At 59.0% G+C, this 42456-nt stretch carries 47 protein-coding genes, 1 tRNA gene and 1 pseudogene (1 of these 49 only partly in view); 28 read left to right on the plus strand and 21 right to left on the minus strand.

The window, feature by feature from the left end; all coding sequences use genetic code 11:
- The 3 genes in view from EIK79_RS13785 to EIK79_RS13795 are tightly spaced (at most 25 nt apart) and all read left to right on the plus strand, a layout consistent with a single transcriptional unit that may run on beyond the window.
- Positions 1–282, plus strand: the end of a protein-coding gene (locus tag EIK79_RS13785; RefSeq protein WP_124955690.1) for an FAD-dependent monooxygenase. The gene continues 1386 nt to the left of window position 1, outside the view; 282 of the gene's 1668 nt are visible here — the last part of the coding sequence; the start codon falls outside the window, past its left edge; the stop codon is at positions 280–282.
- 10 nt (positions 283–292) lie between these two features.
- Positions 293–685: a hypothetical protein gene (locus EIK79_RS13790; protein ID WP_124955691.1), complete on the plus strand. Its 393-nt coding sequence runs from the start codon at positions 293–295 to the stop codon at positions 683–685.
- Between the two features lie 25 nt (positions 686–710).
- Positions 711–1442 carry a GNAT family N-acetyltransferase gene (locus tag EIK79_RS13795; protein ID WP_124955692.1) on the plus strand — a complete coding sequence of 244 codons (732 nt, stop codon included), beginning with the start codon at positions 711–713 and terminating at the stop codon, positions 1440–1442.
- Here EIK79_RS13795 and EIK79_RS18185 read toward each other — a convergent pair.
- The 3 genes from EIK79_RS18185 to tmcA form a co-directional block, all read right to left on the minus strand.
- The gene (locus EIK79_RS18185) at positions 1439–1600 is read right to left on the minus strand and encodes a hypothetical protein (protein WP_185715645.1); all 162 of its coding nucleotides are present in this window, start codon (positions 1598–1600) and stop codon (positions 1439–1441) included. The two genes, EIK79_RS13795 and EIK79_RS18185, sit on opposite strands and share 4 nt — an antisense overlap.
- A gap of 281 nt (positions 1601–1881) precedes the next feature.
- The gene (locus EIK79_RS13800; protein ID WP_124955693.1) at positions 1882–2364 is read right to left on the minus strand and encodes a DUF456 domain-containing protein; all 483 of its coding nucleotides are present in this window, start codon (positions 2362–2364) and stop codon (positions 1882–1884) included.
- On the minus strand, positions 2357–4567 hold the full coding sequence (gene tmcA / locus EIK79_RS13805) for a tRNA(Met) cytidine acetyltransferase TmcA (protein ID WP_124955694.1): 2211 nt from the start codon (positions 4565–4567) through the stop codon (positions 2357–2359). Before tmcA ends, EIK79_RS13800 begins: the two co-directional genes overlap by 8 nt.
- Before the next feature lie 315 nt (positions 4568–4882).
- Between tmcA and rpl7ae the strand changes: the two genes are divergently transcribed.
- The 4 genes from rpl7ae to ndk are packed head-to-tail and all read left to right on the plus strand — an operon-like array spanning position 4883 to position 6258.
- Positions 4883–5245, plus strand: coding sequence for a 50S ribosomal protein L7Ae (gene rpl7ae / locus EIK79_RS13810; protein WP_124955695.1), 363 nt, complete (start codon positions 4883–4885; stop codon positions 5243–5245).
- Positions 5246–5467, plus strand: a complete 222-nt coding sequence (locus EIK79_RS13815; protein ID WP_124955696.1) for a 30S ribosomal protein S28e — start codon at positions 5246–5248, stop codon at positions 5465–5467.
- Between the two features lie 3 nt (positions 5468–5470).
- Positions 5471–5800 carry a 50S ribosomal protein L24e gene (locus EIK79_RS13820; protein ID WP_124955697.1) on the plus strand — a complete coding sequence of 110 codons (330 nt, stop codon included), beginning with the start codon at positions 5471–5473 and terminating at the stop codon, positions 5798–5800.
- Entirely contained in the window at positions 5797–6258 is a 462-nt protein-coding gene (gene ndk, locus EIK79_RS13825; protein WP_124955698.1) for a nucleoside-diphosphate kinase, read from the plus strand. Before EIK79_RS13820 ends, ndk begins: the two co-directional genes overlap by 4 nt.
- A gap of 218 nt (positions 6259–6476) precedes the next feature.
- On the opposite strand, the gene EIK79_RS13830 is transcribed toward ndk, so the two are convergent.
- From EIK79_RS13830 to EIK79_RS13845, 4 genes are read right to left on the minus strand one after another with little or no spacing between them, the layout of a single operon-like run.
- On the minus strand, positions 6477–8474 hold the full coding sequence (locus EIK79_RS13830; protein WP_124955699.1) for a SpoVR family protein: 1998 nt from the start codon (positions 8472–8474) through the stop codon (positions 6477–6479).
- Positions 8467–9777, minus strand: a complete 1311-nt coding sequence (locus EIK79_RS13835) for a YeaH/YhbH family protein (RefSeq protein ID WP_124955700.1) — start codon at positions 9775–9777, stop codon at positions 8467–8469. The genes EIK79_RS13830 and EIK79_RS13835 overlap by 8 nt, the downstream gene beginning before the upstream one ends.
- Positions 9768–12044, minus strand: a complete 2277-nt coding sequence (locus EIK79_RS13840) for a PrkA family serine protein kinase (protein ID WP_124955701.1) — start codon at positions 12042–12044, stop codon at positions 9768–9770. The genes EIK79_RS13835 and EIK79_RS13840 overlap by 10 nt, the downstream gene beginning before the upstream one ends.
- Entirely contained in the window at positions 12041–14113 is a 2073-nt protein-coding gene (locus tag EIK79_RS13845) for a PrkA family serine protein kinase (RefSeq protein ID WP_124955702.1), read from the minus strand. The genes EIK79_RS13840 and EIK79_RS13845 overlap by 4 nt, the downstream gene beginning before the upstream one ends.
- 423 nt (positions 14114–14536) lie before the next feature.
- On the opposite strand from EIK79_RS13845, the gene EIK79_RS13850 reads away from it, so the two are divergent.
- A complete protein-coding gene (locus EIK79_RS13850; protein ID WP_124955703.1) occupies positions 14537–14917 on the plus strand; it encodes a DUF5820 family protein in 381 nt (126 codons plus the stop codon).
- A 132-nt stretch (positions 14918–15049) separates the two neighbouring features.
- Positions 15050–15499, plus strand: a complete 450-nt coding sequence (locus EIK79_RS13855; protein WP_124955704.1) for a UPF0179 family protein — start codon at positions 15050–15052, stop codon at positions 15497–15499.
- A gap of 1 nt (position 15500) precedes the next feature.
- On the opposite strand, the gene EIK79_RS13860 is transcribed toward EIK79_RS13855, so the two are convergent.
- From EIK79_RS13860 to EIK79_RS13870, 3 genes are all read right to left on the minus strand, one after another.
- A complete protein-coding gene (locus tag EIK79_RS13860; protein ID WP_124955705.1) occupies positions 15501–16283 on the minus strand; it encodes a M14 family metallopeptidase in 783 nt (260 codons plus the stop codon).
- Positions 16284–16409: 126 nt separating this feature from the next.
- The gene (locus EIK79_RS13865; protein ID WP_124955706.1) at positions 16410–16892 is read right to left on the minus strand and encodes a DUF309 domain-containing protein; all 483 of its coding nucleotides are present in this window, start codon (positions 16890–16892) and stop codon (positions 16410–16412) included.
- 13 nt (positions 16893–16905) lie between these two features.
- Complete coding sequence (locus tag EIK79_RS13870) at positions 16906–17334, minus strand: CopG family ribbon-helix-helix protein (protein WP_124955707.1); 429 nt, start codon at positions 17332–17334, stop codon at positions 16906–16908.
- A 101-nt stretch (positions 17335–17435) separates the two neighbouring features.
- Here EIK79_RS13870 and EIK79_RS13875 point away from each other — a divergent pair.
- The 4 genes from EIK79_RS13875 to EIK79_RS13890 all read left to right on the plus strand — a co-directional run bounded on the left by EIK79_RS13875 (position 17436) and on the right by EIK79_RS13890 (position 20548).
- Positions 17436–17519, plus strand: a tRNA-Leu gene (locus tag EIK79_RS13875).
- Between the two features lie 110 nt (positions 17520–17629).
- Positions 17630–18463, plus strand: a complete 834-nt coding sequence (locus tag EIK79_RS13880; protein ID WP_124955708.1) for an MOSC domain-containing protein — start codon at positions 17630–17632, stop codon at positions 18461–18463.
- Between the two features lie 50 nt (positions 18464–18513).
- Entirely contained in the window at positions 18514–19305 is a 792-nt protein-coding gene (locus EIK79_RS13885; protein WP_124955709.1) for an inositol monophosphatase family protein, read from the plus strand.
- 70 nt (positions 19306–19375) lie between these two features.
- Positions 19376–20548 carry a DUF63 family protein gene (locus tag EIK79_RS13890; protein ID WP_124955710.1) on the plus strand — a complete coding sequence of 391 codons (1173 nt, stop codon included), beginning with the start codon at positions 19376–19378 and terminating at the stop codon, positions 20546–20548.
- A 1-nt stretch (position 20549) separates the two neighbouring features.
- Here the strand turns inward: EIK79_RS13890 and EIK79_RS13895 are convergent, their stop codons facing one another.
- The 3 genes from EIK79_RS13895 to EIK79_RS13905 form a co-directional block, all read right to left on the minus strand.
- Positions 20550–22250 (minus strand): YcaO-like family protein, encoded by a 1701-nt coding sequence (locus EIK79_RS13895; RefSeq protein WP_124955711.1) that lies wholly within the window; start codon positions 22248–22250, stop codon positions 20550–20552.
- A gap of 164 nt (positions 22251–22414) precedes the next feature.
- Entirely contained in the window at positions 22415–23227 is an 813-nt protein-coding gene (tbsP, locus tag EIK79_RS13900; protein WP_124955712.1) for a transcriptional regulator TbsP, read from the minus strand.
- Between the two features lie 88 nt (positions 23228–23315).
- Positions 23316–24956 (minus strand): CHAT domain-containing protein, encoded by a 1641-nt coding sequence (locus EIK79_RS13905; RefSeq protein ID WP_124955713.1) that lies wholly within the window; start codon positions 24954–24956, stop codon positions 23316–23318.
- 289 nt (positions 24957–25245) lie between these two features.
- On the opposite strand from EIK79_RS13905, the gene glyA reads away from it, so the two are divergent.
- The 3 genes from glyA (at position 25246) to EIK79_RS13920 (ending at position 27980) form a co-directional block, all read left to right on the plus strand.
- On the plus strand, positions 25246–26493 hold the full coding sequence (gene glyA, locus EIK79_RS13910; protein WP_124955714.1) for a serine hydroxymethyltransferase: 1248 nt from the start codon (positions 25246–25248) through the stop codon (positions 26491–26493).
- A gap of 96 nt (positions 26494–26589) precedes the next feature.
- Positions 26590–27483 carry a bifunctional methylenetetrahydrofolate dehydrogenase/methenyltetrahydrofolate cyclohydrolase gene (locus tag EIK79_RS13915; RefSeq protein WP_124955715.1) on the plus strand — a complete coding sequence of 298 codons (894 nt, stop codon included), beginning with the start codon at positions 26590–26592 and terminating at the stop codon, positions 27481–27483.
- Positions 27480–27980, plus strand: a complete 501-nt coding sequence (locus tag EIK79_RS13920) for an NUDIX hydrolase (RefSeq protein ID WP_233738170.1) — start codon at positions 27480–27482, stop codon at positions 27978–27980. Before EIK79_RS13915 ends, EIK79_RS13920 begins: the two co-directional genes overlap by 4 nt.
- A gap of 159 nt (positions 27981–28139) precedes the next feature.
- On the opposite strand, the gene EIK79_RS13925 is transcribed toward EIK79_RS13920, so the two are convergent.
- Both EIK79_RS13925 and EIK79_RS13930 read right to left on the minus strand, forming a co-directional pair.
- Complete coding sequence (locus EIK79_RS13925) at positions 28140–29219, minus strand: LeuA family protein (RefSeq protein ID WP_124955716.1); 1080 nt, start codon at positions 29217–29219, stop codon at positions 28140–28142.
- Between the two features lie 51 nt (positions 29220–29270).
- Positions 29271–29978, minus strand: coding sequence for a DUF7117 family protein (locus EIK79_RS13930; RefSeq protein ID WP_124955717.1), 708 nt, complete (start codon positions 29976–29978; stop codon positions 29271–29273).
- Between the two features lie 268 nt (positions 29979–30246).
- Between EIK79_RS13930 and EIK79_RS13935 the strand changes: the two genes are divergently transcribed.
- Entirely contained in the window at positions 30247–30606 is a 360-nt protein-coding gene (locus EIK79_RS13935; RefSeq protein ID WP_124955718.1) for a DUF7528 family protein, read from the plus strand.
- Between the two features lie 81 nt (positions 30607–30687).
- On the plus strand, positions 30688–30834 hold the full coding sequence (locus EIK79_RS18190) for a hypothetical protein (protein WP_185715646.1): 147 nt from the start codon (positions 30688–30690) through the stop codon (positions 30832–30834).
- Positions 30835–31090: 256 nt separating this feature from the next.
- Here EIK79_RS18190 and EIK79_RS13940 read toward each other — a convergent pair whose 3' ends face one another.
- Positions 31091–31315, minus strand: a complete 225-nt coding sequence (locus EIK79_RS13940; RefSeq protein ID WP_124955719.1) for a hypothetical protein — start codon at positions 31313–31315, stop codon at positions 31091–31093.
- A gap of 174 nt (positions 31316–31489) precedes the next feature.
- Between EIK79_RS13940 and EIK79_RS13945 the strand changes: the two genes are divergently transcribed.
- The gene (locus EIK79_RS13945) at positions 31490–32500 is read left to right on the plus strand and encodes a WD40/YVTN/BNR-like repeat-containing protein (RefSeq protein ID WP_124955720.1); all 1011 of its coding nucleotides are present in this window, start codon (positions 31490–31492) and stop codon (positions 32498–32500) included.
- 152 nt (positions 32501–32652) lie between these two features.
- Entirely contained in the window at positions 32653–33216 is a 564-nt protein-coding gene (locus tag EIK79_RS13950) for a hypothetical protein (protein ID WP_124955721.1), read from the plus strand.
- A 36-nt stretch (positions 33217–33252) separates the two neighbouring features.
- On the opposite strand, the gene EIK79_RS13955 is transcribed toward EIK79_RS13950, so the two are convergent.
- Positions 33253–33519, minus strand: coding sequence for an amphi-Trp domain-containing protein (locus EIK79_RS13955; protein WP_124955722.1), 267 nt, complete (start codon positions 33517–33519; stop codon positions 33253–33255).
- 209 nt (positions 33520–33728) lie between these two features.
- Between EIK79_RS13955 and EIK79_RS13960 the strand changes: the two genes are divergently transcribed.
- The 7 genes from EIK79_RS13960 (at position 33729) to glmU (ending at position 39754) form a co-directional block, all read left to right on the plus strand.
- Positions 33729–34016 (plus strand): PadR family transcriptional regulator, encoded by a 288-nt coding sequence (locus EIK79_RS13960; RefSeq protein WP_124955723.1) that lies wholly within the window; start codon positions 33729–33731, stop codon positions 34014–34016.
- Positions 34017–34350: 334 nt separating this feature from the next.
- Positions 34351–34743 carry a succinate dehydrogenase, cytochrome b556 subunit gene (sdhC, locus tag EIK79_RS13965; protein ID WP_124955724.1) on the plus strand — a complete coding sequence of 131 codons (393 nt, stop codon included), beginning with the start codon at positions 34351–34353 and terminating at the stop codon, positions 34741–34743.
- Position 34744: 1 nt separating this feature from the next.
- Positions 34745–35116 carry a succinate dehydrogenase hydrophobic membrane anchor subunit gene (locus EIK79_RS13970; protein ID WP_124955725.1) on the plus strand — a complete coding sequence of 124 codons (372 nt, stop codon included), beginning with the start codon at positions 34745–34747 and terminating at the stop codon, positions 35114–35116.
- A 3-nt stretch (positions 35117–35119) separates the two neighbouring features.
- The gene (locus EIK79_RS13975; RefSeq protein WP_124955726.1) at positions 35120–35995 is read left to right on the plus strand and encodes a succinate dehydrogenase/fumarate reductase iron-sulfur subunit; all 876 of its coding nucleotides are present in this window, start codon (positions 35120–35122) and stop codon (positions 35993–35995) included.
- A gap of 28 nt (positions 35996–36023) precedes the next feature.
- Entirely contained in the window at positions 36024–37865 is a 1842-nt protein-coding gene (locus tag EIK79_RS13980) for an FAD-binding protein (protein ID WP_124955727.1), read from the plus strand.
- Positions 37866–37935: 70 nt separating this feature from the next.
- On the plus strand, positions 37936–38541 hold the full coding sequence (locus tag EIK79_RS13985; RefSeq protein ID WP_124955728.1) for a hypothetical protein: 606 nt from the start codon (positions 37936–37938) through the stop codon (positions 38539–38541).
- 31 nt (positions 38542–38572) lie between these two features.
- A complete protein-coding gene (gene glmU, locus EIK79_RS13990; protein ID WP_124955729.1) occupies positions 38573–39754 on the plus strand; it encodes a bifunctional sugar-1-phosphate nucleotidylyltransferase/acetyltransferase in 1182 nt (393 codons plus the stop codon).
- An 11-nt stretch (positions 39755–39765) separates the two neighbouring features.
- Here the strand turns inward: glmU and EIK79_RS13995 are convergent, their stop codons facing one another.
- Both EIK79_RS13995 and EIK79_RS14000 read right to left on the minus strand, forming a co-directional pair.
- Positions 39766–40140, minus strand: coding sequence for a winged helix-turn-helix transcriptional regulator (locus EIK79_RS13995; RefSeq protein ID WP_124955730.1), 375 nt, complete (start codon positions 40138–40140; stop codon positions 39766–39768).
- Positions 40141–40223: 83 nt separating this feature from the next.
- Positions 40224–40544, minus strand: a complete 321-nt coding sequence (locus EIK79_RS14000) for a nuclear transport factor 2 family protein (RefSeq protein WP_124955731.1) — start codon at positions 40542–40544, stop codon at positions 40224–40226.
- Positions 40545–40619: 75 nt separating this feature from the next.
- Between EIK79_RS14000 and EIK79_RS14005 the strand changes: the two genes are divergently transcribed.
- On the plus strand, positions 40620–41147 hold the full coding sequence (locus EIK79_RS14005) for a DUF367 family protein (RefSeq protein WP_124955732.1): 528 nt from the start codon (positions 40620–40622) through the stop codon (positions 41145–41147).
- A 25-nt stretch (positions 41148–41172) separates the two neighbouring features.
- Here EIK79_RS14005 and EIK79_RS14010 read toward each other — a convergent pair whose 3' ends face one another.
- Both EIK79_RS14010 and EIK79_RS18195 read right to left on the minus strand, forming a co-directional pair.
- The gene (locus EIK79_RS14010; protein WP_124955733.1) at positions 41173–41322 is read right to left on the minus strand and encodes a 50S ribosomal protein L40e; all 150 of its coding nucleotides are present in this window, start codon (positions 41320–41322) and stop codon (positions 41173–41175) included.
- A gap of 119 nt (positions 41323–41441) precedes the next feature.
- Positions 41442–42456, minus strand: a pseudogene (locus tag EIK79_RS18195) (hypothetical protein); the annotation flags it as partial.

Below are 42456 nucleotides of genomic sequence, written 5' to 3' on the forward strand. Positions count from 1 at the left end.
GGTGAGTTGACGTACGACACGGATATCGGTAATCCGCACATCCGACTGCGCGATAGCTCGGTAGAAGCGAGCGGAACGGCCGTTTCTGCGTGTCCCGTCAGTGCGACAGATTTCGGTGGCGGCTGTTACCGGGAGGAGACGATCACGACTAACGGTGATACGAAACACGTCGTGAGTCTTGACACCCAGCCGTGTATCGAGTGTGGGACGTGTGCTGTCGTTGCCGACACCGATTGGGAACATCCGGGCGGTGGCAAGGGCGTCGAATTCACTCGCGGCTAATCCACAGAGCATGAACACCGAACGCCACGAGCGGATCGCTACGCTGACCGAACAGGCCCGTCAGGATCGAGCGGCGTTCGAACCACCGGCGGACCCGCCCGATGAGGAGCGCGCCGTCGGACTGCTCCGGAACGGCGTTGGACCTGCTGTTAGCGTGTATATCGAAGCACACGCCACCGACGAACCAGCACGGTTCGATCCCGGCGAACTGTCGCGGCTCGAACGCGCGATGAACGACTGGCTCACCCTGTACGCTCGGTGCTATGACGTGTCAATCGACGCTGAATTCACCGTTCGTGAAGCCGCTGAACTGCTGCTCGAAACGCACGATATCAAGGATACGGCACAGCTGTTGACTCAAGTACCACCGCGTGCTAGAAACAACACCGGTACAAATGGTTAAGTAGTGAGGTGTGATATTATTACACATGCAGTTCTCCGATGAGCTCGAATTCACCCACCGAGACCGGAAGGATGTGTACGAACATGTCGAGCGATACGGGACTGTCGAGTACGAAGCGGCACGAACAGCACTCAACATGGAACCGTCGGCATTCGGCCATCACGTAGCGATTCTAAAGCGCGATGGGATTATCAGAGAGGACGACAATCATCTTTCGATCGCGTTCGAGAGCGGGACCGAACAGCGGTTTTCGGAGGATGATGTCGAAATCGTGATCCGTCAAGCTCACGAGAGCGATCTCAGCGGACTCGTTGGGGCGATCCGGACGGCCATCGACGACGAGACGTACATCGTTGCCGAAAACATCGCGGACATCGTTGATCACGAGAACGTCTTGCTCCGGCACAATGATCTTCGATCCCGCGTGTTTTTCGTTGCGACGGTCAACGAGGACGTGGTTGGATGGGTACATCTCAACGCGCCCGAAATCGAAAAACTGAGCCACACAGCGGAACTCACTGTCGGCGTCCTCCCCGCGTATCGCGGGTACGGGATCGGGAGTCGTCTGCTCCAACGCGGACTGGAATGGGCCTCTGAACAGGGGTATGAAAAGGTGTACAACAGCGTTCCCTCTACTAACGAAGAGGCGATCGAATTCCTCGACAGCCATGGCTGGGAAACCGAAGCGGTTCGGGAAGATCATTACCTGATCAATGGTGAATACATCGATGAGGTAATGATGGCTGTCTCACTTTAGGGCCACTGCTCTTCGGTCCCATCGAGCGGCTCAGCCACAACACCGTCCTGCTGGGCTAACGCCCGCGCGTGGGCTGGACAGACGGCTCTGGTGTCTGCCCACGGTATGTAGAGCCTGACCGCTGTGCTGTTCTCACACTCCGAAACGTCACAGGACATACCCTCCGTAGCACACCGATCCTAACAGTCGTTCCGCCCGTACTACCAGTCGATCCGTGCCGTAGATCATCACACCTGATCAATATGAATTGTATTAATATATTAACCAATAATGTTTTATTTCACTACATTATTCATCAATACGGAGTCAATCATGCAAACGAAGCGTTCGATCGGAAACACGCGGCGTGAGTACCGATGTGGTGAGTGTACGTGTGGCCCGGACTGTGAGTGTGGCGGGGATTGCGGTGGCAACTGCACGTGTTGAGTCGCCCGTGTTCCTACAGGAACACTGCTACCACGAACAGCACGAACATGCTAGCGGTGAGTAGTAGCTGCATGGCGGCCGATCCAACGACGCCGGCTGTTGCGAACAGCGCGGCTTTCGCGCCGGCTTTGGCGTCTCGGTGACGGACGTATTCGGCAAGGAAGACGGTGCCAGCGATTCCCACCAACAGCCCGAGCGGACCGGTGAGAAACAGCAACACGACGCCAACGACGGCAGCGAGTCCGGTTGTCACGAGCGTCGCACCACCGGCGCGGGCGGTGATCGCGCCACCGAAGAGATCGGCCAGAATCGCACTGAGACCGAGGACGGTGAGGACGAACACCGCGACCAGACCGGGGTCAGAAAACCCCGTCGACCACCAGTACAGAACCACGCCCAGCAGCGAGAGGGGAGCGCCCGGCAGCATCGGAACGCCGCTCCCGACGACACCAACGAGCAACAACACCACCGCAACGAGTAACACGAGTTCACTCATCGTACCAGCTCCGCTCGTCTTGGGCCGCGCTCGTCCCGTACTGATCGACCAGTGGGCGGAGCGTGCGACCGAGCGCCCGCCGACAGCCACTCGATGAATGAAAGTCCAGCGCCGTTGCTACTGCCGACCACGGGCGGGCCTGTAACACTCGTGTGACAAGTAGTCGTTCTTGCCGGGACGAAAGTGAGTCACACGCCTGGTCGCTCAAAGCCGTAAGCGCAAGGCGTCGGAACGGCTCGGGATGCATGTCGAACTGACCGGGACCGTACGCCGCGCTGGCGACGAGTCGCCACTCCCGATCTGTGAGATCCGCCGTGATTGCGGTATCGGTCGCCCTAAGAGCTGCCCGCACGACATCGGGATCAACGCCCGAGAGGGTGTCCGTCAGCATCCCGCCGATCCGGGCACGAAACCAGTCGGCGTGGCGATCGTACAGCCCGGACGACCCTGAACGGAGCATCACCGCGCTGTGTTCGCCGCTGGTCTCGTTTCTGGTTGTTGAAAGGTGTACCATTCGATATCCATTACGGTTCCAAAACCGAATGAGTTCGGGCGTCGCTCCGTAAGCGACGCCGAACCAGTCGGCGTCGAATTCGGCGTGGATCGATTCCAACAGCCGCGTTCCGAGTCCACGCGAGCGCACTGCCGGGTGGGTCGCGATGCGCATGACTCTCTGTCCGATCGGTTTCGTCGCCTCAGGATCACGGAGTTGGCCCGTGAGCAAATCTGGTAGCATGTTCCCCTGTAGCCGTTCGCCACGGTAGGCCGCGCGTCGTGTTTCCGAGGCAAGACCGCCTTCGCGGGCGAGCAACGCGACCGCCACGACGTGCCCATCGTGTGTCAGAGTCCGCACGGAGAGGTTCGGCGCGTCGAGCACGCGAGCGAGGTCGTCGGGTTCGGTTCGGTAGTGAGCAAGCACAAGAAGGCCGAACAGCTCCCGAAGCTGGTGTTCGTCGTCAAGCAGGCCGGCTGGTGTCGGTCGCTCGTAATCGACGGTGTCGGGTCGTGCGTCGGTCACTAACTGGTCGACAACCGGCCGCGCATCGAGTAAGAGCGTATGGAACGCCCACCGCTCGATCGGATCCGTGGGCGCATACCGAATCGGGGTGTCCATCGTGCATTCGGTAACGTCGAGCGCGCTGTCTTCGAGCCGATCGCGGAACCGCACGGAGAACCCACGGCCAGCGCCTTCATACCCGTGGATGGTGGTGGTGAACACCACTGGCGTGGAGGTGAGAAACCGTTCCAGCAACCCCACTGGAAGCGCGGCGGCCTCGTCAACGACGACGGCGTCGGGATCGTTTGGAAGCGCCGTTGCACTGTCGGGCGGTTCGAAGTACACCCGCCCACCCGTTGTCGTGCGGAGATCGGTCTCTGTCGTCTCGCTGAGCACGTCGAGCTGTTCACATAACTCCCGAGCGCGAGCGAATACTGCCGTGGTGCCAGTCACGGCTGGCGCGGTCACGAGAACGCGTCGCCCTGTGGCCGCGAGCGAACCGGCTGCGAGACCTGCCGCGCTGGATTTCCCCCGGCCGCGATCGGTTTCAACGACGGTGGCACAGCCCGGCTCACGAAGCCGTTCGAGCGTCCGGAGCGTTCGGGCTTGGTCCGTGGTGAGACAGGCTTGGTAGGCAGCCGCCGGAAACGCATGATTCGGCGGTGGCTGGGGCTGAACCGCCGTGGTCGTCGGTGACGGATCGGTCGTCCCTTCGTGAACCACTGTCTGCGTCGTCAGATCCACGATGGCGATACCGTCGTGACGGCGGAGCAGCGAGACCAGGCGGCGACGGAATCGTCCTGTCACATCCGCCACATCGTCGGGCGGAACGGCGAGCGTCGCATCGAACTGGTCGCGGCGATCGACCCACGAATCGAGCGGTGGTGTTAACAACACGAACAATCCCCCCCCGTCGACCGCGCCAGCGACGCGACCGATGGTGTTGGGACGACACTCCTCGTGTGCGTCGATGACGATACAGTCGTGTGTCGTCCCGAGGAGCGTCGTTACTTGCGTTGGGGAATATCGATCGAGGCGTTCGGCAGACTGGTGTCCGACGAGCACCGCGTCGTCGAAATCGGCGGCGGAAACCACTGTTGTCGCGGCGTCGAGTGTACTCTCGTGGGAGCCGGTGAGCACAAGCAGCCGTCGCTCGTTCGCGCGTCGGGCCTCGGCCAGAAGCGTATCCACAAGTTCCCCGAGCATATCCGAACCAACGGCCCGACTCTCAAGCCTCCACCGGTCATCGGTGCTCCGTCGTGTGTCGATCCCACACGGTCGCGTGTGTTCGGAAGCGCTTTTATGGACGGCTATAGTAAGTCGGTGTACAACCCGTGTGGGGTTGATGATACTCCCAGCCAGGGACAACTCGCCGACTGCGTTGAGCACCGCTCGACACATAACCGGACGTAACCGGTTAACTGATCGGCAGTGGATCGTGAGAAAGACATATCGACTGGAGTGTTCTCACGGCCCACGAGGCGGGGGAGTGCGAGCCACCACATGGGAGGCAATACAACAATGTCAGTTTATGTAGATTTCGACGTTCCGGCTGATCTTGCTGAAGACGCCATCGAGGCGCTGCAGGTCGCCCGGGACACAGGCTCGGTGAAAAAAGGGACGAACGAAACGACGAAGGCGATCGAGCGCACCAGCGCGGAGTTGGTGTACATCGCTGAAGACGTTCAGCCCGAGGAGGTCGTCATGCACCTTCCGGAGCTGTGTGATGAAAAGGACATTCCCTACGTCTTCGTCGAAACGCAGGATGACATCGGCCATGCCGCCGGTCTCGAAGTCGGGAGCGCGGCTGCGGCGCTCGTCGACGCCGGCGAGGCCGAAGGCAGCGTCGATGACATCACGAATAAACTTGAGGACCTCAGGTAAATGAGCGCGGAAGATCAGGAGGGTGCGACGGCCGCGGAAGTCGTCGAAATCGTTGGCAAGACCGGTATGCACGGCGAAGCCATGCAGGTCAAATGTCGCATCCTCTCCGGCGGCAACCAAGGTCGAATCATCACACGGAACGTTCTCGGGCCGGTACGCGAGGGCGATGTCCTACAGCTCCGTGAAACCGCCCGGGAAGCAGACGCCATCGGAGGCCAGTAAACGATGCCAACGACGCGAACCTGCGATTTCAGCGGCGAAGAAATCGAACCCGGTACGGGCATCATGTACGTCCGCAACGACGGTACCGTGCTGCATTTCAAAGATTCGAAATGCGAGAAAAACTACTTCATGGGCCGCGAAGCCCGTGATCTCGAATGGACAGAAGCAGGCCGTCCCGACCGCGACACCGAGGACGACGACGTGATTGCTGATGTCGACCGGGACGAAGCGACTGACACAGGTGTCGAGGGCGAACCCGGTGCTGCCGACCAGCCCACCACGGAGACTGAAACGTCCGATTCCGACGAGGAGACGCAAGAGGAGGCGAAATGACCGAAGAACGCACGTTCGTGATGGCGAAGCCCGACGCGGTACAACGGGGATTGATCGGTGAGATCGTCACCCGTCTCGAAGACCGAGGGCTGAAGCTCGTCGGCGGGAAGTTCATGCAGATCGACGACGAACTCGCTCGTGAACACTACGCCGAACACGCCGACAAGCCGTTTTTCGACGGTCTAACCTCGTTCATCACGTCTGGACCCGTGTTTGCGATGGTGTGGGAAGGCGAGGACGCGATCCGGCAGGTCCGCCAGATGATGGGCGCGACCGATCCCGCTGAGGCCGCGCCTGGGACGATCCGTGGCGATTACGCGCTGGATCTCGGACGGAACGTCATCCACGGCTCGGATCACGAGGATCCAGGATCGAACGAGCGCGAGATCAACCTCTTTTTCGATCCGGACGAACTCATCGACTACGAGCGGATCGATGAGGGGTGGCTGTACGAGTGACATCCTCCTCGCCGTAAACGGCGGGAGTCTCTCCTTGAAAGAAGATAGAGACGGCTCCGGTCACAATTCTTACCAGCGATCGCTTCGTGTACGACGGAACGCCCAGAGAGGCGTGTCTGTTTTCCGAACGACGCTACGGGCTTTCTCTGTGCTCCGCGCCGTGGATGACGCACCCGGTGGGGCTGACTCCGTGAGACAGACCTCACTCACTCGGACCGTCACGCCAGCCAGTCGTCGGGTTTGGTGTCGTAATCCACATCGGTGGCAGCGAGGTGTTCGACTTCCTTCCACGGAATATCCGTAATCGAAAGGTTCTCACCGTCGTACCGGAGGAGCTTGCCGGTCTCTTCTGGGGTGGGTTCGCTGTCGCGCCGCCGAGCCACCTCGATGTCGTTTTCGGAGAGTTCCTTGACGATTGTTTTCAGGTTCACAGGATGCCCCCACAGTTTGAACACGCGCTTGAGGACCTGATGGGCCTGTTCGATATCGAGCATCACGCCGTTGTACTGGTGGGCGAGCAACAGCTCGTTTCGGTTGTTGTAGTTGCCGTCTTCGACGACGACGGTGGGCTTTCCGAAGTTCGAGAACTGGAGCATGAGCTTTTTCTTCACGTCCGCGACATCGGTGCTAGTCACCCGGTAATCCTCCGTGGTTTCCATGTACTCGTAGGTGAAGTAGCCGTGTTCCTCGACGAATTCCTGTGTAAGGAACTCATCGAGAAACGTCACGTCGTTGTGGCTCTCGCGGATCTCGTACATTCGGTTCCAACCGGCGCGGTAATCCACGTTCTCAAGCGCTTCCTCTATGGAAGTGTACCGCGCGTCGTCGAACATGTACCGAGCGATCCGTTCGACATCGTTCTGCGTGAGTTGGGACAAAAAGCCGCGATTTTGTGGCTTTGCGAGCGAGTAGTGGCGTTCTGCGATCCCGTCGTAGGTGAACACCTTCCACGGGAACCGATCAACATCGATCTCGCCCGCTTTGGCTCGTTCAAGTCCGGCGGCGTCGACGCGAGGATCCTCCGGATCGAGTTGATCGATCGTCTCGCTGGCCACTCGGTCCACGATCGGATCAGGATCGAGTGATTCCAGTACGTCATCGAGATCGACCGTGTCGTGGAAGTTCCGCCACGTTACCCCCTCAGTTCGGAGCACGTGCTCGACCACTTCACGACGGTTCGTCACGTTCTCGACGTACTCCCACAGCTCCTTGCCCAGTTTGTAGGGATTAAAGCCGGGCGATCCGAGCACTTTCGCTTGGTGATCGGCGTAATGAATGAACTCGCTTTCGGCCGCAAATCCCTCTTCACCCATCATGATCGACTCCCAGTAGGCAGCCCACCCCTCGTTGAGCACCTTGGTCATCTTCTGGGGGGCGAAGTAGTACGCTTCCCGGCGGAGCAACTCCATGATCTCGCGCTGCCAATCTTCGAATTCGACAGCCTTCTCCGCGCCTTCGTCGTACCCCATCCCGTGGGTGCGCAGAAACGAGATGAGATCGTTCTCTGGCTCGACGGGGAAGGAGGCAACACCCTCGGTTTCGCGCTGTTGGTCGAGCCACTCCTCGTCGAACACCTGACCGAGCACCTCCTCGCTCAACTCGAGTTCTTCTAATTTCTCATTGATGTCGGCTTCCGATGGCGTCTCGTCCAACCAATCATCGACCGTCGAGAACGGCTGGTGTTGATCAATACAGTCCTCCAGACAGAGCACGTTATCGATCCATTTTTCGACCGCCTCGCGGTCGATCTCCGGATCGTCCATGTAGGACTCGATGGTGTCGGCGTGGCTAGCGAGCATCCGGGCCGCGTTCGGTTCGTCAGCGAACAGTCCGTACCACTGGTTGTTGGCGAAGAAGTCGGAATGGGCTGCGACGTGGGTGATCACCGCCTTCTGATCGGCCATGGCGTTCGATTCCTGTAAGAAGGCGTGTGCCGGACTATCGTTGTTGACCAACTCGTAGGCCTTGCCTCCCAGAAACTGGCGCTGTTTGCGTTGCTGGTCGTACGTCATTCCCCATCGCCAGTGAGGATACCGTTTTTGAAACCCGTTGTACGCCACGAGCGCGTTCATCTCGTCGTAATCGACGACCCAGTAGTTCACTGGATACGGATCCAGACCGAGCTTCTTCGCAAGCGCGTGTGCTTCGCGCACGACTGGCTCCAGTTCCTCCGCAATGCGCTGTTTGTCCGCTCTGTCTGTCGATGGCTTACTCATTGCTCTCGGTGCTCAGGATGGTGTAAATGGCGTTCACGATGTCTCCCGGACTGGTCACGTACGCGACCGCTACAGATTCACTCTCACCGAAATGTCGATCGACTTCTTCGGCGTGGGTCGCGTTGATCGCGTTCCCACTCGGCTGTGTCTCGACGTAGGCGTGGAGGTTCGCGTCGATCTGTTCCATCATCGGGATGACGCGCTCGGACGTGTCGTTCGAGGAGTTCTCTGAATCGCCCGCCGCGAACACGTACCGGTTCCAATCGCTCCACGGATACTCTTCGAGGAGTTGGGCCGCCAACTCGTACGCGCTCGAAATGCGCGTCCCGCCACCGGATCGAATACCGAAGAACTCCTCGCGGGACACCTCCCACGCGTCGGCGTCGTGGGCGATGTAGACGAATTCAGCGTTGTCGTATTTCCCCGTCAGATACCAGTCCAGCGGTGTGAATGTCCGCTCAACCAGTTCCCGCTTTTTCTCGCGCATCGAGCCGGACACGTCACGGATGTTCACCACGACGACGTTGCGTTCCTTTTCCTCGATGGTTTCCGGATAGCGATACCGCTCGTCCTCACGCCGGAAGGGGATGTCTTCGATCCCTTCTTTTCGGATCCGGTCGGCGGTCGGGGTCCGGTCAATCACCGATTCCATCGCTTCGACACTCTCGTATTCGGACCGTTCTCCGTTCGTCAATCCCGCGTACGCGTCCTCGATCCACGCCCGCGAGACGGGAATGTTCTCCTCGCGTGCCCACCGAAACACCGATTCCGGGTCCATCTCATCGACTTTGAGCATCGCACGGACGTACTCTTCGTCGAAGTCCATTGCCAGCTTGCGTTTCAGACCGGATTTGAACAGCCGGTCGAAATCGAGCGTGCTCGCCGGACCCGTTCGGGTGATGTCCGTGTACTCCCCTTCTTTCTCTTCGACGACTCGCTTGCCTTTCGGTTCGAGATCTAACCCGAGTTCGTCGTCGAGTTCCTGAGCGAACTCTTCGGGATCCATCTCATAATACTCGTGTTCGCCACCTTCCTCGCCCGGTTCACCCTCTTCGTCGCCGTCGCCGGGTTGGGGTTGGCCGACGGGTTCACCCACGTCGGGAGCGCCGTCTTGGCCCTGACCAACGCCACCTTGGTCGCGCTGGTCGTACTCGAAAGCGGGCAGATCGACGATCTTGATCGGAATGTGGATCTCATCGGGGAGGCTCTGACCGAGATCACCGTACTGAATGAACTCCGCGAGGTCTTGGCGGCGATCCTCACCGACCTCTCGGTATCGTTCTATGTCGTCTCTCAGTCCCATTTGTAGCTCACCTGTCCCATGACGTGCCGGCTCGTCAGCTCGGCGGACGCCTCGCTGTATTCGAACATATCGATCATGTTCTGGATGGTTCTCTCCTTTACGTCCGCCGTCTCGGTTCCGGCCGGCGGGTCGTCCCACTGCCGGGGATCGAAGTCTTCGAACGTTCGCCGGACTTCATCCCAGTCGTGGCTGCCGAGCACCGTCCGAATCACCGGGATCTCCTTGGGATTCACGTCCTGCACGCGGAACTCCTCGTCGCGGTTGGCCCACGCATGCCGGTTCAACGCGGTGATGATCTTCTCAGTGCGGAACGATCTGACGGCTTCGGAGGGATCAGTTCCTGAGTAGTGCTTTTCGTCGAAGCGACTGAGGTGTTGGATCTCGAAGATCTTCATCTTGAGCGGATCCGGCTCTTCGTGTTCGCCACGGTCGTTCACGATCGGCTCGTTTTCAGCCCACGCGTACACGTGCTCGACGTACTCCTCAACGGTTTCTACGTCGACACGTTTGTCCCGCATGATAGCCCCAAGCACGTCCTCCTCTTGGGCGCTAAAGATCCCGTTTTTCACCTGCACCACCCGGTTTTCGAACTCCGTGCGTTCGGTGTCCGAAAACACCGGCGCGTCTATCAGTCCGTCCGCCATCGCATCGAGTGCGTCTCGAGGCATGAGCACGTCCTCGACGGAGAGATCCGGATGGTGTCGATCCTGGGTTTCATACAGGAGATCCGCGATGATATCCCGCGTGTACGTTACGGGAATGCCGTGCTCCCCATCGGTGGTGTCATCAGCGAAGTCGAATTCGTCTTTCTCCAATCTGTCGTCGCCGTCATGGATGTATCCCGCGTCGAACAACCTCGCTTTGTCCCCGAGATCGAGTCCGGGCGGCAGGTCGTTGGTGTCGAGTCGCGTGACAACCGCATACAGCGCAGCTGCCTCGATGGTGTGGGGGGCAAGCTCCCGGTCAGTCACCTGATGATCGCTGTCTCTAACCGTGAGTACCAACGGTTCGCGGATCATCTCTTCGAGCTGGTCGTAGGAATCGGCAACCCACACCTCCGTCTCGTTGGTCAGCTCCCGCCGGAGTAGCTCGGCTTCAAGCGAGAGGTTCGTCAGATATCTGAACTCGTGTTTGTCGAGCCGGCGTTTGAGTGCTTTCAGTGGATCTTGGCCCTGCCGATCGGCGTGCTGATTCAGTTTGGCCTCTAAATCCGGATTGGAGATGATGATGAGCTGTGTGTCGATGTCCATCCCGATGCCTTTGTCCAGTTTTACGTGCCGCTCGTCGGGCACGTTCAGCAGTTTTTGGAGCAGATCGGCGTGTTGGGCGGCGTCTTCGACGAGCGTCAACAGACCATTGCCCTGTGACAGCACGCCGTCGTAGCTAAACGCCTGTGGGTTCTTCCGTCCCCGAGAATCGAGCTTCTGTAACATGCCACGCATCCATGAACCGACCAGCCGCTCTTTGGGTGTCCCCTCGTCCTCGGAGTGGAGCACGCCAATCCCATCGCCTACGTCGACGACGAAGTTCTTCACCCGGAGATGTTCGGCGCTCGTTACCGCCGAAAACAGCTCTTCGTGGCCCTCTCGACGATACTGCTCTTCGAGGTAGTCGTACGCCTCACGACAGAACGGATCCAACCGACTGTCGACTTGCACCGGAATATGGTCCTCCAGACGCTCGTTCAACTGGTCGAGCAGTCGTTCACGAACCGCTGGGGGGAAAACCGACAGTGGGTGAGATTGCACCGGGCTCGCGTACCACTCCTCTTCGTCGCTGACCTGCCGATCACCGTAGGTCAGTCCACCGGATTCCCGTGCACCGGAGATGTTCCATTCAACGGTGTACCGCCGCCCTGCGTCGGTCTTGGAGTACTCTCGAAGCCCGTTGATGAGACAGCGCTTCAGCTCCGATTTTCCCGTCGCCGTCGGACCTTCGAGCCAGACGATCTTCTCCTCTTTGCCCCGCTTTGCGGCGATCGATCTGAGATCGTCAACGAACTCGTTGAGCACCTCCGTGTTGCCGAGGATGGCGTGTTCGCCGTCGTTGTGGGGATCGTCGAAAAACCGGTAGCGCTCCTTTTCTTCGCCTTCCTCGACTACGGTCCGCGTTCCGGCGGATTCGATCGCTTCGAGGAGATATTTGCTGGCGTGAGCAGCCAACTGTGGCCGTTCGAGGATGCGGTCGATGTACTGTTCGAGCGACATCGGCTCCTCGTAGGCCGCGGTCAGTTCTCGGTCCGCCTGGTGAATGAACTCCCGCGTCATTCTTCAAGTTCGGTCTTGGCCACCTCTGCGCCGGCGAATTCGAGCACCTCCTTTGCCCCTTCGTGGGAGTATCCCTGATCAACGAGCGCCTCGATCCACGCGTTGCGCTCGTCGTCATCGGTCTCACCGCTGGACACGAGCGCAGAGAAGTTGATGTTGTGTTTCTTGTCTTCCCACAGCTTTCGTTCGAGCGCCCGGCGCAACCGGTCGTTGTCCTGAGGATTGAAGCTCGTCCCTTCTCTGGCACGGCGTGAGACCCAGTTCGACACTTCCTGTCGGAAGTCGTTCTTTCTGTCCTCTGGGATGTTGAGCTTCTCCTCAACCGACCGGAGGAACGTCTCGTCTGGCTCAGATTCGCGGCCGGTGATCTCGTCCTCGATCGTGTCGTCGTCGATGTACGCCATGACGTGATCCATATACTTCTCGCCCTGCCGCCGGATCTCATCGACATCGTAGGCCAGCGCGTGGCGCACGTCCTCGATCGCCCGTTCTTTGTACTCCTCGCGTACCAGTTCGAGATACCGGTAATACTGCTCGAAATGCTCCTCTGCGATCGAGCCGTGGTTTTCGAGGTTGGCTTCGAGGTGGTTGAACGTCGTCAACGGCGAGAGGAATTCTCGACTGCGGTGCATGCTGTCCATGATCGCTTCTGCGATCTCATCGCTCACGAAGCGTGGCGAGACGCCTTCCATTCCCTCGCCTACTTCTGCTGTCTCTTCGGCTTCGTCGCGTAGCTTTTTCAGATCCACGTCGTCGATCTCGTCGCCCTCTCCGTTGTACGCTTTCGCCTTTTGGACGATGCCGATCTGTCCGCCATCGGGCTCAACGATCCGAGTGAGTACGCCGAACAACCCCGCCATTTCGAGGGTGTGGGGTTCAACGTGAATGTCAGGGAGATCGGCGTTGTTGAGCATCTTCTGGTACACTTTCGCCTCTTCCTCGTACTGGAGCACATAGGGGAAGTCGATCCGTTTGGTACGGTCGTTGAACGCCTCCATCTTCTCATCGCCCTTCTTCTCCTTGTACTCGGGCATGTTCGTTCGGCCGACGATCACCTGATCGATGTCGATACGCGGGTTGTTCTTCGGTTTGATCGTCTGCTCTTGGCTCGCGTGGAGGAAATCGTACAGGAATTCGCGTTGGAGTTTGAGCAACTCCTCGCCGCTGAAGATGCCTCGGTTGGCGTTACAGAACGCCCCCGAGTAATCGAACGCCCGCGGGTCGGACTCGCCGTAGACGGCGATTTTCGAATAGTTTACATCACCGGTAAGCTCCGTTTCGTCCTGGTTTTTCTTGTCTTTCGGTTCGAACGTCTCGATCGCCAGCCGCTTGTTCTCGTCGGCTACGACGCGGATGATCTCGATGTGGTTTTCGAGCACCTGTTTGAGATCGTCGTCGTACTGTTCGAGCAACTTGTCCATGTAGAACTCGCTGGCCGGATCGAGCGACTGTTCGTTGCGGATGGTGTAGGGCGCATCAAGCCGTTCGTTGAGCGTCTCGATGATCCCGTCACGCTGGGCCTGCGGTAACAACACGAGCGGATCCTGATTCATCGGTGAGCGGACCACGTCGTCCGCTGGATCCTGGTCGTGGATTACGTCGCAGAGGTTCGTCCACCGGAACGTGTACATCCGACCGTCGTCTCTGAGGGTGTAATCCTCAAAGTATCGACGCACTTGCCGATCGAAGTCGGATTTTCCCGATCCCACCGGACCAAGCAGAAGCTTGATCCGGTTTTCGGGTCCGAGACCACGAGCGCCCGATTTCACTTTGTTCACGAACTCGTGGATGGCCTCGTGGATGCTGCGTCCGTAGAAGGTGTTCTCACCGTCAAATAACGGGTCCTTGCTGGCGAGACGATACTCAACGACACCGGCGTCCTCGTCGTATTCGGTGCCGTAGTAATCGAACATGTCCGCGACGCGCTGGTGGGCGCTGCGGGCGATCGTCGGCTCCTCGTGGACTGTCTCCAGATACCACTCGAAGGAGTGGGTGTGTCGCAAGTCAGCGGGGATCGAATCTTGGTACGCCTTGCTGAGGTCTTCGAGGGTTGCCATATCACCTGTCATGGTATCACGGAGTCGGTCTGGTTCTCCCGACTGCGCTAGTCTCGGGAATGGACACCGCGCGAGTGTCCCCTCTTGCGGATCGGAATGCGACGACTAACGGCCGACCGGACGCCACTGGCCCGAATACGCCGTGTTCGGTCGGGCCAGCACGGAACACTGACCCAACACCACAGTGAGGGACCACACGAACGGATCAATCCCCGATACTATATATCACGTTAGTCCTTCACATACATAAGTCTTCCCACGATACCAGTATCAAACGTGTGGATTGGTAGATAAAACCGACGGCCGTCGTTGCTGGGTGGAACGGACACACGTCGATTCTACTCAGCATTTATATATCCCTGCTATCCGCATGGCAAACGGCGTTCAGTCGGCTTCGATCGTACTGCTCATTGTGGCGGTCCGCCAATAGGCGGTATGGAGATCGATCCGCCTGCTGGGTGGCGGCTCTGGAACGAAGCCGACGAGCGCATTATCCTTGCCTATCGGCCCGACGTGTTCGATGGGGGGGAGTTTCCCGCGCCGTGTTTGCCGACGGTGTACGTGATGCGCGGCCAGCGCGATCGTCGACCGGGAGGACAACGGACGGAGTTGAGCACGTGGTTCGTCACGTTGTTTCTGGAGCCGGAGGTTGAGTACGAGTCCGAACGATTCGAGAGCCGCGCGGCCGCTATCGATGGCGCAATGGCGCTCTGTGAACGCTTTGCAGACGGGGAGATCGATTACCGTGAACTGTATCAGGTGCCTCGCCCGGAATATTTCGAGGCGCTCGACGAGTTGACGGGGGCGGATTCCTGATCAACCATTTTTTTATGTGAAGGTGAGCGGAGTGAGTGACCGTCTCGCCGTGCGAGAGTGCGCTTCGCTCACCCGAACGGAAAAAAGGTGGTAGTGCGGGAAGCTTAACCCCCCAGGATCGTTATTTCCTCCATGACCTCCGTTACGCTCATCGGGACGCGACTCGCAGAGGAGGGAACCGAGTTCGTCTATCAGGGTGAGTCTCCCGATTGTGAGGGCTGTCCATACCGCGACCAGTGTCTTAACCTCACGGAGGGTGTTCGATACCAGGTCACGAACGTGCGGAAATCAGGGACGCTTGAGTGTGCTGTCCACGACACCGGTGTCACTGCTGTTGATGTCGAACCGACGTCTGTCCGTGCAGCGGTCCCCTCAACAGGCGCGTACGCCGGATCCACAGCCCGACTCGAAGGGCCGTGTCCCCACACCGACTGTCCGAGCCATCCCTACTGTGAACCCGTGGGAGCGGAGTTCGACACGTCGTACACCATCCGAGAGGTGATCGGTGACCCGCCACACGATTTCTGTATGCTCGATCGGGATCTCACGCTTGCGGAACTCGAACCCAACGAATCAGAGTGAACTACAAGGTGCCGCTCCGATCAGCCGCGTATCCGAGCTGTCGTTCATATCCTTGTGACGACATGAGGACTGGATAAAACGGCTCCTCAGCGCGTATTTCCGTCTCATCGCTGGTGGCATAGGGAGCACCAGCATCGACGCGTTCGAAGTTATCTACATGAACCGCGTACGACGATTCAGGATCTTTCGGGATCTGACGCTGTAACTGGTAGACGGGAACCGTACTTGTCTCGGTTTCGACCGGTCCGGAAAGCACGCCAGTCGCGCCGAGGAACTCCCGTATGAGTTCGATGGCGTTCTCTGTGGCCTGTTTTGAACCTTGCATTCCACACTCGACTTCCACGACATCGACGTAGCCGACGAGTGTGTTCTTGACGAATCCCCCCGTTTCGACGAGTACGTCGATCGATAAATGCGGACAGATCGTTTCTGCGAGCGGTCCGGTCTCATCGACGATAGCGAACGGGTGGCTGTACGATTGAGTCGAGTGTAACGACAGCGTCGTACAGCCGCGGATCTCTTTCAACAGTTCGTGAGCCAGTCGTGTCTCGTAGGCGTCAGCATCCGGATCGCCCGGAAAGACGCGGTTCAGATCGGTTTCTGTGTAACGCACATTGTGATCGAGTGCTCGCTCGTTTGCAATGATGAATTTTACTGGTCGGTCAATAGACAGATCAGCGTCGAGTAGCGTTTCGATCGCATGCGCGCCACACGGTTCATCACCATGTATCGATCCAACAACCGCGAAATTCGGTTCGCCTTCGCCCAACTGTTCAACGCGCATGTGTTGGAATACCACGGACCCCGTAATCAATTATGCGGTTTGTTGTCGTCATACGCATACCTTATCAATGTATCACTCTCTGGCACTTTTCGCCTCAAACTGTCAGGAGATTTGTCGTAGTTGTTTTTACGTTATCGATGACGCATATTCGAAATCGATCGGGCGCGCGTCGGGACGTGTTTCGTCCAGCGTGATCTGCCAGTCGTGTAACGCGTCGGGATCGTTGCGGGCGTTTGTGAGCGTCGTTCGCACGTCAAGCACGTCGACGCCGTAGTAGTCCCGAGGAACGCCGTGAAAGTATTGCAATGCAGTTTCAAAAAGACTCCGCATCCCCTCGTCGTTTTCGAAATCGAAATGCTTGTACGCACCTGCTGCGACCTGAACCATGCCGTGAGCGAAGGCGCTTTCGGTGGTCCCCCGACCGTAGTTATACCATTCTGCTTCGAAACAGTCGTGTGATTCGTGGAACGCACGGGCGTTGTACAGTCGGACGCCGTGAACTACTGCCTGCCGGAGCGTGCCGTGTTCCCAACAGTTTCGGTCAGGACACCAGCCGGTCGGGGTTCCGGCGTCGGGCGGTGGTGCGTCGGCCTGCGTGTGGTCGGTCATCGGTACAGTACCGTCACTCGGTCGTTAGTGCCTGTTCGAATCCATCCACTGGAATAACGGAGTAATCAATCGAGAGCGTGTCCTGTGTCGCACGAATCTTCCCTACAAACGTCGAAATCTCTTCGAGCGAGCCTTCGACGACGAACAACTCCATGCAGTACCGATCACCGACGTGGTTGTGGACGTTCGAGGAAACGAGAAGTTCGTGCTCGTGGCGGAGCTGCATCATCCGCTGTTCGACATCTGATGTTTCATAATTAAAGAGAACGGTCACGACGCCGAGGAGATCTCGGTCTTCGAGGCGCTTGTCCTCGAATTCGCTGAGCAGGTTTCGGGACGCTTCGCGGACGACCTCGCTTCGTCCTGTGTAGCCGTGTTCGTCCGCGAACGTATCAAGCCGTTCGAGGAGTGCATCCGGCATAGAGACGCTAACAACGGTCATGTGTTAACCTATAGCCGTTCGGATATTAGAAGTTAATATCTTCCGCTCGGGGGGGATCGGTTCGCAACGCTTTAACCCCCTGAGAAACGACGTGTATCCGTGCGAGGGTAGCCAAGTCAGGAAACGGCGGCGGACTCAAGATCCGCTCCTGTAGAGGTCCGCAGGTTCAAATCCTGCCCCTCGCACTCGCATTCACCTACCCATTGCGAGTGCGTGCAAGATCACCTACACGGGGTTCGATCTTGCCCTCGCTCCATTCACAACACTTCTGAGCGGTTGGTCCGTCCGTCAGTGTATGTCACCGGAGCTCGTAGCTGTTCGGAGATACCCCATCAAATCGTTAGACCCGGAATCCTGTGAGCGTGCCCGTCTCGTCGAAGGAGGCCGAATCGAGTTAGATCGTGAGTACGCCATCGTTGATCGACCAGCGACTGCGCCCCATCCCGATCACGATGTGAGTGGTTCCGGCGGCTACCTGAACGGAAAACGAACCGATGCCGTCCACCGGATCAGATCGTCGTTCGATCCCGATACGAACACGGTTACGCTCTGGACGACCGGCTCGAACAGACGAGAGCAGTTCGACATGGGCGACCGGACGGCACTGAACGCGTGGTTGAGTGAGTATTTCAGGCAGGCGGTGAGCGTTCGGCGCACGGACGCTGGTGGGTATCCGGACGATCGAGTGGCGTCTGGTCCGACGGTGATTAGCACCGCGACCCTCCGGACGGTCGCGTCATGGTTTCCAGACATCGATGTCGAGGAGATGCGACGCCGGTTCCGGGCCAACCTCGAAATCGGTGGCGTGCCGGCGTTTTGGGAGGATCGACTGTACGCCGACCACGGAGAGTATGTCGCCTTCCGGATCGGAGACGTTCGGTTTCAGGGTATCAATCCCTGTCAGCGGTGTGTCGTTCCGACTCGTGATCCCGATACGGGCGAGCGAACCCCGGAGTTCCGAACGACGTTCGTCGACCGTCGTCAGCAAACGCTGCCGGCGTGGGTCTCTCGTGATCGGTTCGATCACTACTACCGGCTTATGGTCAACACCCGTGTTCCGGACGATGAGCGGTACGGGCACATCGCCGTCGGTGATCCCATCGAGATCCTTAGAACGCGCGCGGCCTGATGGATTTCTGACCAACGAAGCTTTGTCCGATCAGGCCGACAGGAGTTCCCATGGTTGATGCCGAGCGACGGGTCACGGTTGCACGACGGGCAGCAAACGCGGGGGCGAACGTGGCGATGGAGTCGTTTCGCACTGATATCGCCGTTGAGACGAAAGCCCACGAGACGGATCCCGTCACCCGAGCCGACCGCGACACGCAAGACCGGGTCGCGTCAGTGCTTGAGGACGCGTATCCGGACGAGATGGTCGTGGGAGAGGAGACGGGCACGCGTGATACCGTTCCCGATCGCGGTGTGGCGTGGGTGGTCGATCCGATCGATGGGACGAGCAACTACATTCGGGGCGTGCGGACGTGGGCGACGAGTGTGGCGTGTGTCGTGGACGGCGAGTGTGTCGCCGCGGCGAACGTGTTTCCTGCGCTTGCTGACACCTACGTCGCCGGTCCGGACGGTCTCACCCGAAACGACACACCAGTCACGGTGAGTACGGAAACTGATCCGAACGCGGGGGTCGTCTCACCGACGTTGTGGGGGGGCGCTAGCCCACGTGAGGAGTTCATTGCGGCTGTCGAGAAAGCCGTCGAGACGTTCGGTGATCTCCGTCGGTCGGGCTGTACGCAGGGTGCGCTCTCACGGGTCGCCAGCGGCGGACTCGACGTGGCCATCTCGACTGTCGACCACCACCCCTGGGACACGATCGCAGGCGCGTTCATGGTTGAACGAGCTGGGGGAACGGTCACCGATATCGACGGCAACCAGTGGCGATACGACGCACCGGGGCTGGTCGCCACTAACGGTAAACTCCACGAGGCAGCGCTTGACGTTGTGCAGTCGGTCGAGTAGTCGAGCGTCGACTTTTCGACATAAGGATCGGAAGTGTAAACACGGACGGAACCGGAGCCTGCGGTAGCTTATGGATTCGATCGAACGGCTCGAATCGACGATGAACTCCGGACGGGCGTGGATCGTCACGGCCGTGGTTGCCACCGTCGTGGTGATTGGTGGCGCACTCGCTTTCCCACGACAGGTGTACGATCGGTTTATCTGGCAGTATTTCTGGGGTCCCGTTTATGCGGACGCGCACAACGCCCGGTGTGCGGTTCTGACTGAAAACGGCCCGAAAACACTCACTGATGGCTGTTTCCAAGCCGAAGCAACGGGCCAGATCGTCGCAAGACCCGGATATACGGTCGTTTCCGAGATCGGATACGCGATACTGCTCCTGTTCATGCTGGTCGGCGTGTACTTCCTCGTTCGCCGGCTCCGGCTCGGCCAAAATCGCCGGCTCTTTTTCGCGCTCGTCCCGTTCATGTTCCTCGGAGGGGCGCTGCGGGTCGTGGAGGACGCCACCGACGCCGTAGTCGTTCGGACCGACGCCGGGGCGGTCATCGGTTATCCCCTCAATACGCTCATCATCAGCCCCGTCATCTACGGCGTCGTCTTCCTTCTTACACTCGGAGCTATTCTGATCGGTCTCGGACTGGCTAAGCGGAACATCGTCCAGTTCGAACGGTATCCAACGGTCGTCGCGGCGATCGGGACGGCTGCCGTCGCTCTTACTGTCGGCTACATCGGCTATCTCGTCGCCACGATTGACACCTCGGGCACGAGGATCGGCTTCTATCCACAGCTTCCGGCGGTCGTGCTCGTCTTATCTGGACTCATTGCGTGGGGGCTGTACGCCGGACTCGATCGGTTCGCCCCGTGGATGAACGAGGGGACCGGGTTGATGGGGGTGGTCGTTCTCTTCGCACACGCCCTCGATGGGATCGCAAACGTGATTGCTGCCGACTGGATGGGCGCGCTCGGAATGGGATTTCTGAGCTATGCTCCCAAACACCCTGCGAACCGTATCATCATCGGCGTTACAGAGGCTATCGTTCCACAGTCAGTTCTTGAGGTGATCGGATCGGCGTGGCCGTTCCTCCTCGTGAAGCTCGTGGCTGCGGTGCTCGTCGTCTCCCTTTTCGACGATCGGATCTTCGAAGACAGCCCCCAGTACGCGATGTTGCTGTTAGTCGCCATCGTCGCCGTCGGTCTTGGACCGGGGACGCGGGACATGCTCCGGGCGACGTTCGGGATTTAGCTCACGGATACGGATGGTGTTCGCGCCGGAGTCGTGGCTCGAAGCCGAGTTCGGCCGGAACCGTCCGCGCCCGCTCGCCAAAGTACGGCTCACCGACGAACAGCGGTTGTGCCTGAGGAACGAGCACACGGACAGCTTCGAAACCGAGCGCATCCACGTCTGGAGTTGTCAGCCGAGCGGCGTAGGCGTTGAGTCCTGCGTCACTGAGCCGATCGAGGAGCGTATTGAGCGCGTCTTGTCCGGGAGAAACAGCTGCCGCGACGCTCGCCGCCGGAATCGTCTGTTCGGGAGCGGTGAACTCCTCAGTCGCAGGGGGACGTGACGCGAAATGCCCGATCCGTCCGCCAGCGTTCTGTGCGTCCGCCTTCCCCATCCGACGGAGTTCCGTCCAATTTTGGAGCGCTTCGGTACACGCCGACCGAGCGGCAGCGACTGGATCGAGATCGGCCGCTAGGCCCAGAGCGAACGCTGGCCACTCCTCGTCTCGGTGGACGGCCACGCCGACAACAGGAACGTCAATGTCTTGGGTTAACAGCGAGGCAGTTACCGACAGCCCCTCCGCTTTCGCTCGGGCCACGAGCGTCTCGTATTCCTCGTCGTCGATCGCCAGTTCGAGGGGTTCATACGTCGAGTACCACGCCAACAGCGCACCGTCCCGTTCGATGATCTCTGTCAGTCCAGCGATCAGTGCCGCTGCCCCTGAACTGCCGAGTCCGAGTCCCGTCGTAATGGTCGGTCCCGGTCCATCGAAGGGAAACAGCACGCGAGCACCAGGAAGCGACACCGTCTCACCGGTGTGTAGATCTTCGCCCGGCACCCACGCCGTCGGCGCAGCGTCGTCGGGATCGTCAGGACGAACGAACGCCGACGGTAAGATCGGTATTGAAAGATCACTCGCGCGTGCGGTTGGGAGGTCGTCGGTATCGTACACGCCAGCACAGTAGCGTTCGAGTCCCTCACCGAGTGCTTTCATAAACGCCTCGTCCCATCCCAGCGCGACGCCGGCAGCCTGCTGGCTCGCCTGAACGTCGCTGAACCCGGTGGTGTTAGCGAGTCGGGCGAGGTAGTACGGCACTGGGAACGACTCGACTTCACCCACCTCGTGGATCAATCCGATCCGGTCGTCGACCGCTCGCTCAGCCCGTTCGAGTGCCGCCTGTATCGATCGCTCCTCATACTCGCTTGAAAGCGTCCACTCCCGGCGTCCTGTACATGAACACCCCGGAACGGGGTGGATCCGGCGTTGTGCATGGGGTATCTCGACCACGCTCCCGAACAGCGACGACGACCCGGACACCGCCCTGACAGCTTCTCGTCCGGCCAGAGCACCACCAAAGCGGGCCGTCTCCGGATCAATATCGGACGTTTCAGTCTCCGAGTCGTCGAGTCCGGATCGAACGCGGGTTCGAAGACAGTCGAAACACGCGGTGGACGCCCCGTAACCTGATACGGCGACATCGACCGAATGATGGGCATAGCCTCCGATGCCACCGAGTTCGACAGCGATCCACGGTGTTCCGTCCGACCGCGCGGTCTCGTTTGCGGTTGAGAACACGTCCGATCCGACTGTGCCAACAACGACAGCGAGATCGTCATCAAGCGACTCGACGGTGGATCGAACGGATGTATCGTGATCGATGTCGGAAACCGCCGCTTCGATGGCGTCGACTGCAGGACCGGAACCGACAACAGTGACAGACATGCCTCACTGAACGAACTGATACGAAAAAGGAACACGGATTTGCTCGTGATCGTCTGGGTAGCCCGATAGCTACTGGCACTAGAATCGAGAATCCCCGGACCCTAGAAAGATCCGAATCGGTCCGAGGACGACGTTGTCGCGGGCTGATCCGGTGTCTCGGCCGTTTAGGATGCCATCAAGCTCTGGGCGACGTTGGCGAGGTCGTCAGAGTTGGTGCTCTGGAGTCGGTCGTCACCGAGAATGAGACGCAGGCGTGGGCGACCCACATCGATCGGCACTTTTTCGGTGTCAACAAGGCCCATCTCTTCGAGACGGGTTTTGGTTCGAGAGAACGTCGCCTTGCTCGCAATACCGACATCTTCACCCCACTTGCTGATGTCGTACAGCAACTCCTCGTTTTTCGCCGCGACGAGCAGGCTGATGGTAACCTCGTCTAATCCTTCGCCGTTACCGCGTGCGGTTTCGAGCGAGGTAAGGACGCCGTCGAAGTCCTCGGCCACGTCGGCACCGATCTCTTCGGAGAGCGTCGACCGAACGCGGGAGATCGGCGGTGTCCGGAGTTTGAACTGCTCTGCCGCGTCCCACTCGTTTTCGTACTGGTCGCGTGTGGCTGACACGAACTCCGTATCGTCGGTCACGAGTCCGGCGACCTTCCCACCGGCGGAGACGACAGCCGTCACGGCGTCGTCGGAAACGATGAGCGTGTTCGTCGGTTCATCGAACGTTCGAAGCGCGAGCCGGTCCGCTTCGATGAGATCAGCGGCAGTGCTTCCGACGATGAAGTCGTCGAGAACGTCCTTCAAAACGCGCTCGCCGGCGAGGAGGCGAACCGAAACATCCTCTGCTTGCTCGATCGCAGGGATCGACACTTCCAGAATCTCACGCGATGGGTTAATTAAATACAGTTCACCAGTGGCGTCCCCAAGGACGGATTCAAGGAGACCTTCGACACCCGATTCTAGTATGTTCGAACGCATCGGTATTGAATATTTATACCCCCATACTATTTAATATCTGCGTTATTCAAAAACCGAAGACGATCAACATGCTGAAACTATTATTCAACTACTGACAAAAATCATGAGCGAGGTCCTCGGCCCAGCTGAGTTCACCGTCGTGGATCACCGGGCAAGACAGCGATTCGAGAACGCGCGGGATGTCCTTTGGAGCGAGTTCGGTTGTCGCTTGCGAACCGGTGAGCCGCGGCCAGAGTTCGAAGGGTGCGTAATAACACGCTCCGGGATGACGGTTCGGGGAGACTGTGTAGTTGAGCGTGTAGTTCCGCCCGTTTTTGTTTAGGCGGGCAACGGCGACTTTCTCGTCGGTGAGTGCGTACGTTCCGTCACCGACGACGGCGTAATCCGTGCTCATCGCGATCCGTCTGCGGGCGAGTTGCGTCGCCCGTTCGATGCCGAAGCCGGTGATAAACAGCCGAGCGAACGTCGTTCCGACACGGATTGCCGGTTCGTTGAGCACCTCTCGGAGCGTAACGGCTCCAGCGACGCTGCCACGCTCGACGAGCGCTTTCCCCTGATAATAGGAGCCACAGGCGTTGAGGAAGAACGTTCGGGCACCGACTGACGACAGACTCTTGATGTCGAGTTCGCCGTCTTGACACTTTAGCCCGCCGACTTCGCAGTGTCCGATGAAGTGGACGAAATCCGATTCGGCTTCGAAGATCTGTGCCAACTCATCAACAGTCACCGAACGGCGCATGGTCGTCATCTGATCGGTATCGTCGTAGACCTCAGCGACTTCCTCATATTCTCCGTCCATCATGCTGTCGTTGAGGACGACCGTAACGTCGAGGGGCGTTTCGGGTGGGGACCTCCCTAGCCGGTTACGGTACGCCTGGATTGACGGCGTGTACGCGTCGGCCGGAACGTCGTCAGCGAGCCACGCGTGCAGATCCGCCGGTTGGAGTTTGGGTGCAACGATGTCGACCGAGGCAACGGGTCCCCGGTAGAAATCATCGAGTGCCCGCTGTAGTAGTCCGCTCTGATCCATGTTTTCGGAATCCGGCGGGTAGATGAGACTGAGATCGTCGAGCAGAAACGGCAGACACGAGATCATCTCGGGACGGGGGGTGACGTACGTAGAAAGGTGCCACGTCGGGAGGTTAGACATGATCGTTCCCTGCTTCACGCCGAGATACGCTGCGAGACGCTCCGCTGGTGTTGCGGTCCGTAACACTTCCGGATCGAGACCGATCTCGTCGAGAGCGGCCTGCTCGTACGGCGGTTCCTCGTCCGCTACGTCCCGAACGAGACAATCAAGGAAAAATACCCGTCGGAGCAGCGCGGCCACCTCGTATTTGAAATCCGGTAAGGATCCAAACGAACGGTGAACACCTGGGGCGCGAATGCGGGGCGTTTCCGAACCGATCCGGACGGAGGCACCCAGATAGTAGGCGAGCGGCGCGACCACGAACAGCTCATCGTAGCTCGCGGGAACGTCGATGACGATCTCCGTTTGTGGGACCATCCGGCGCACGCGCGGTGGCACGTACGTTTCGGCCCCAACCTCGACGAGCGGCGGATGCGTCCGGTAGTCCGGGTGTGAACGCTCCGGACCAGTCGTCGACAGACCGGCAGAGAGGACCGAGATAGCCGTCGCAACACCCTCCGGTGATCTGGGGATCGTAAACGTGGCAGGACCTAGTGGCTGATTGACCGATTGGCTCCCTCCGGCAACGCCCCGACTCATACCAGTAACTGGTATTGTTAGAGCAACAAATAGGTACCGGATCCGGAATTCTGGACACCCACTTTTTTGCGTGAGGGTGGTCTTTGGCTACCCTCACGCAAAAAGCCGCTTGCTCCGGTCACAGTACTGCGTCTTTCCCGCTTCCACTCTGCGACTGCATAGCTCCGCTACCGCGTCGGTCACGTTTGTGAACGACTGGATGATATCGACCCAGCACAAAATAGCCATCGACACCGGAACCCCACCGATAGACGGGTAGATTATAGTGTGAGCGGGGTGGAAGTCGGATATGGAGTACAATCACGTCCGGGAGACGGACCCGGAGGTCGCTGACGCGCTCGTCGGTGAAGTCGAGCGCCAGCGCGAGACACTCGCCATGATCGCCAGCGAGAACCACGTCAGTCGCGCTGTGCTCGAAGCCCAAGGCAGCACGCTCACGAACAAATACGCCGAGGGATACCCTGACGCCCGGTACTACGGCGGCTGTGAGTGTGCCGATACAGTTGAGCAACTCGCTATCGATCGCGCGACGGAGCTATGGGGAGCCGAATACGTCAACGTCCAACCACACAGTGGTTCGCAGGCCAACATGGGCGTCTATCTCGCTGCGCTCGATCCCGGAGACAAGATTCTCTCGCTCGATCTCACCCACGGCGGCCACCTCAGCCACGGTCATCCCAAGAACTTCGCGGGACAGGTGTACGAAGTCGAACAGTACGAAGTCGACTCCGAAACGGGATACATTGATTATGAGGCGTTAGCAGCCCACGCCACCGAGTTCGAACCGGATATGATCGTCTCGGGCTACTCGGCGTACCCCCGACAGGTCGAGTGGGAGCGGATCCAAGAGATCGCAACGAGCGTTGACGCCTACCATCTGGCCGACATCGCCCACATCACGGGGCTGGTCGCTGCCGGTGAACACCCCTCTCCTGTCGGCGTTGCGGACTTCGTCACCGGATCGACGCACAAGACGATCCGCGCAGGACGAGGTGGCATCATCATGTCTACCGAGGAACACGCCGACGCGATCGACAGCGCCATCATTCCCGGCATGCAGGGCGGTCCGTTGATGCATAATATCGCGGGCAAGGCCGTGGGCTTCAAGGAGGCGCTCCAACCCGAATTCGAGGAGTACGCTGCTCAGGTCGTCGCCAACGCGAGCGCCCTCGGGGAACGGCTGGCCGAGCACGGACTGAGTCTCGTTTCGGGGGGGACCGACACCCACCTCGTCCTCGTCGACCTTCGGGATTCACACCCCGACACGACCGGGAAGAAAGTCGAGGGCGCGCTCGAAGACGTAGGGATCGTGTTGAACGCCAACACTGTCCCCGGTGAAACCCGGTCACCGTTCGTGGCTAGCGGTATCCGCGCCGGAACGCCCGCGCTCACCACCCGCGGCTTCGATACGACGGCGATCGAACAGGTCGCTGACTGCATCGCCCGTGTCGTTGACAGCCCCGACGACGCGGACGTGAAAGACGACGTCGCGGAAGACGTTCAAGCGCTCTGTGCAGAGCATCCGCTGTACGAATAGCTGCCCTGCACGATCGTGTATATTTTGGGCGTGATAAACCCGGATATACGCACAGACTCGTGTGTTTTATGGCGTTTGGACGCGCCCGTTCACGTAATGACGACCGTTCTCGATGGCGACGCCGTTGCTAGCGACATTCGTGATTCGCTCACCGACAGCATCGATACGCTCACGACGGCTGGTGTGACGCCCGGACTGGCGACAGTGTTGATGAGCACCGATCCCTCCAGTGAGACGTACGTTTCGATGAAACAGCGCGACTGTGAGGAAGTTGGCATCAACGGAATTCACGTCGAGATCGACGCCGACGCGCCAGCCACGGAGTTGTACGAGACGATCGAGGATCTCAACGACGATCCGGCGGTACACGGCATTCTCGTGCAGTTGCCGGTGCCTGAACACGTAGATGAGCGCCGCGTCGTACGGAGCATCGACCCGGAAAAGGATGTCGACGGCTTCCATCCCGAGAACGTCGGTCGGCTCGTCAGGGGCCAACCGCGGTTCAAGCCGTGTACGCCCCACGGTGTACAGAAACTTCTCGACGCCGCCGGTGTTGATCCCGACGGGAAAGAGGTCGTGATCGTCGGCCGGTCGGAGATCGTCGGCAAGCCGTTGGCGAATCTTCTCATGCAGAAAGCACCAGACGGCAACGCGACAGTGACGGTGTGTCACTCTCACACAGCAGATCTTGCGGCGAAAACGCGCGCGGCGGACATCGTCATCGCGGCCGCAGGCGTACCAGAACTCATCGATGGATCGATGCTCAGCGAAGGCGCGACTGTGATCGACGTTGGTGTCAACTCTGTCGACGCCGACACTGAGAAAGGATACGAACTCGTCGGAGATGTCGACTTCGAGAGCGCAACAGAGAAGGCGAGCGTCATCACGCCGGTGCCCGGTGGCGTCGGTCCTATGACGCGCGCCATGCTGCTGTACAACACGGTGAAAGCCGCGAGCGCACAGACTGGCGTCGAGATCGAACTCCCGTGAGCCGATCAGATCCGACGGCGACGGCACTCCGCTCGCGGTATGCGGATGTCATTCACCACGAGGCGAGCCACGAACTCGACGCCGACACGTTCACGTCGATGCGAGCGTCTCCACGCGGTTGGGGCGTCGGCGCGCTGGTGGTTGACGCCGACGAACGGGTGTTGCTCGTGCAGGAAAACGGCCAGTGGTACGTCCCCGGCGGACGGCTCGAAGCCGACGAGTCGCCAGAGACGGGAGCGATCCGGGAAGTACGCGAAGAGACGGGTGTGGACGTTCGACTTCGAGGACTCGGAGCCATTGCCGAACAGACGTTCTCTCACGAGACGACGGGTGAATCGTTCGTGTTTCGCTTTGGGATGTTTAAGGCGACACCCGAGACGACGGAGGTGGCCAACGATCCTGGGCTCCCTGACGAATCGATCAGTTCGGTCGAGTGGCACACCTCGGTACCGGCCGACACCTACACTCGTGATCTCGTGGTCGAACTGCTCGGATAACGAGAGAGCCATTGATTCATCCGGGTATTAGAGGGGACGATCGAAGAACTGGGTCGATAATTCGATGCCCTGTCTCGATTCGAATCTCGTCAGCAATATCTCACTGGTCACGAACCGGCACAGGAGTTTCTCGACGCTCACCACACGAGAATTTCGTGGCTACAGTTGCTCTGCCATCGCTACCGCTTCGTCCAACTCGACCGGCGCTTCACTCTCCGTAAGTCGGTCGAGCAGCGCGTCAGTTCGTTCCTCCGTCGGGTTTCTATCTGCTTGTTCGAGCAGCCGCTCAGCCCCACCTCGTCCGGTGTGTGCGCCGAACAGGAGGCGTCGCTTGCCGCCGAACGTCTCAGGATCGTACGGCTCGAAGGTCGCAGGATCGTCGAGCATCGCCGTCGTGTGTAGTCCGGACTCGTGTGCCGTAACCGCCTCTCCGATGATCGGCGTGCGTGGATCGACTGATTCATCGAGCGCATCGAGCACCGTCCGACACGTCGGAATAAGCTGCTCGCGCGCAAGACCAGTTTCGTGGCCGGCTGTTTCGAGCGCGACGGCGACCTCCTCAAGCGCAGGATTGCCCGCGCGTTCGCCCAACGACGCAACACTCACATCCACTCGATCGACACCGAGACGGGTAGCGACGAGTGCGTTCGCGGTGGCGACACCGAGATCGTCGTGGAAGTGAACGCCGACACGATCGAGTGAAACGTCCAGCTCGGCTAGTGATCGCAGATAGCCAGCAACGAACGATGGTGTGCGCGCACCGACCGTATCAGCGAGCGTGATCGGCACGTCGAACCGATCAAACGCCGGTGCGATATCACCCGCGTCGGTACGAAACGCGTCCAGCAGCGTGAGATGCGGGCGGGCATCGCCATCGCGGACGCGATCGATCGCCTCGCTGGCGGATTCGAACGCCTCCTGTCTGGAGGCCCCAAGTACTGCCTGAAGTTGTCGATCGGATACGGGAACGAACACCTCGATTACATCGGCGTCCGCATCGAGTGCGGCGTCTACGTCGGCATCCCGCGCCCGAGCGATCGCACCCACGTCGGTTTCGAGCGTTTCAGCAAGCCGCTGTGTAACTGTCGCGTCGTGGTTGCCTGTCGCCGGAAAGCCGGCCTGAATGAGCGACAATGACAGCGCGTCGAGTGCTTTCCCCGCCGCGATCGTCTGCTCGACAGTGTACTCTCGCCCCGGCATCTGGGTTGCCTCCCGGAGCGTTACGTCACATAATCGCATACGAATCCTCGTGCCGGGGCGTTTCAATACGGTTTTGGATCGAATCCGAACTCATTGCAAACCATCGAGGCGTGACCGAGCCGCCGAGAGCGTTTCGGTCCCCGTACAGACGTACCTCCGGAGGTCTCGGACGGCACTAACCAGCTGTTCAGCCATCACAGGATCGACATCGCCGTCGAGCGCCTCGATTCGGCGGGCGTGTTCCGAAACCGTCTGAAGGACCGCCGTCGCCTGCTGGTCGGGATGCTCGTCGAGATACCAGCTGAACGCTCGCCGGTAGTCGTCGACAGCCCCTGCACACGCCAATCCACGGGCTGTCCGCATCGAGTGTGGGACGGAGTCTGGATCGGGACGGTCACCCTCGTCTGCGCCACTGAGCAACGAGAGCAGATACAGCTCTGTATCGTCGTCGATCCGCATTGACCGCCGCAGCTCACGAGCGCTGTAGACGAGTTCGGTCGCCGCGAGATACGTCTCCGACAACGGTGTTAGTTCTCCCGCGTGGATGAAGCCGATGTGGGTGATGTACGTCCGACACCGCTCAGTGGCGTCCTCCAACGCTTCCGACAGTCCTTCCTCCTCAACCAACGACCGCGCTGGCGAGAGATCAAGCGCAGCGGGTGCGTCAGTGTGTTCAGTCCGTTCGTCAAGACCTCGGCTCCGAAGGCTATCACAGTTCGGACAGGACACCGCGCCGGTCTCGTAGTACGACCACTGTGTCCCACACTCCCGACACTCGCGTTGGCCTCGGATTTTCATGCACGACATTAATCGGTCGAGGGCAAAAAACCGGGTGGCTCAGCCGATTGAGCCGACCAACAGGTATTACACGTCGTACACCTATCATTAGATACGATGTCGTCGAACCCATCGGCGTCCACAGACGAGGATAGAGGAAGTCACGGCAACGTGGCTGATCGAGAAATTCTCCAGCACTGAACGGACGCAGCCGATCACATCACGACGAACAGAGAACGGATCGGTCGAACGCGAAAAAGACGAAGTTCGTCTCGAACTATCAGGGACGATGCACGTCCTGACGCCCGCTCAGGCACGGGAGCTTCATGCTGCGCTGGACGAGGCGCTGCATCACACCGAGACGTTCACTCACACGGTCTGTGAACACCGTCCGGATGGCTCGTACGTCGTTGCTCGCCGGCGTGCGGACTCATCGGGCCACCGAAAAGTGTTCGATTCGTTCGCGGCGCTTGCTGAACTGTACGAGCGGCTCCCCTCAGAGTTCACCGCCGAGGATGTCGAGCACTCCGGACTAACTGGCGGTCGTCGACACATGCTCGTCCGTCACTTCACCGAACAGCCGGCGTTCGACTGTGCGTTGGTGTGCCGACAGCCGCTCACGGCGCGGAAAGCAGTCCCAACGTCCTGAAACGACTGTTCTGGCGCGTGACTCCCGCCAGCGCGGTGTCGAGTCCATACTCTTTTGCTGTGCGCGACAGTTCTCACAGCCATGCGAAGCGAAGAGGAGATCCGAGACCAGTATGAGTTTCTCAAAGAGGAACTCGACGACGAGGAGATGCGTCACGAAGGCGTCCGTCAGATGTTTACGTACTATCGTCGCGCTATCGGGTGGGTTCTCGAAGAAGAACACATGTGATATTCTGTTCCGTGCTGATGCACCGTCAAGAACGGAGCCACGGTCATTGCTACCACGACAAACGGACTTTCTGACCCGGTAAGTTTATGCCAATGAAGCCACTTGGTTGGATTGACGCTTCGCTTGGAGGGCCGAAGCGTCAGCGGGGACCAATTCAGGGCGGCATGCCTTGCCGGGCGTTTTCACCCCGGCTGGGCTGCTTTCCTTTCTACTCACAATCACATCATTGGAGCGTTATCTCTGATCAGTCGATCACTCAGTTTTCTGCTTGGTGACGCGCGATGCGTTGTAGCGCGTCGGCAATCGTCTCCACAGCGAACAACAGTCGCCACAAGAAGTACACCAGCCAGACACCACCCACAGCTACCATACCGAGCAGGAACTGCCCTCGAATGAGCGCGTAACCGAACACGACGATGGAGAATATTTCGATCCCGCGACGCTTGTTCAGTAAATGGTCAGGAAGCATGAACAGCGACATGTGACATATATCGAGGTTATCAATAAAATAACTACGGTCAAGCGTCCACGTTCTCCTCATCGGGATATCCAGTTCACCTCGACAGACGCAGGAAACGACACACTTGTTCTCACAACTATCGGATAAAACACGGCTTCAGAATCACTTATTCTCTCTTCTACCCATCGTGTTCACATGCTCTTTATCGGCAGCGACGACGGGGTGTATCGTACCCGGATCGACGAACCATCGGAATCGACGCGAGTTCTTTCGGCCGGGCGAGTGATGCGACTCCGACAGTTTGGGGACGCAGGACTGTTCGCAGCCACGCAAACCGGACTGTATCGGTCGATGAACGGCACGGAATGGACGAACCTCGACGTTCCCCGCGACCAGACGTACGCCGTCTGTGTCAGTGCCGACGGCACTCAACTGTACGCCGGTACGAGTCCTGCTCACGTGTACACGGCACCGATCGGGGCACTCGATGGAACGTCTATTCCATGGACTGAGCTGTGGGGCTTTCAGACTCTTCCCTCGCGCGAGGAGTGGCGGCTTCCCCGTCACAACGACCGTGCCCACGTCCGAGATCTCCACACCGATCCCGCCCATTCGAACCGAATCGTCGCCGGCGTCGAGGTGGGTGGGGTGCACGTTGCTGACGTGCACGATGCTGAAGCACTGGTGAGCCAACCAGAACACAGGCGTTCTGGTGACGACGGCGGAGTTACGTGGACACAACGGTCGAACGGGGTGGACGACGATGTTCATGAACTCCGCGTCGTCGGGCCTGCGGAGTATTTCGCTGCTACCGGCCACGGACTCTTCCGGACGCGGGACGCCGGCCAAACGTGGAAGCGGCTCGATCAGTCCGTCCCACAGTCGTACTTCCGGTGTGTGTTCGCTCTCGGTGATACCGTCTACGCAGCCGGTGCGCTGTCAAATTCCTCGACGTGGAACGATCCTGATGCCGATCCGGCGCTGTTTTCGTGTTCGCAGAGCGGATCGCTCGACACGATACCAATTCCACCAGTGGACGAAATGGTCACCGGCATGACTGCCGTCGACGATGACCTCCTCATCGCAACCCACCGGGGGCATCTGTTCGTCCACCGCGGTTCGTGGCACAACCTCGGAGAATTTCCCGTTCGTGGACCGCTTACCGGACGGTACACACCGATCTGTTCCTACGAACGACTTCAATAACTCTCAACAGGTGGAGTGATGTTTATACACATCCAGTAAATTATGTGTGGTAGAGGGACAGCACTCAGTGACAAGCCCGGGTGTATGGGCTGTACTCTCGGTATTGATGTGAATTCCGACTGAAGAATACGTCCCTTGCCATAGGTAATATTATGACAGTAACGGATGTGTCGTTGTCACGACGAACGGTTCTGAAAACGATCGGTGGGTCGGCCATCGGCACCATCGCTGTGGGATCGACCGGCGCAGCGGCAGCCAGTGCCGAGGCTGAACGGAGCGTCATCCTCACGGTCAAGGGGACGGCCGACATTGACATCGAACGGTCGGCCGACATCGACTCTGACGCGACGATGACAGTCAACGCCGACAACGAGATCAGTGTGACACTCCAGCCGACGGCAGACATTGAAATCAATCCTGCGATCAGCGGGGCGTTCGAGATTACACTCAGGAACGTCGATGTGGTTGCGGCCACGATCGAGGTATCGGCAATGGCCGAGATTCGCGTGCGTGGTAAGACACAACTAAACGCAACGGTTTGTCCGAATGCGTCGGGTGTACTTCTCGTAGAGTCGACTGCGACAGCCGCTATTTCTGCTGAACCGCACGCAGCAGTCGATGTCGTTACCGAACTTCGCGGCGATGTCACGGCTGACACCGATCCGACCGCTGATGTCGATATCATCACGGTGACGGAGATCGGTCCCACTGGCTGACCTTCGCAACGGCAGCCAGACCGTGCGTGGAGTCGACTACTCAATCACGAAACCGCTGCTTTTTCCCGTCTCACTCCATTCGATCTCGAATTCGAGGCTCAGTTCCGGTTCACCGTCGCCGGTTTCCCGCTCAACTTCGATTTCGAACTCCGCTTGTTCTGGAACGTCCAGCGTTACTGATTCCTCTCCATTGGATAAGGTCAACGCCTCCCCCGAGTCTAGTTTGTCAGCGACCGAACGCAGATGCGACGCGATTTCCGTTCTGCTTTGGCGACGCTCGGTAACGAACAGTGTCTCTTCCATATTCTTCCTTCATCGCATCAATATATAAATTAGTCGGTATCCTAGAACAGGAAAAATAAACGATATATTTAATACTGTCTGTTTAGTAACCTCGCAGGCAGCTGTCATCGTGATATCGAGCGTGTCGGGTCCACACTCAGTCGACTCGCGGTCAAGATCGACCGACACGTTTATGCTGTTGAATCGGTAATATCCGGAAGTATACAGTCATGCACGATTTGACCGGTTTCCAACGGGATCTACTGTACGTCATTGCTGGTAGCGACGATCCACACGGACTAGCGATTAAGGACGAACTCGAAGAGTACTACGAAAAGGAAATCCACCACGGTCGGCTGTATCCGAATCTAGACACGCTTGTGGAGAAAGGGTTAGTCGAGAAGGGACAACGCGACCGGCGGACGAACTACTACACACTCACGCGTCGGGGACAACGCGAGATCGACGCTCGTAACGACTGGGAAGCCCAGTATATCAGCCTCGAAGTCGAGGCGTAACTAGTCTCGATCGTGCCTATCCGGAGTGGTTGGCGTTCGTACAGCAACTCGATCATCTCGGATCGCTCCGCACCACGGAACTGGGGGGCCATTTTTTGACTCATTGTCGGGATCACACTGCTCCGATCGACATCAACGCGGTAACGGACGTTCAGTTGTCAAGGGGTGAAATGGGTGCAGAGCAGTGGAACGTCTACAGAAACCACGGCAGTGTGCGCAGTTCACGACGGCAGTACACAGATTGTTGTAATCGATGCCCGCCGACAGAGTGGGGTGGCACACGGTCGATAGTTCACAAACTACTATACTGGCCGGTTCAAATCCCGAGGTACACATGAGTCAGTCGTACGATCGGGGGCTCGTCGAGAACTTCGGGCGGTGGACGGAGTTCTCTGCCGGGATGTGGGCGTGGGTGTTCCACAAATTCACCGGCTGGGTCCTCATCGGCTACCTGTTCACACATATCGCCGTACTCAGTACCGCTATCGAGGGCGCATCGATGTACAACGGCACGCTCCAAGGACTCGAAGCGCTGCTCATCGTCCGGTTTATGGAGGTGGGACTGCTGGCAGTGGCCGTGTTCCACATCCTCAACGGCGTCCGACTGTTGTTCGTCGATCTCGGGTTAGGATTGGACGCCCAGGACAAGAGCTTCTATGCGTCGTTGATCCTTACAGGCGCGATCGCCGTCGCAAGCATCCCGACGTTCCTCGGAGGTGCGTTCTGAGATGGCAGAACATTACACGTCCTTCTCGCGGGACGACACTCGATGGCTACTCCAGCGAGTGACAGCGGTGTTCCTCGTGGGCGTGTTGGCGTTTCACTTCATGCTGTTGCACTTCGTGCACCACGCGTACGAAATCACCCTCGCAGGCACCACTGCACGGATGAGTCAGCCGGGGTATTTCATAACGATGGTGTCGTTCCTGATCGCCGGAACGTTCCACGGCGTCAACGGCGTGTACAACGCCCTCGTCAATCAGGGTATCGAGGGAACCCCCCGGACGATCGTCAAGTACGGACTTATCATCGTGAGCCTCCTACTCATCGCTCAAGGTATTCGTGTTGCGTGGGCGATGACTGGCGGACAACTCATTTGAATCATGAGCACACACGTTTCAGAATCCGAATCCGAAGCACAAGCTGGCACCGACCAACAGACGACCGACAGACCGGCGGCCCAACAACGCCGCCTTGAGAAAAAGCGCGCGAGCAACGACCAACGGGAACAGGCCGACAGTTCGACCGAAACGGACGAGGAGACGGTTCACCTCAAGGTGTTCCGATACGATCCTGAGGTCAAAGACAAACAGGAGCCACGGTTCGACGACTTCCACGTTCCCGCGAAAAAGGGAATGACTGTGCTGGACGCGCTCATCTACTCGCGCGATCATTACGATTCGTCGCTCACGTTCCGCCACTCCTGTCGACAAGCGATCTGTGGCTCAGACGCGCTGTTTATCAACGGCTCACAGCGGTTGGGCTGTCAGACACAGATCGACGAGCTCGACCAGCCGGTGCGTGTCGAACCACTGCCTCACCAAGAGGTGGTGAAGGATCTCGTCGTCGACATGGAACATTTCTACGATCAGATGGACACAGTCGAGCCGTACTTCCAAGAGGAAGATCTCCCATCAGGTCTCGACGAACAGCGCCAAGACCGTGAAAACAGGGAGAAGATCAAGATGAGCACGCGCTGTATCTGGTGTGGCGCGTGTATGTCCTCTTGTAACATCGCGGCCGGCGGCAACTACCTCGGACCAGCAGCCATCAACAAAGCCTATCGCTTCGTGATGGACGAGCGCGAAGGCGAGGACCTCAAACAGCAACGACTCGAAACGATCGAAGAGGAGCAAGGAGTGTGGCGGTGTCAAACCCAGTTCTCCTGTACGAACGTCTGTCCGAAAGACATCCCACTCACGGAGCACATTCAGGAACTCAAACGAGAAGCCGTGAAAAACAACCTCAAGTTCTGGTAATCCAGACCGATACAGTCACAACATAATAATGACACTACACGAACACGATGTGATCGTCGTCGGCGCGGGTGGTGCCGGCCTGCGGGCGGCGATCGCTGCCAACGAAGCGGGTGCAGACGTGGCATTGGTGACGAAGTTACATCCCGTTCGGAGCCACACGGGCGCAGCGGAGGGCGGCATCAACGCGGCGCTCCGTGATGGTGACTCGTGGGAAGACCATGCCTACGACACGATGAAAGGGTCGGACTACCTCGGGGACGCTCCGGCGGTCGAAACACTCTGTCAAGACAGTCCCGAGGAGACGATCCAGCTCGAACACTGGGGGATGGCGTTCTCGCGTGAAGACGACGGACGGGTGTCCCAGCGTCCGTTCGGCGGGTTGTCGTTCCCGCGGACGACGTACGCAGGCGCAGAGACCGGTCACCACCTCCTGCACACGATGTACGAGCAGGTGGTGAAACGCGGGATCCAGGTGTACGACGAGCAGTACGTGACTGATCTGGCGGTGACGGATCACGAGGACCCCGAAGACCGGGTGTGTCAGGGTTGTATCGGCTACGACATCAAGACGGGCCAGCTGAACGGGTTCGTCGCCAACAACGGTGTCGTCATCGCAACCGGCGGTCCCGGCCAGATGTACGCCCACACGACCAACGCGGTCGCACAGACGGGCGACGGACAGGCAATGGCCTACCGGGCGGGCGTGCCGCTGCAGGATATGGAGTTCGTGCAGTTCCACCCCACGACACTTCCCTCCACAGGCGTGTTGATCAGTGAGGGCGTTCGGGGCGAGGGTGGGATCCTGTACAATAGCAACGGCGAGCGGTTCATGTTCGAGTATGGGTACGCCAACAACGACGGCGAACTCGCTAGTCGTGATGTCGTTGCGCGCGCAGAAGTGACGGAAGTCAACGAGGGTCGTGGATACGAGAACGACGCGGTCCACCTCGACATGCGCCATCTGGGTGAAGAGCGAATCACGGACCGGTTGGAAAACATCATCCACCTCGCAACCGACTTCGAGGGCGTCGACCCGCTCGAAGAACCGATGCCGGTCAAACCGGGACAACACTACGCGATGGGCGGTATCGAAACCGACGAAAACGGCGAGACCTGCATCGACGGGTTGTACGCCGCGGGTGAGTGTGCCTGCGTGAGCGTCCATGGCGCGAATCGACTCGGTGGCAACGCGCTACCCGAACTCATCGTGTTCGGTGCGCGTGCGGGTCGTCACGCCGCTAGCGAGGACGGTGCCGGCGCACAGATCGAAACTGGTTCTTCCGCACGGATCGAGACTGCCGATATCGACGTACCTACCGAACTGGGTCGTGTCGAAACGGGGAGCGACGACGCTGTCGCTGACGGCGGCGAACTACACAGTGGATCACCCAAAGAAGTCGTCAACCGTGCGCTTGAACAACAACGAGAGCGCGTCGAGACCTTGATGGAGACGGATGGAATCAACCACGCCGACGTTCGGTCCGATCTTCAGGAGACGATGACGGAAAACGTGAACGTCTTCCGCAACGAAGCTGGTCTCAAACAGGCACTCAAGGACATCCGGGCGTGTCGAGAACGGTACCAAGAGGTGGGTGTGAGCGATCCGTCTCGCACATTCAACACCGATCTCATGCACACCATCGAGACGCGCAACCTCATCGATCAGGCAGAAGTGCTCACGCTCGGTGCGCTCGCACGAACCGAGTTCCGTGGCGCACACTGGCGTCAAAGCCATCAGGAACGCAAAGACGAGGAGTGGCTCAAGCACACGATGGTCGCGTGGAACGACGGCGCTCCGGAACTGTACTACACGGACGTGCTTCTCGAAGGAGAGTCGAAGAAGTACGAGCCGAAAGTGAGGAGCTACTGAGTAGTTCCATCACCAGTCGTTCAGCTCTCTTTGCCAAAAGACATATATGTATATAAATTTGAGTTGACATATGAAGCGGCGGAACTTTCTTCGGACGGTTTCACTCTCTGGCGGGGTTTGCACGCTGAGCGGTTGTCTCTCCGCTGTAACGGGACACTCCCAAAGCGGGACCCCCGACAGGGAGACGACCACGGAGGGTTCTCGTGGGTGTGAGCCGATCGTATCGGACACCGATCGGGTCGTCTGCCAGCGGGGCACTGCGGAGTTGGCTGAGATGGTATCTGTTGAATCAGAATCGGAGACGTTCACCGTCAGCACCGATACGGGTGAAATCACGTCGTTTCTTTTCACGCTGCACAACCGAACGAAGCGGGCGTTCGTGTTTCGCCCCGATGGTTGGCATATTGCACGTCAGACACAGGATGAATGGGAGCTATACGCGGTAGGCGAGGGAACGGCAGACGAAATGACGGTCGTTCCCGGTGACGATCACACGTGGGCGTTGAGTCCACAACCCCACCCAACGCCCCGAGCCGATACAACGACGCACGTGTTCACTGCTCTCCCCAGCGGCACCCACAAATTCGTTCTCACTGGCCACTTCGACGCCGAGCCGGCCGTCCAGATTGAACTCCAAGCCTCCTTCACACTCGAAACGAGTAGCACAGAACAGTAGGCATATCCCGGCGGGGGTCCCGAATCCCGGTATGCAGGTAATCATCCTCGCAGCAGGAGAGGGGACGCGGATGCGTCCGTTGACCCACTCGACGCCCAAACCGATGTTACCCGTCGGTGACCGGCCGCTCGTGGCACACACGGCGGACGCAGCTATCGACGCTGGTGCCGACGAACTGGTGTTCGTCGTGGGCTATGAGGGAGACACCGTCAAATCATATTTCGGTGACCGTTACGGCGGCGTACCCATCAACTACGCCACACAAGACGAACAGCTCGGCACCGCCCACGCTGTTCGAGCGGCAAAAGAACACATTACCGGTCCATTCGCGGTGCTCAACGGCGACGACCTGTACGATCTGGACAGCATGGTCGAACTGTTTTCAGCCGGTCCAGCGGTCGCGTCCGTCCGGGTCAACAATCCGAGCAACTACGGTGTGCTCTCGATGGACGGCGAGTACATCACGGAGATCGTCGAAAAACCCACGGAGCCACCCAGTGATCTCGTGAACGCAGGCGCGTACGTTTTTCCTGCTGACGCACGCGAGTGGCTCGACGTTCCCAAAAGCGAGCGTGGTGAACACGAACTCACAGATGTTCTCGCTCGGGTCATCGACCACCAGAACGTTCGAACGGTCGAACTCGACCGGTGGCTCGGCGTGGGTCGACCGTGGGAACTTCTCGAAGCCAACGAGTGGAAGCTCGACGGACTCGATCGGAACGTCGCTGGTGAAGTCCACGAGCGCGCGGAACTTCGGGGGACCGTGGTCGTGGAGGAGGGCGCAACGATCGACGCCGGAACTGTTATCGAGGGACCGGCACTGATCCGATCAGGTGCAAGTGTCGGACCCAACGCCTACGTTCGCGGTGCGACCCGGATCAGCGCCGACTGTCACGTCGGAAACGGCGCCGAGATCAAAAACAGCGTCCTCATGCACGACGCGAACGTACCACACCTCTCGTATGTGGGCGATAGCCTCCTCGGACCGCACGTGAATCTCGGTGCCGGCACACAGGTCGCAAACCTCCGGCACGACGGCGCGGACATTAAACAAACAGTCAAAGGTGAACGCGTTGCAACCGGCCGTCGAAAGTACGGGATCGTCGCGGGCGACGGCGCTAAAACCGGTGTCAACACCTCGCTCTCGCCGGGCGTCGTCCTCGCTCCCGATGCCACGACGCTCCCCGGTGAACAGGTCCATCGAGACCCATAGCCCGACACCGATCAATCGGTTCGGCTGGAAGCAGATTCTGCCGTTGTCTCGATCCACTGTTTTCCCCACTGTTCGATCGCATCGAACACCGGACACAACGACGCACCTTTCTCAGTCAGGCTGTAGTACGTCGCAACGGGCGCGTCCTCTTCGAGACGCCGAGTAACAAAGCCCATCTCCTGTAAATCGTCGAGAACGCGGGACAGGGTGCGTGAGTTCGCGCCAGTCGATCGCTTCAACTCGTTGAATCGCTGTTCTCTCCCCTGAAGATCGTGCAACACGATCAGCCGCCACTCCGAGCCGATCTGTTGCAATGATTCAGCAACGTAACACATCCCGTCGGTAAGCTGCTTCGTCGATCCGTGACGCGTATCGGCTCGTTCCATCGCTCTACAGACCCTATCGCTCAGACGCCTATGTGGGTTCGGATTCGAACCTGCTTTCGAGATACAACTGGTCGTTCACCCATCTATCTTGAGTACGTTTTCAGCGAGACGATTGCGTCGCCCTCGACGGAAAACACGTCGACGAATTCGAACCACTCTTCTCCGTCAGCGTGGATGAGTTTGCCACGGACGGCGATCGCGTGCTCGTTTCGGAACACGTCGGTGATTTCGTGGGTGGTATCGGTTTCCGGTCGTTGCTCACGCATGAACTGGACGAACGCCTCCCGCCCATCGATCGTTCGATCGGGGCGGTCGTGAGTGAATTCGGGGGCGAGCAGTGCTGAAAGCGCCTCATACTCCCCCTCATCGATAGCGCGATAGTACGCACGAGCGAGTGCGTCCATACCGGATGCAAAGTCCGGTGACAGCAAGAAAACCGTGGTCGATCTGTTTTTAGCGATGGATCGACGAGCATCAGTGTGGAGCTTCACGTCCGATACGAGGGTGATGACGATCCCGAGAAATGCAGTGCCCGCAAACTCGCGCGCTTCGATCTCGCGGAGCTACACCGGTCTGCGCGCGAAACCCCGCCGGGAATCGTTCTAAATCCGTTCGCGGATCGCGCGCTTTCGCCGGCCGACGCGGACCATACCGCGCTGGTTGCACTCGATTGTTCATGGGAGAGCGCCGAGAAAACGGCGTTCGAACTACAGGGCACCCCTCGGGCGCTCCCGTTTCTCGTCGCTGCCAATCCGGTGAACTACGGCCAACCGTTCCAACTCAACACCGTCGAGGCGTTCGCCGGGGCGCTGTGTATCCTCGGTGAACGGGAACACGCGGAGCGACTGCTGTCTAAGTTTCGATGGGGACACACGTTCCTCGAACTGAACGAGGAGCCATTAGCACGGTATGCTGCGTGTGCCGACTCCGAGGCGGTCGTCAAAATTCAAGAGGAGTATCTCGATGCCGAACCGGAGGCGACTCCTGCCGGTAGTGATCCGTCTTAGCAGGAACGAAATAGCGTTGACGGCCTTAGACCGCGCGGTTCTCCTTGGCCTTCGTTCTGAGGTTCTTGTACCCGCATTTCCGACAGCTGGTAGCGCGCTTTGGATTACGCGCGTTACAACGCATGCAGATCTGCTTGTCGAGGAGTCGATCCTCTGCCTCGGGGAAACTAGCCATGTTCGTTGTGAATCGAGTGGGCTACTTAGGATTTCCGAGACTGAAATCGCAAAAGCGTGTTTCACTGGTAACGGAGGGCCGAACAGTGCCAGCAAGGATGTCGATATGCCGTCTACCGCTTAGCACTCCGACTGGTCGGTGGCGTCCTCTGCGTCGCTGGTATCATCCACCGATTCGGACTGGTCGGTCCTGTCCGTGTTCGTCGGTGAGTCGGTGACGGTGTCATCGGTGGTCTCACCGTCGTCTGCTGATTCGTCCGAATCGGATTGGTCGGTCTCATCAGGAGTCGATTCAGTCGCGTCGTTGTCCGTAGAATCGCCTTCATCAGCTGCGTTATCCTCCGTGGAATCACCTTCATCAGCTGCGTTATCCTCCTCAGGGGTCTCCGTCGGTCCGTCGTCGGTCTCAGAACCGTTTTCGTCGGTTGGGTTGTCGTCCGTCGAATCCTCATCCGTCGAGCCGTCTTCAGAGACGTTAACGGACAGGTCGTATGGAGCTTCTTCATCGAACGATCCAATGCTCTCCTCTTCAGGAGAGATCCAAACGAAATACGTTCCACTCGTGTTCGCCGTGTGAGTGAACGAATCGGAGTAGTCCCATTCCACGACGTGATCATTGATGAAATCGTCTGGAGACTCACCACTCGCGTTCGGGTGAAGCAGTTGGGCGTTCACCAGAGTGGAATCGCTGTGATTCGCCGTCACGTTGATCGTCTCGCCTTTTTCGAGATTGATCGCGTACGTATCCAGATCGGGACCACTCATCACCGCCGAGACTGTCTCGCCGGACTCGATCGACGTAGCCGTTGTTGGCCGTTCGTTCGGATCGTGTTCGTCGAGTCGCTGGGTCTCGACCGTGAGATCGTAATCGGTGATGTTCGTCCCCTGTGTCCGAACGTAGTACGTCCCTGACTGTTCGGCTATCGTCCCACCGATCGCCTGCATGGGGGCACCAGCGGTTGGTCGATACGCTGGACCCATCCCGTCGTGGGGATAGTCGTTCACCTTCTCGCCGGACGGTCCGAAGATGTCGAGTCGTGCAGACGTGTTTTCGTCGAGGGTCGTATCGTTTTCACCGAGATCGAGATGCGTCCAGATTCGTTCTCCCGACTCCACATCGAACGCATACCAGTCG

The sequence above is a fragment of the Halocatena pleomorpha genome, from assembly GCF_003862495.1.
In the GTDB taxonomy this organism is placed as follows: domain Archaea; phylum Halobacteriota; class Halobacteria; order Halobacteriales; family Haloarculaceae; genus Halocatena; species Halocatena pleomorpha.

Excerpts from the sequence above, each read along its gene's own strand:
- EIK79_RS13790 (WP_124955691.1), top strand. The coding sequence starts at position 293 with ATGAACACCGAACGCCACGAGCGGATCGCTACGCTGACCGAACAGGCC.
- EIK79_RS13795 (WP_124955692.1), top strand. The coding sequence starts at position 711 with ATGCAGTTCTCCGATGAGCTCGAATTCACCCACCGAGACCGGAAGGAT.
- EIK79_RS18185 (WP_185715645.1), bottom strand. The coding sequence starts at position 1,600 with ATGTCCTGTGACGTTTCGGAGTGTGAGAACAGCACAGCGGTCAGGCTC.
- EIK79_RS13800 (WP_124955693.1), bottom strand. The coding sequence starts at position 2,364 with ATGAGTGAACTCGTGTTACTCGTTGCGGTGGTGTTGTTGCTCGTTGGT.
- tmcA (WP_124955694.1), bottom strand. The coding sequence starts at position 4,567 with ATGCTCGGGGAACTTGTGGATACGCTTCTGGCCGAGGCCCGACGCGCG.
- rpl7ae (WP_124955695.1), top strand. The coding sequence starts at position 4,883 with ATGTCAGTTTATGTAGATTTCGACGTTCCGGCTGATCTTGCTGAAGAC.
- EIK79_RS13815 (WP_124955696.1), top strand. The coding sequence starts at position 5,246 with ATGAGCGCGGAAGATCAGGAGGGTGCGACGGCCGCGGAAGTCGTCGAA.
- EIK79_RS13820 (WP_124955697.1), top strand. The coding sequence starts at position 5,471 with ATGCCAACGACGCGAACCTGCGATTTCAGCGGCGAAGAAATCGAACCC.
- ndk (WP_124955698.1), top strand. The coding sequence starts at position 5,797 with ATGACCGAAGAACGCACGTTCGTGATGGCGAAGCCCGACGCGGTACAA.
- EIK79_RS13830 (WP_124955699.1), bottom strand. The coding sequence starts at position 8,474 with ATGAGTAAGCCATCGACAGACAGAGCGGACAAACAGCGCATTGCGGAG.
- EIK79_RS13835 (WP_124955700.1), bottom strand. The coding sequence starts at position 9,777 with ATGGGACTGAGAGACGACATAGAACGATACCGAGAGGTCGGTGAGGAT.
- EIK79_RS13840 (WP_124955701.1), bottom strand. The coding sequence starts at position 12,044 with ATGACGCGGGAGTTCATTCACCAGGCGGACCGAGAACTGACCGCGGCC.
- EIK79_RS13845 (WP_124955702.1), bottom strand. The coding sequence starts at position 14,113 with ATGACAGGTGATATGGCAACCCTCGAAGACCTCAGCAAGGCGTACCAA.
- EIK79_RS13850 (WP_124955703.1), top strand. The coding sequence starts at position 14,537 with ATGGAGATCGATCCGCCTGCTGGGTGGCGGCTCTGGAACGAAGCCGAC.
- EIK79_RS13855 (WP_124955704.1), top strand. The coding sequence starts at position 15,050 with ATGACCTCCGTTACGCTCATCGGGACGCGACTCGCAGAGGAGGGAACC.
- EIK79_RS13860 (WP_124955705.1), bottom strand. The coding sequence starts at position 16,283 with ATGCGCGTTGAACAGTTGGGCGAAGGCGAACCGAATTTCGCGGTTGTT.
- EIK79_RS13865 (WP_124955706.1), bottom strand. The coding sequence starts at position 16,892 with ATGACCGACCACACGCAGGCCGACGCACCACCGCCCGACGCCGGAACC.
- EIK79_RS13870 (WP_124955707.1), bottom strand. The coding sequence starts at position 17,334 with ATGACCGTTGTTAGCGTCTCTATGCCGGATGCACTCCTCGAACGGCTT.
- EIK79_RS13880 (WP_124955708.1), top strand. The coding sequence starts at position 17,630 with ATGTCACCGGAGCTCGTAGCTGTTCGGAGATACCCCATCAAATCGTTA.
- EIK79_RS13885 (WP_124955709.1), top strand. The coding sequence starts at position 18,514 with ATGGTTGATGCCGAGCGACGGGTCACGGTTGCACGACGGGCAGCAAAC.
- EIK79_RS13890 (WP_124955710.1), top strand. The coding sequence starts at position 19,376 with ATGGATTCGATCGAACGGCTCGAATCGACGATGAACTCCGGACGGGCG.
- EIK79_RS13895 (WP_124955711.1), bottom strand. The coding sequence starts at position 22,250 with ATGTCTGTCACTGTTGTCGGTTCCGGTCCTGCAGTCGACGCCATCGAA.
- tbsP (WP_124955712.1), bottom strand. The coding sequence starts at position 23,227 with ATGCGTTCGAACATACTAGAATCGGGTGTCGAAGGTCTCCTTGAATCC.
- EIK79_RS13905 (WP_124955713.1), bottom strand. The coding sequence starts at position 24,956 with ATGAGTCGGGGCGTTGCCGGAGGGAGCCAATCGGTCAATCAGCCACTA.
- glyA (WP_124955714.1), top strand. The coding sequence starts at position 25,246 with ATGGAGTACAATCACGTCCGGGAGACGGACCCGGAGGTCGCTGACGCG.
- EIK79_RS13915 (WP_124955715.1), top strand. The coding sequence starts at position 26,590 with ATGACGACCGTTCTCGATGGCGACGCCGTTGCTAGCGACATTCGTGAT.
- EIK79_RS13925 (WP_124955716.1), bottom strand. The coding sequence starts at position 29,219 with ATGCGATTATGTGACGTAACGCTCCGGGAGGCAACCCAGATGCCGGGG.
- EIK79_RS13930 (WP_124955717.1), bottom strand. The coding sequence starts at position 29,978 with ATGAAAATCCGAGGCCAACGCGAGTGTCGGGAGTGTGGGACACAGTGG.
- EIK79_RS13935 (WP_124955718.1), top strand. The coding sequence starts at position 30,247 with ATGCACGTCCTGACGCCCGCTCAGGCACGGGAGCTTCATGCTGCGCTG.
- EIK79_RS18190 (WP_185715646.1), top strand. The coding sequence starts at position 30,688 with ATGCGAAGCGAAGAGGAGATCCGAGACCAGTATGAGTTTCTCAAAGAG.
- EIK79_RS13940 (WP_124955719.1), bottom strand. The coding sequence starts at position 31,315 with ATGTCGCTGTTCATGCTTCCTGACCATTTACTGAACAAGCGTCGCGGG.
- EIK79_RS13945 (WP_124955720.1), top strand. The coding sequence starts at position 31,490 with ATGCTCTTTATCGGCAGCGACGACGGGGTGTATCGTACCCGGATCGAC.
- EIK79_RS13950 (WP_124955721.1), top strand. The coding sequence starts at position 32,653 with ATGACAGTAACGGATGTGTCGTTGTCACGACGAACGGTTCTGAAAACG.
- EIK79_RS13955 (WP_124955722.1), bottom strand. The coding sequence starts at position 33,519 with ATGGAAGAGACACTGTTCGTTACCGAGCGTCGCCAAAGCAGAACGGAA.
- EIK79_RS13960 (WP_124955723.1), top strand. The coding sequence starts at position 33,729 with ATGCACGATTTGACCGGTTTCCAACGGGATCTACTGTACGTCATTGCT.
- sdhC (WP_124955724.1), top strand. The coding sequence starts at position 34,351 with ATGAGTCAGTCGTACGATCGGGGGCTCGTCGAGAACTTCGGGCGGTGG.
- EIK79_RS13970 (WP_124955725.1), top strand. The coding sequence starts at position 34,745 with ATGGCAGAACATTACACGTCCTTCTCGCGGGACGACACTCGATGGCTA.
- EIK79_RS13975 (WP_124955726.1), top strand. The coding sequence starts at position 35,120 with ATGAGCACACACGTTTCAGAATCCGAATCCGAAGCACAAGCTGGCACC.
- EIK79_RS13980 (WP_124955727.1), top strand. The coding sequence starts at position 36,024 with ATGACACTACACGAACACGATGTGATCGTCGTCGGCGCGGGTGGTGCC.
- EIK79_RS13985 (WP_124955728.1), top strand. The coding sequence starts at position 37,936 with ATGAAGCGGCGGAACTTTCTTCGGACGGTTTCACTCTCTGGCGGGGTT.
- glmU (WP_124955729.1), top strand. The coding sequence starts at position 38,573 with ATGCAGGTAATCATCCTCGCAGCAGGAGAGGGGACGCGGATGCGTCCG.
- EIK79_RS13995 (WP_124955730.1), bottom strand. The coding sequence starts at position 40,140 with ATGGAACGAGCCGATACGCGTCACGGATCGACGAAGCAGCTTACCGAC.
- EIK79_RS14000 (WP_124955731.1), bottom strand. The coding sequence starts at position 40,544 with ATGGACGCACTCGCTCGTGCGTACTATCGCGCTATCGATGAGGGGGAG.
- EIK79_RS14010 (WP_124955733.1), bottom strand. The coding sequence starts at position 41,322 with ATGGCTAGTTTCCCCGAGGCAGAGGATCGACTCCTCGACAAGCAGATC.